Source organism: Streptosporangium carneum (genome assembly GCF_027922005.1).
Lineage (GTDB): Bacteria > Actinomycetota > Actinomycetes > Streptosporangiales > Streptosporangiaceae > Streptosporangium > Streptosporangium carneum.
Map to the genome: position 1 here is coordinate 227,418 of NZ_BSEV01000002.1, position 56,245 is coordinate 283,662.

Below are 56,245 nucleotides of genomic sequence, written 5' to 3' on the forward strand. Positions count from 1 at the left end.
GGCTCCGCCCAGACCTCACCCCACGCCTACGCCTCCGCCCAGACCTCACCCCACGTCAACGGCTTCGGCCAGGCCGCGTCACCCGTGCCCTCGGCGGCGGTCCTGCCGGTGACGGCGCCGGCGACACCGGGCGGAACGGAACCCGGCGGAGGCATGACACCGGGCGGAACGGAGCCCGGCGGAGGTGTGACGCCCGCCGCCGGGAGAGCCAGGGGGCGGGCGACCGCCTGCGCGACCCGGCTGCCCGTCCCCGAGCGTGTGTCGCTGCGGCGACGCGACGGCGAGCTCCGCGCCCTGACCTTCTTCTGGGAGGCCATGCCGGACGAGTGCGGCACCGTGACGGCCGTGGTGCGCCGCGCGAACCGCGGGGTCAGGGTCTGGCTGCACGAGGGCCCCGTACGGCACAGGCCCGCCGACGCCCGCGTGCTTCCGGTGAACGTGGCGGGCGGGGTCGCGTCCACCCGGGTGCGCCTGACACCGGCGCCCGCCGCGGGGGCGTTCGAGGTGGTCGACGGCCGCTCCGGCAGGCCGATCGCTCCCATGAGGCCGACCGGCCCGAACTCGTCGTCCCGCTGACCAGCCGCCCGCCGGACCGCCCGCCCGCCGATCCCTACCCGGTCACCACCGGACCGCCCGCCCGCCGATCCACACCCGGCCGCCACCGGTCCGCCCGTCCCCCCGATCCCTACCCGGTCGGCGGGACAGCGGGTCAGGACCGCTGGGTGGCCCAGTGGCGGATCTTGGCGATCCGCTCCTGGACCTGCTCCGCTGTGGCCTGCGCGATGGCGGGCCCCCCGCACGCCCTGCGGAGCTCAGCGTGGATGACGCCGTGCGGCTGGCCGGTGCGGTGGTTCCAGGCCCCGACCAGACCGTTGAGCTCCCGCCGGAGGTTGGCGATGAGCTCGTGCGGGGAGAGCTGGGGCTCCTTGGGTTCCGGGTTGTTCCGCTTGGCCTTGAGCTGGTCGGACTGGCGCTTGCTCAGCAGGGTCCGCACCTGGTCGGGCTCCAGCAGACCGGGCAGTCCGAGGAAGTCCTCCTCCTCGGGAGAGCCCGGCTCCGCGGCGGTGCCGAACTCGCCGCCGTCGAACAGGACGCGGTCGAAGGTGGCGACCGCCTCCAGGGTCTCGAACGGCAGCTCGTCACCGAGGACGTCAGGGTTGTCCTTCTTGCGCTGGGCGTCGTCGAGCAGGAAGTCGTCCAGCCCCTCCTCGGGCAGCTTGCGGTCGAGCACGTGGTCGCGCTCGGCCTCCATCTCCCCGGCCAGTCCCATCAGGGTCGGCACCGAGGGCAGGAAGACCGAGGCTATCTCCCCCCGCTTGCGTGCCCGGACGAACCGGCCGACCGCCTGGGCGAAGAACAGCGGCGTCGAGATGCTCGTGGCGTAGACCCCGACGGCCAGGCGCGGGATGTCGACGCCTTCGGAGACCATCCGGACCGCGACCAGCCAGCGGTCCTGGGCCGCGGAGAACTGCTTGATCTTCTTGGACGCCTCGGGGTCGTCGGAGAGCACGACCGTGGCGCCCTCACCGGTGATCGCGCGGATGTGCCTGGCGTAGGCGCGGGCCGTCTCGTGGTCGGTGGCGATGACCAGGCCGCCCGCGTCCGGCACGCCCCTGCGCACCTCGGTCAACCGCCTGTCGGCCGCCTGGAGCACCTGCCTGATCCAGTCGCCCTTGGGGTCGAGCGCCGCCTTCCACGCCTGGCCGAGCTGGTCCTTGGTGAGCGGCGTGCCCAGCGTCGCGGCGATCTCGTCGCCCGCGCGGGTCCGCCAACGCATCTCGCCCGCGTAGGCCAGGAAGATCACCGGCCGGACGACGCCGTCGGCCAGGGCGGGGCCGTACCCGTAGGAGTAGTCGGAGACGCTGCGCCGGACGCCCTCGCCGTCCTCGGCGTAGGTGACGAACGGGATCGGGTTGACGTCGGACCGGAACGGCGTGCCGGTCAGCGCCAGGCGTCGGGCGGCGGGCTCGAACGCCTCCCGAACTCCGTCGCCCCAGGACTTCGCGTCGCCCGCGTGGTGGATCTCGTCGAAGATGACCAGCGTCTTGCGCGCCTCGGTCCTGGCGCGGTGCAGCGCGGGGTGCATCGAGATCTGGGCGTAGGTGACGGCCACCCCGACGTAGTCGCGTGAGGTCGCGCCCTGGCTGTTCTTGAACTCGGGGTCGATGGCGATGCCGACCCTGGAGGCGGCGTCGGCCCACTGCTGCTTGAGGTGCTCGGTGGGTGTGACGATCGTCACAGCCCGGATGATCCCGCGCGACAGGAGGTCGCTGGCGATGCGCAACGCGAAGGTCGTCTTGCCCGCGCCCGGCGTCGCGACCGCGAGGAAGTCACGCGGCTCACGCCTGGAGTACAGGTCAAACGCCTCCTGCTGCCACGCGCGCAGCTTCGGCGCGGTGCCCCAGGCGGCACGGTCCGGAAACGAGGGGGACAGGTGGGAGGCGGCGAAAGTACTCACAGTGTCCTCAGCGTAATCGCCACCGCCGTCAAGACGTGCCGATCGGACGAGATCCTCGTCAAGGTCGTCTCCGCGTGCTAAGGATCTTCACATCCGGATACGGCTTCGCCCTCCGAGCCTCCTCCCCACCGTCGTCCATGTCCTCTCTCCGCCCGCGAACAGGCCAGGAAGGGCCCGTCGCCGCGCTTGGTCGGCGAGGGGGAGACCGGCGGGTCCACCCGTGCGGCGGGCCGGGAGCACGCCGGTGCGACCGTGTGACACGGTGTCCGCGTGTCGGCGCACGGACGCCGCCCGGCGCCGTGGCCGGGAACGTCCACCGGGTCACGCGCCGTTCGAAGACGCCGAACACGTCCGTGCCGGCACTCGCCGTACCGGCGCCTGAGAACGCCACGAACCCGGTGAGGACACGCGGGCGCCGTCTAGCGGATCCCGGCTATCACCGTGTCGATCGCCGCCCGCAGGCGGGGGTCGTCCGGCTGGGACACGCCGACCACGACGACCGGCCGCCTCCCCTGCCCCGTGAGGAGGACCAGTTTGAGGTAGGCGGGGCGGTTGACCACGTCGCGATACTCCGCGCGCAGGGAGCGGCTGTGCCCGGTCCGTCCTCCCACGGTGACCGCCCTGTCGTCCACGACCTTGACCTCGTCACCGTGGAGCAGCAGCCGCCCGTACAGGTCGGCGAGTTCGGCCGCCCTCTTGCGCGCGTCGGTGACCGGGTCGGCGGGCCCGGTCATCACCGTCACCTTTCCGTCGCCGCCCGCCATCGAGGTGAACCCGGTGACCGGAGCCACCGCGCCGACCCTCCAGCCCGCGGGCAGCGGATAGCCCACGCCCGCGACGGGGTCGTCGACCCTGGCGGGTCCTGAGGCGCTCGCCTGCCGGTGCGGAACCTGTTCCAGCAGGAGCGGGGGGACGAAGACGGCGACCCCGTAGCCGATCGTGAGGCCTGCCACCGCCGCGACCAGCCCCACCAGCAGGCGCCGCAGGCGTCCCGCGGCCTTGCGGGGAGGCGGGGCCGCGGGCGCGCCGTACCAGCGGGCCGAGGGCGGAAGCTCGTCCTGTGGGGCGTCGTCGTTGAGCGGCCACGGCCGGTGGACCTCCCACACGGACTCCTCAGGCCATATCTGGTCCTCGTCGCGTCTCGGCTTCGCCGAGGAGCGCCCGCGCCTTCCCACGCGCCCCCAGACCGCCCAGCGCCGGTGGTCCTCCCCGCGGAACTCCTCGGACGTCCATTCCCGCCGGTCGTCGTCCGCGGGCCCCTCGGACACCCAGCCCGAACGGTCTCCGCCCTCCGGCACCCGCCCCGGACGGTCGCCGCCCTCCACGGACCCCTCTGACACCGAGTCCGGACGGTCGCCGCCGTCCACGAGCCCCTCTGGCACCCGTCTCGGGCCGCCGCCATCCACGGACCCCTTGGACGCCCGGTCCGGGCGACCGTCGTCCACGGGGTCCGAGGAGGTCCCCGTGGAGCCGCCCGTGGAGTCGTCGGCGGGGTCCTTCGCAGGACCGTCCGTCCAGGCGTCGGCGAGCTCCCCCGGTCCTCGTCTCCCTCGGCCGGTCTCCCGCTCGGCCGTTCCCCAGGGGGAGGCGCGGTGCTGGCCCCCGCGTGGGCGTCTCTCCGGCGGCCAGACATGGCGGCCGTCGTCGTCCGGCGGTTGCCGCGGCGACCAGACCAGACGGTCGCCGTCGTCGTCCGAGCCCTCCGGCGCCCGCGATCCGGCGGCGTCACCGCCGGGCGTCCGGGGCTCTCCCACACGGCGGGCGTCCGTGAAGGGCGTTCGCGGCTCTCCCACACGGCGGGCGTCCGCGGCGGGCGTCCGCGGCTCTTCCGGGACGTCGCCTCGGGCGGGCCCCTCGGGTCGCCAGGGCCGCAGCACGCCGTCCGGCTCCGTCTCACCGCCGGCCTCGGCGTCTCCACGGGGACCGGGTGTGCCGCCCCCGTAGGACGCGCCCGCTCCTGACAGGGGGCCCGCCTCGGAGGTGGGATCCGTTTCGGACGGGGCGCCCGTGTACGGCGGAGCGTCGGCACGCGGCGCGGCCTTCCCCCCGGGACGCGACGGCGTCCCCGCCTGGGGCGAGCCGTCCTGAGGGGGACCGTCCTGAGGGGGAACCTCGTAGGAGGGCGCCGCGTAGGGCGGAGCCTTGACCCGGGACGGCGGCGCCCCGTACGGCGCGGCCCCGCGGCGTCCCCTCCTCGGGGATCTCTCCGCCCGCGCGCGGAGCGCGTCGAGCCCCTCGTCCTCGACGGACTCCTCAGGCGGCCAGGCCCGATGATCGCCGTCGTGGCCGGGCTCATGCGACGGCCACACCTGGCGAGGTCGTTCGTCCACGACGCCTGCCCTCCCGGTGGTCACGGTCCTACCGTCCTACCATGCCCGCCCGGGCACGGTCCGGCTATAGGTGATCGTCGTTACCGAAGGGACGAATGAGTCAGGAGGTCTCTCTCATGCGCCCGGCGACGACCACCCCCAGCACGCCGATCGCCGCCGTCAGGGCGACGATCGTGGTGTAGCCGGTGGCGATGTCGTCGTGGCCGATCACATTGATCAGGACTCCGCCGAAGCCGATCGTGAGCGCGCTGCCCAACGTGTCGACGACCTGGAGGGCGGCGGAGTTCGCGCCCTGCTCGGCGTCGGGTGACTGACGCATCGCGGTGATGTTGACACTGGTCACGCCGATGCCCATGCCGAACCCGGCGACCACCCACGCGGGCACGGTGACCCAGCCGGGGACTCCGGGCACGAGCGCGAGGAGCGTGAGCAGGATGCCGGTCGTGACCGAGGCCACACCGAGCCGTACCAGCAGGGAACGGTTGAAGTCGCGGCGGGTCTGCAGGTAGGCGCCGGTCGACCAGCCCAGCGCGCCGGTGGTGAGCGCCACCCCCGCCTCGACGACCAGGTAACCGCGCACCTCGGTGAGCATCAGCGGGATGTACGAGTTGACGCCGAAGAACGCCGCGGAGAGCACGCCGCGCATCATGATGGTGGTCGGCAGGCCCCTGCCGAACGCGAGCGCCCTGGGAGGCAGCAGCCTGGGCAGGCCCGCGGCCAGGGCGACCAGCCCGATCGCGGTGGCGATCCAGCCGGGCACCGGGGCGAGGTGGAGCCGGTCGACGCCGTACAGGAGGACCCCCGCGCCGATCGCGGTCGCCGCCGCCGCCAGCGTCATCGCCACGGGCCGGGAACGGGGCCCGCCCGCCGTCCCGTTCGCGGTGCCGCCCGGTGTTCCGTCAGCCTCTCCGTCGGCCGTCACAGCCGCCGCGCCGTCCGTGCCGCCGTGAGCCGGATCCTCCGGGGCAGGCGCCTCGCGCAGACGCAGCGCGGGCAGGAGCATCAGCATGGCCGGGACCACCAGCGGCACGATGCCGAAGAAGACCCACCGCCACCCGACCGTCTCGGCGATGAGCCCGCCGAGGGCGGGCCCGATCAGGGCGGGCAGCACCCAGGCCGCCGACAGGACGGCGAACACCTTGGGCCTGGCCGCGGGATCGTAGACGCGCGCGATCATCACGTAGATCGCCACGACGACGCCGCCGCCGCCGAATCCCTGTACGGCGCGCGCCACGACGAACAGTTCCTTGGTCCCGGCCACGCCCGCGAGGATCATGCCGACGACGAACAGGCCCACGCCGAACAGGAACGGCAGGGCGTGACCCCGCCGGTCGGCCCAGAGCCCGGCGACGACGTTGGCGAACAGGCCGGTGATGAGAAAGACGGAGAGGCTCATGCCGTACAGGTCGAGCGCGTCGAGGTCCTTGGAGACCGCGGGCATCACCGCGCCGATGGACATGCCCTCGAAGGCGATCAGTGTGACGACGAGCAGGATGCCGAGAGAGGCGGCGCGGTAGGTCGGACCGAAGATCCGAGGGGATTGGTATGGAGCGTCAAGCGTCTTCGGTACTGTCACCTGTCAAGGGTAGTGCCGGCCTGACTCCCCGGTACGCGGCCCACATCTCGTGCATCCTGACCGCCTGACCCGCGGTGAACTCCGACATGCAGCGGTCCTGGGCGTAGTCCATGAAGTTGTGGATCGGGTCGGAGCCACCGCCCCTGCAGGTGTCCTTGCGCGTCGGGCAGCCCTCGGTCGGCACTCCCTCGGGCGGGGTGTCCGCGACCGCGTCGCCCGGCGGCTCGCAGCCGTTCTCGAAGGTGTGCAGCAGGCCGAGCCAGTGGCCGATCTCGTGGACGGCGGTGAACCCCCGGTCGAAGTTCCGCAGCGAGCCGCCGGGCAGCGTGCGCCAGTCGACGACCACGCCGTCGAGCTGCGGCTCGCCGCCGTACCAGTAGGGATAGGTCGAGTAGCCGAGGACCAGCTCGCCGAGCTGGGCGACGTAGAGGTTGAGGGTCTCCGCTCCGCCTCTGCGCATCTGCTTCATCGACCGCTCGAAACCGAGCGGGTTGCGGAACATGGCGGGGTCGTCGGTCCTGGTGATCCCCTCAAGGCGGAACCTGACGCCGGTGTCCGCGCCGCCGTACTGACCGCCGTAGGCGGCGTTGAGCGCGGCGATCTGGGCGCGCACCGCGCTGTCCTGCGCCCCCAGCAGGCCGTCGGTGGTGACGTGCACCCAGGTGGGGACGGTGATGGGCGTCGGCGAGCCGCGCCGCGCCCTCGACAGGCGCCGCCTGAGGTCGGCGAGCATCTCGGCGGCCTGCGCCGGGCTCGGGGCGTACGGCTCCGCCCCTCGTTCCGGCGTGACGACCCGCGCCCCGGCGTGACACACGGCCACTCCGGACACCCCGGCCGCGACGGACCCCTCGGGCACGGCGTTCGCCTCGGCCTCCCCCGAAGCCACCGCCGGGGTTTCGATCAGCCCCGAAGCCTTCGCCGGTGTTCCGGCCGACTCCGAGGCCTCGGGCACGGCGGAGGCCTCGGCCGTCTCGGTCGCGGCGGCGGCCGGGACGGCGAGCGCGTGAACAGCGCCCGCTGTGAACAGGCACGCCGAAACGACGGCGATCGCACGCCGAGCCATGCACTCCCCCGAGATGTCATGTTCGCTGGCCGACCGTCGCCTCGCGGCGACATCCCGACCGTAACCTCATCGGCGGCGATCACTCATGAACAACACTCACTCGTTGTTGTTGTCTTCGCCCTTGGGCAGCCCTTCGTAGATCTCCTTGCACTCGGGGCAGACCGGGAACTTCTGGGGATCCCGGTTCGGCACCCAGACCTTGCCGCAGATCGCGCGCACCGGGGTGCCGGTGAACGCGCTCTCCATGATCTTGTCTTTCTCGACGTAGTGGGCGAACTTCTCATGGTCGCCGTCACCGTGCGAGAGGTCGGGGCGGATGTCGCTCTCTGGGAGAATCTTCGTGCTCACCCTGTCGATTTTATGCCCGCGCGGCCCCGGGTCCGGATCCGACGCCCGCGAGTGTCGCGAGTCCGGCGGTCCAGACCCTGCGCGAAGACGCCCGGAGCCGGGGGTTCGCCGGGAAACAGCAGACGAATCGGTCCCTCATCGGCTCGCATGATCCGTCACCGAGGGGGAAGGTGAGTCTCGGTGCGAGCACGCGCACCGCCGTATCGCCAGAGCCCCTCGCCCGGCTCTCCGGCACGGGACGCCCTCCGCCGACCGCTGAGGACCTCTCCCTTCGGAGACTCCGGATTCGGGCACTTCGGAGCCGGACGCCCGAAAGACGTGACACGGGCGGCAGGGGCCGGCGGTTCACTCCCCGCCGGACGACGCGCGGGCTCACCGCGGACCGGCGACGGTCCATGCCGGCGCCGGACGACCGCGATGCCGTACGGCATCCGTGACCGGCGTCCTCCGTGCCCGGCCCGCCCGGGACGGACCGTCTTCCGGCTCCCGGTCCGGAGCGCCACAACGCACAGGACCTGCGACGTAGGAGGGCACGATGCCCGATCCGCACAACGCGAGCGTGTTCTTCGTCGGCAACGCGACCACGCTGATCCGCTACAACGGTCTCACCCTGCTGACCGACCCCAACTTCCTGCACCGCGGCCAGCGGGCCTACCTCGGCCACGGCCTCAGCTCCAGACGGCTCACCGACCCGGCGATCGACGTCGACGAGCTCCCGCCGCTGGACGCCGTGGTGCTGTCGCACATGCACGGCGACCACTGGGACAGAGTGGCTCGCAGAGGCCTGGACAAGAGCACTCCGATCATCACGACCCGTCACGCGGCGCGTCGTCTCAGACGCCAGGGCTTCGGCCAGGTCGTCGGCCTGGACACCTGGCACGACCACGAGCTGCACAGCGGGGACCACACGGTGAGGATCACGGCGCTGCCGGCCCGGCACGCGCCCGGACCCGCCCAGATGCTGCTGCCGCCCGTCATGGGCAGCATGCTGGAGTTCTCGGGGGCCGACGAACGCGTGGAGCTCCGCCTGCACATCAGCGGCGACACGTTGATGGACCGGCGCCTGTCGGGGATTCCCCGCCGCTTCCCCGACATAGACGTGGCCATCGTGCACCTGGGAGGGACGAAGCTCCTCGGAGTGCTGAAGGTGACCATGGACGGTGAGCAGGGAGCACGCTGGACCCGCCTGATCGATCCGCGGACCGTCCTGCCGGTGCACTACGACGACTACACCGTCTTCACCTCGTCGCTGGACGACTTCCGGCGCCACATCGAGCGAGCGGGCCTGGAGGACAGGGTTCGGTACGTCGCCCGCGGTGAGACATGCTCGCTCCCGGTACGGCCGATGGCCGGCGGAACTCCGTGAGCGAGCGGCACGATCGCGCTCCGGCCGCCTGGCCGGGACGAAAGGGGGACTCGATGAACGAGGAAGACCGTGAGAGGAAGCAGCGGCAGGACAAGGAGCGGGAAAGGGAGAAGGAGAGGGAACGTCTGAAGGGGACCACCTTCGACCCCGAACTGCACGACATGGGCGGTGACATCGGTCCCGCCTCGATGGGGAGATCGAGCACGGAGGCGGGCGACCGGCCGGACTCCGGCGACGCGTCGCGCCCGTAGTCGGCTGTCCCATGTCGACCGCTTCGGGGGCTTTCAGGTCTCCGCCGTGTCGGCGTCGGCGCTCCCGGGACGCCGGAAGAACACCGGAAGAACACCGGCAGAACACCGGAACGCTGAAAGAACACGGCCCGGCCGAACGCGCACGGCTCCCGCCGGGCGATGGCGGGAGCCGTGCGACGGCCGCGGAGCCCCGCTCAGGCCGTGAGGACGGGCGGGGACACGCGGAAGGGCGGACAGGACCTCGTCAGCCCATGTGGATGGGGGCGTCCTCTGACTTGCGTCCCGCCTTGACGAACAGGGCGAGCACGGCGGCGAGGATCGCGACGCCGGTGCTGACCACGAAGCCCAGGTGCATGCCGTCCAGGAACGACAGGTGCGAGACCTTGGCGATGGCCGTCACGATCGGCTCGGGCACGCCGGGCATCTTGTCGGGGGTCGGGGCCCCGGCGAAGGCCGCCAGCTGCTTCAGCCCTTCGAACTGCGCGGCGGGGAGCTGCTGGAGCTTGGCGTCCGCCCAGTGGGCCGGGTAGACGTCCATCACTCTCGCCGACACGATGGCGCCCAGGATGGCGGTGCCGAGCGCGCCGCCGACCTGCATGGCCGACTGCTGGACGCCGCCCGCGACGCCGCTGAGATCCTCGGGCGCGTTGCCGACGATGATCTCGGTGGCGCCGACGAAGACCGGCGAGAGGCCGAACGCGAGCAGGGCGAACGGGATCGCGCTGTCGATGAACGCCGCCTCGAGGCTGAGCCTGGACATCAGGAACATCGCCAGCGCGGTGATCAGCATGCCGCCCGAGACAGTGATCTTGGTGCCGAGCTTGCCGATGAGCACGGCAGCCAGCGGCGAGGCGACGATCATGCCCGCGCTCATGGGCAGCATCCTGAGGCCGGACTCCAGGGGCGTGAGCCCGTGCACGCCCTGGAAGAAGAAGGTGAGGAAGAACATCGCGCCGAACATGGAGAACGCGACGAGCATCATCAGGCCGGTGCCGATGGAGACCGAGGCGTTGCTGAAGAGGCTGAGCGGCAGAAGCGGCTGGTGGGAGCGACTCTGCCACCACAGGAACACGGCCCCGAACACCACGGTCGCGGCCAGGAAGGCGAGGGTCAGCGGGTCGCCCCAGCCCCAGTCGGGAGCGTTGATGATCGCCCAGACCAGGGAGAACATCGCCACCGACAGCAGCACGACGCCCAGCCAGTCGATCCTCGACAGGGCTCGCGCCTTGCTCTCGGTGAGCACCCACAGGCCCATGCCCAGGGCGACGACGCCCACGGGGACGTTGATGAAGAAGACCGACTGCCAGCTGACGTTCTCGACCAGCAGGCCGCCGACGATCGGGCCCGCGGCGCTGGACAGGCCGATGATGCCGCCCCAGGCACCCATCGCCGTCTTCAGCCGCTCACCGGGGAAGGCCACCCGCAGCAGGGCGAGCGCGGCGGGCTGCAGCAGCGCGCCGAACAGGCCCTGGAGCACGCGCAGCCCGATCAGCCACCCCACAGAGGAGCTGAGGCCGATCGCCAGCGAGCTGATCGCGAAACCGGCGACTCCGATCAGGAAGATCAGCCTGTGCCCGAACAGGTCGCCGAGCTTGCCCGCCGTGATCAGGAAGACGGCGAGCGCGAGCAGGTAACCGCTGGTCACCCACTGCATGTCGGAAAGAGATGCTCCGAGCTCCTGAGCGATCACCGGGTTGGCGATGGAGACGACGGTGCCGTCGAGCATCACCATGATCACGCCAAGTGACACCGACAGGAGCGTGAGCCACGGGTGGCCCTGCCTCGACGTGCCTGGATCCGACGGTGGCGGTGCGACCACCGTCTTGGCTTGTGCCATTGGAAGGGTTCCCCTCGTTAGTTCGTTTCGCCCCCGCCTAAGCCGCCTGAGGCGTCAACCCCCGGTAATTTATGACAGACACTGACAAGTGACAAATCCTTTTATGAGGCAGCCCATGACTTATGGCAGACTGTGAACGACACGTTTCAGAGAGGTGACATGCATGGGGCAACCCGGTCTGCGCGAGCGCAAGAAGCAGAAGACACGGCTTGCGTTGGTCGACGCCGCCCTTGACCTGTTCGCCGAGCAGGGATACGAGGCCACGACCGTCGACCAGATCGCGGCGGCGGTGGACGTCTCCCCTCGCACGTTCTTCCGCTACTTCGCGACCAAGGAGGACGTCGCCCTCTCCCTGCCCCACCACGGCCAGGAGGTCATGATCGCCGAGCTGGCCGCCCGCCCGGCGGAGGAGCCCCCGTTCACCGCGCTCACCCAGGCGATGCGCGCGCTGGTGACCATGTTAAAGGAGGGGGACCTCACCGACTCGGCCAGGTTCCTCAAAGCGCGTGAGCTGATCGAGAACACCCCGGCGCTCCTCGGCGGGAGCGTGCGCCGGATGATGGAGAACGAGCAGCGCCTGGTGGCCGAGATCGCCAGGCGTGAGGGCGCGGACCGCGACGACCTCCTGGCGCACTTCGTCGTCGCGCTCTCCATGGCGGTGGCCAGGGTCGGCTTCGAGTTCTGCCACGCCGAGGGCGAACAGGCGATCGACTCCCTCACCAACCGCCTCGAGGCGACCCTGGCCCTGGCGGAGCGCTCGCTGCGTCCGGGCTGGGACCGGCCCGCCGACCCCGCCTGACCGACCCCTCAGTTCATCGAGGGGTCGTCCGGGCAGGTCGCCACGTAGGCGAGCTCGTCGGGCTGGCGGCGCAGCACCGCGCGCCACAGCGATCCCGGGTCGTGATAGAAGGTGTCGCCCGGCTCCGAGTCCACGACGTACCACGCGCCCTGGCCGATCTCGGCCTCCAGCTGTCCCGCCGACCATCCGGCGTATCCCGCGAAGATCCGCATCTGGGCGATCTCCCCGGCGAGGATCTCCGGCGGGGCGTCGAGGTCGACGGTGCCGATCCGGGAGACCGCCGAGGTGCCCGAGTGCAGCCGCCGCCAGCCGAGGGGCTCCTGCCCGCTCGGGACCGCGGCCAGGGCCAGCGCACTGTCCGTCTGCACCGGCCCTCCCTGGAAGAGCACGGACGGTCCGGTCACCATGGCGTCCCAGGTGGGCAGCACCTGTGTCACCGAGATGTCGCTGGGCCGGTTGAGCACCACGCCCAGAGTGCCGCCGTCGAGATCGTGCTCCAGGACGAGGACCACGCTCCGCCGGAAGTTGGGGTCGTCGAGCTGCGGCGTCGCCACCAGCAGGCCACCGACGTAGATCGCCTCCGCCATGTCTCCATCATGAAGGGTGAAAGCCCCGCCGTGCTGCGCTACCCCCGTCCTAGATCTTCCGAATCTCTCATCATGTTACGCAAAGCAGTCATACGGGAACTCTGTGGATATGGATCGTTAATCGGGGGATAAATGAGACAGCTCGGCCGGCTGGCCGCGATGACGCCCGTGGCGTTCTTCGCTCTGGCCTTCATGGTCGCGGCGAGCGTCCACTCACCCGCCCGGGTGGACGTCGCCGTCTCCCCCGTCTCGTGCCGGAACGGCAGGGCCACGGTCACGCTCTCCGCGGGACCGGCGCTCGACCGCGAGACGGCATTCGCCGTTCACCGTGACGGCCGGGCCGTGGGGAGGGGAAGGATCGGCCCCGAGGGCGGGCGGACCGTGGCCGTCCGTGTCAGGCCAGGCGGCTCCGCCAGGATCTCGGTGAAGGTCGAGGGACAGGACGACACCGACCAGACCGTCAGGTCATCGTGCGAACGGCGACGCTCCCGCTCGGAGAGCGCACGACCACACCCCGGAAAGGCACGGTCCAGCGCCCCACAGCCCCCCGGGAAGACACGGTCCGGGGACCCACGGCCCCTCGGGAAGGCGCAGCCGCCCGGGAACGCGCGATCCCTCCCTGTCAGCGGACGGCCTCACCGCACGGACGCGCGCCTCCACCGCACGGACGCGCAGCTCCACCCGGCGGGCGCGCGGCCGCGTCCGGCGGACGCGGGACCGCCCGGCTGGGCCGTCACCGCGGGAGGCGTGACGCTCACCGGCGGGCTGATCTGGTGGTACGCCACGATCTGGCCACGCCGGGTCCCCAGCGCGCCGATCAACCCGAACCGGTCACCGTACGGCCCCCGCCGCTATCCAGGCCTGAGGCTCTGACCGCCGGCGCCGAGCCGCCCAGCGGCCCGGCAGCGGTCTTCGAGGGACTAGGCCTCCGTCATGCCGGTGCGCGCGCGGCCGCCCGCCGACTCGCGCACGGCCGCCGCGACGGTGCTCGCCACGTCGGCGTGGAACACGCTGGGGATGATGTAGTTCGGGCCGAGCTCCTCGTCGGTGACCACGGCGGCCAGGGCCCTGGCCGCGGCCAGCAGCATCTCCTGGGTCACCACGCTGGCCTGGGCGTCGAGCAGGCCGCGAAAGACGCCGGGGAAGGCCAGGACGTTGTTGATCTGGTTCGGGTAGTCGGAGCGGCCGGTGGCGACCACGGCCGCGTGCTCGCGGGCGTCGTCGGGCGAGACCTCGGGCTCCGGGTTCGCCAGCGCGAAGACCACCGCGCCGTCGGCCATCGTGGCGATGTCGTCGCCGTTGAGGATGCCGGGGGCGGAGACGCCGATGAACACGTCGGCGCCCTTGACCGCGCCGCGCAGGTCACCGGAGTAGCTCTCGGCGTTGGTGTGGTCGGCGATCCACCGCAGCGAGTCGTCCAGGTCGTCGCGCCCGCCGTGCACCGCGCCCAGGTAGTCGCAGACGACCACGTTGTGGGCGCCGGCCGCCAGCAGCAGGCGCAGCACGGCCGTGCCGGCCGCCCCGGCTCCCGCCAGCGCGATGCGGACCTCGCTCAGCTCCTTGCCCACCACGCGCAGCGCGTTGGTCAGCGCGGCGAGCACGCAGATCGCGGTGCCGTGCTGGTCGTCGTGGAAGACCGGGATGTCCAGCAGCTCGCGCAGCCGCCGCTCCACCTCGAAGCACCGCGGCGCCGAGATGTCCTCCAGGTTGATGCCGCCGAAGCCGGGGGCCATGACCTGGACGGTGCGCACGATCTCGTCGACGTCCTGGGTGTCCAGGCAGATCGGCCAGGCGTCGATGTCGGCGAAGCGCTTGAAGAGCGCGGCCTTGCCCTCCATGACGGGGAGCGCGGCGGCGGGGCCGATGTTGCCCAGGCCCAGCACGGCGGAGCCGTCGGTGACCACGGCGACGCTGTTGCGCTTGATGGTCAGCCGCCGGGCGTCCTCCGGGTTGCGCGCGATGGCCATGGAGACGCGGGCGACACCGGGCGTGTAGGCCATGGAGAGCTCGTCACGGTTGCGCAGCGGCACCTTCGACTTCATCTCGATCTTGCCGCCGAGGTGCATGAGGAAGGTCCGGTCGGAGACCTTGTGGATGACGACGCCCTCCACGGCCTCCAGCTTGTCGACGATCGCCTGGGCGTGGTCGGTGTCACGCGCGGCACAGGTGACGTCGATGCGCAGGGTCTCGTGCCCCGCGGTGGTCACGTCGAGGGCGGTGACCACGCCTCCGGCTGACTCTACGGCGTGAGTGAGCTGGCTGACCGCCTTACCCCCGGCAGGCACCTCAAGACGCACGGTGATGGAGTAAGACACGCTCGGCACGGTGGCCACAGTCATCCGCTCCTTTGCGACCGACTTGGTTGGAGTCCCTCCATCGTGCCACCAACGGACGGGTGTCCGCGCCGACGCAGGTCAGCTCAGAGCTGTCGATGCGGTCACAATCAGCTCGACGCACGTGTCGACGGGAATGCTCGTGCTGTCCAGCACCAGGTGGTAGAGAGTCGGCGAGGCCGGGTCCACCCGGTAGAAGTGGCGGACGTAGGCGGCCCTCGCCCGGTCGTTGTCCTCGACCAGCTTGCGCGCCTCGCGCTCGGATCTCCCGGTCAGGGTCGCCGTCTGGATCACCCTGCGGTCGGCCGGGGCGTCGAGCCGCACGTGCAGCGCACCGGGGTGGTCGGCCAGCACGAGCGCGCCCGCCCGCCCGAGGATCACGCCGCCCTGACCGCGGGCGACCTGTCTGATCACCCGTTCTGTGTGGGCGACGAAGTCCTCCGCGGGCAGCGGCATGACTCCCGGGAGATACATGTCCATGCCGCCGAAACTGACCGTCGGCAGCCGCATGGCTCCCGCCAGCAGCCTGCCGAAGCCGTGTTCGGCCCGGTCGTCGTGGACGAGGGCGTCCTCCAGACTGCAGCCGAGCTCCACGGCGACCGCGCTGGGGATCGCGCGGTCGAGGAAGGGCACTCCGAGCCGTCCCGCGACCGCCGGGCCGATCACGCCGCCGGCGGTGCCGTACGTCGCGGAGATGGTGACAACCCGCATGTCTTGTTCATGCCCTGGAAACGAAGCCGTTCACGCTCCGGGGACGACGGCTTCCGTGCCCGGGAGGCGGGGATCGCCCCCCGGGGACACCCCGGGGGGCTCCCGGGGACACCCCCGGGGACAGAGCCTCAGAACAGCGCGCTGGCCAGGTTCCTGCGGGCCTTGCTGACGGAGGGGTCGTCGGCGGGAAGCGTGTCGAACAGGCCGATCAGGTGCACCCTGGCCCGGTCGCGCTCTTCGCCCGAGGTTCGCCGCACCACCGCGATGAGCCGGTCGAAGGCCGCGTCCACGTCGCCGGAGAGCATCTCGAAGTCGGCGGCCAGGAGCTGGGCGTCGACGTCCGCCGGGTCGGCGAGACGGCTCTGCACGTCGGCGGGGTCGACGTCCTGGGTGCGTCGGATGAGGCCGAGCCCGGCGAGGCCCAGCTTGGCGTCCTGGTCGTTCGGGGAGCGGGCCAGCAGCCGCTCGTAGGCCGCCGTCGCGGCGTCGAGGTCACCGGCGTCGATGGCCTGCTCGGCGGCGAGCACGTCGGGGTCGACCGGGGGCTCCCCGGGCCGCTCCTCGGCCTCCGCGCCCTCGGGAACGGGAGGGAGGTACTGGGCGAGGGCCTCCATGAGCTGCGACAGCCAGTCGCGCAGCTGCGCCTCGGTGGCGATGCCGGGGACGACGGCCACCGGCTGCCCCTGGAAGATGGCGTAGAGGGCGGGCACGTTCTGCACCCGGAGCGCCTGCGCGATCTGCGGGCTGACCTCGACGTCCACCCTGGCCAGGGTCCACCGGCCCGCGTTCTCCGCGGCCAGCTTCTCCAGCAGCAGGCTGTATCCCTTCGCCTGCTCGGCCCGGGTCACCGTGAGCTCCAGCAGCACGAGGCTGTTCATGGAGCGTTCGACGACCTCCGTCGCGAAGGTGGCGTCGTCCACGTCGACGACCGGCGCAGGTACGCCGCCGGTCTCCTGGGCGGTGGCCTCCCGGCGCGCCTGCGCCTCTAGCGCCTGCTTGCGCGCGCCGAGGTCGACGGCGCCGTAGAGCGATCCTGCTCGATTGAAGTCCGCTGGGCTCATACTCCAATCCTGCCGCATCCCGGCGGCTGCGCCGACTCAGCACCCTTCCGTCCGCCGGAGCGCCTTTCGCCCCGCTCGCACACCCCTTCCGCCCGCATGGGCGTCCCCCGCCCGTCGGGCGGGGGACGGAGCGCGGCCGGCGCGTCAGAAACGGGCGGGTTCGGTGTAGACGCCCCACACGTCGCGCAGGGCGTCGCAGATCTCGCCGAGGGTCGCCTCGGCGCGGACCGCGTCGAGCATGGACGGGATGAGGTTGCCCTCTCCCCTGGCGACCTGGACCATCGCGGCCAGCGCGCGCTCGACGGCCCCCGCGTCGCGGGCCGCCCTGCGCTCGGCGAGGACGCGGTTCTGCTCGCGCTCGACCTCGTGGCTGACCCTGAGGATCTCCAGCGGCTCGTCGATGGAGGAGGGGTGGCAGTTCACCCCGACGATCCGCTTCTCGCCCTTCTCCAGCTTGCGCTGGTAGTCGAAGGCGGCCTCCGCGATCTCGGACATGAACCAGCCGTCCTCGATGCCGCGCAGGATGCCGGAGGTCATCGACCCGTCGGTCCCCATGTCGCGGATCTTGGAGAAGATCGCCTCGGCCTCCGCCTCGATCCGGTCGGTCAGCGCCTCCACGTACCAGGAGCCGCCGAGCGGGTCGGCCACGTTGACGACCTCGGTCTCCTCCATGATCACCTGCTGGGTGCGCAGCGCGATCTCCGCCGCCTTCTCCGACGGCAGCGCGAGGACCTCGTCCAGCGCGTTGGTGTGCAGCGAGTTGGTGCCGCCGAGGACCGCCGCGAGCGCCTCGACCGCGGTGCGCACCACGTTGTTGTACGGCTGCTGCGCCGTCAGCGAGACGCCCGCCGTCTGGGTGTGGAAGCGCAGCCACTGGGCCTTGTCCGTCTTGGCCCCGTAGACGTCGCGCAGCCAGCGCGCCCAGATCCGCCGCGCGGCCCTGAACTTGGCGATCTCCTCGAAGAAATCGATGTGCGCGTCGAAGAAGAAGGACAGGCCGGGCGCGAAGACGTCGACGTCGAGCCCGCGCGAGAGGCCGAGCTCCACGTAGCCGAACCCGTCGGCCAGGGTGAACGCCAGCTCCTGCGCGGCCGTGGAGCCGGCCTCGCGGATGTGGTAGCCGGAGACGCTGAGCGGCTTGTACGCCGGGATGTCCGCGGCGCAGAACTCCATCAGGTCGCCGATCAGCCGCAGGTGCGGCTCGGGGGCGAACAGCCACTCCTTCTGCGCGATGTACTCCTTGAAGATGTCGGTCTGCAGCGTCCCGTTGAGCTTGCCGACCGGCACCCCCTGACGCTCGGCCGCGACGACGTACATGCAGAAGATCGGCACGGCCGGACCGCTGATCGTCATCGAGGTGGTGATGTCGCCCAGCGGGATGCCCTCGAAGAGCAGGTCCATGTCCAGGGCGGAGTCGATCGCGACCCCGCAGTGGCCGACCTCGCCGAGCGAGCGCGGGTCGTCGGAGTCGCGGCCCATCAGCGTCGGCATGTCGAAGGCCACGCTCAGGCCGCCGCCGCCCGCGCCGAGGATCATCTTGTAGCGCTCGTTGGTCTGCCTGGCGTTGCCGAACCCGGCGAACTGCCGGATGGTCCACGCCTTGCCCCGGTAGCCGGTGGGGTGCAGGCCCCGGGTGAAGGGGTACTCCCCCGGCCAGCCGATCCGGTCGAAGCGCGGATCGTCGCCGGGCGGCCCGTAAACAGGCTCCACGTCGAGCCCTGAGAGCGTCCGGAACTCGGAATCGCGCTTGGTTGCCTTGTCGAAGCGCGCCTGCCAGCGCGCCCTCCCCGCCTCGATCTCCTCGGCGTCCATCGCCAACTCCCTTGTGCCGTCCCTGTGCGGCTCGGCTCTCTCGTACGGCTTGTGGCCTCGGAAAGATACTAGGACGTCCTACTAATTTTTGGCCAGGCTCTCCCCGGAAGGAACGGCCGGGCGATCAGCCCTCGAAGTCCCCCGCGGCCACCCGGATGGTCCTGAGCAGGCCGAACATCTGCTCCAGCTCCGCCTCGCCGTACATCGTCATGGCGAAACCGGCCCCCATGAGGTTCTCCGTGGCCTCGGCCACGACGCTCCGCCCCCGCTCGGTGATCTCCGCCAGCACCCCGCGGCCGTCACGGGGGTTGCGCATGCGGCGGACCAGGCCCGCCCGCTCGAGGCGGTCGACGGTGTTCGTCACGCTCGTGGGATGCACCATCAGGCGCTCGCCGATCCTGGACAGCGGCAACGCGCCCGACTTGCTGAAGGTGAGCAGGACCAGCGCCTCGTAGCGGGCGAAGGTCAAGTCATACGGTTTAAGGAGCGTGTCCAGTTGCGAGAGCAGGATCTGGTGCGCTCTCATGATCGACGTGACGGCGGCCATGGCCGAGGACTGTCCGAAGTGAACGCGCCACGTCTCCGCGGCGCGCTCGATGGGGTCGAACGGCAGATTCAGCTGACCTGTAGCCACAGGGCTACGGTAGCGCGACCTCATCCCGGTTCGCCCGTATACGTAGCGTCACCGAACTGATGGCTTCACCAAGAACCCGGGCGTCAAACGTCACGCTCGGTTATGGTTCCCACATCGAATGGTGAGGGCGCGGCCAAGTGGTCGTGTGCGCTCAGTCCGGTCAGCGGGGGACGCGACCGGGCCGGTGGCCAAGGGGAACGGTCACCGCACATTCACGGCACGGGGGGTGCTTGATGAACGACAACTCGACGGCGTTCGGACGCCGTATGACCTTTGACACACGTCCGGGCTCGACCGACACGGCGTGGATCCGTTCCACGCACGGCGGTGCGTGAGCACAGGGGCGTTTCACGCGAGGAACTCCAGCAGAGCGCGTTGGTGGCGGTCGCCGTCCTGCTCGTGCTCGGCGTGGTCGCGGCGTGGAGCGTCCTCATTCCCGGCGTCAGCGCGTGGGAGAACACCGTCGTCGCGGTGATCGGCTCACTGCGGCTCACCGGGCCCGTGGCCGCCGCCTTCGCCGCCTGGGTGGCGGTGCGCAGGCGGCGCGGGACCGGCCGCCGGTCGCTGACCACCTGGCAGGCGGTGCGCGCGCCGCTGGCCATCCTGACGGTCGTGGTCGGCTCCTTCACCGCCACGGTCCTGGTGCTCGCGGTCAGGACCGTGCTCACCGAACAGGCGGGGCGGCTGCTGCCGAGCGGTCTGGTCATGGGGGTCGCGGGCCTGACCCTCTACGTCACCATCGGCTGGGTCACCGGCTGGCTGCTGCCGTGGACGATCACCCCGGTGTTCGCCGGGCTCGGCTGCTACGGCCTGTTCACCTGGCTGACGCGGGGGGAGACCTGGGCCGACCGGCTCGCTCCCGCGACGCGGGAGCCGTACGACGTGTTCCAGGGGCTGAGCGCCACGGCCTTCACCGACCAGACCCTATGGCTGCTCGGGGTCAGCGCCGCGCTGCTCCTCGGCTGGGCCGCGCTGGTGACGCGCCAGGCGCTGGTGCTGGCCGGGGCGCTGCTCGCGGTGCTGGCCGCGGGGACCGGCATGGCCAGACTGCTCAGCGACCCGCCGACGCTCTCGGCCCAGCGGGTGGTCTACAGCTGCCAGGAGTGGCCGATCACGGTCTGCGTGCATCCGGGGATGCGCACGGGGCTGCCCGAGCTGGGCTCCGCGTTCGTCAAGATCGCCTCCCGCCTGGCGGGGACGCCCGGCGAGTTCTCCCGCCTCGAGCAGCGTCCTCGCAGCGACGACGGCTCGCTTCCGCCCGGCGCGGTCCCGATCCACGTGGACGACCTGTCCACCGGGTTCGCCGACGAGGCCGCCGACGAGTTCGTCGAGGGCCTGGCGCAGGACTGCGACGGCACGCCCGCGGGCGGATACCGCGACATCGTGATCGCGTGGCTGCGCGGCAAGCCGCTGCCCAGCGGCCCGCTGCCCGAGCACCAGTACGCCGCGGCGTGGTTCTCCGGCCTCACCGAGACCCAGCGACGCGAGTGGCTGCGGCTGTACTACGCCGACTTCGTGGGCTGCAGGCTGCAGAACGGCCACTTCGGCGGCCAGGCCGAACAGACCGGGCAGACGGGGCAGGCGGAGACCGGGCAGACGGAAACCGGCCAGGTGTGGCAGCCGGGACAGAGCGTCCAGACGGGCCAGGGGTCTCAGCCGGGCCAGGGGATCCCCGGGCAGGAAACCCAGCTCAGGCAGGAGACTCAGCCAGGTCAGGAGACTCAGCCGGGCCAGGAGACCCGGGAGGTCAGGGGGCCTCAGGCGGGGCAGGCGGACCGGGCCGCCCGGTCGGGACGGGAACGGCGGGCGGAGCGAGGAGCCGGGATCGGCCGGGAGGTCCGGTCAGGCCGGGAGGATCCCGCGTGGCGGGACGGCCCCGTTCACCGGGAGGGTCTGAGCGGTCAGGCCGGGCAGACGGACGCAGACGTCGCGCACCGCCCGGACGGGCGACCGGGCGGGAGCGCCCAGGGCGGCCGGGGCCGGTCGCCGGACGGGAGCGCCCTGGCTGCTCCGGGCGAGCCGGATCGTCGGGGAGGCCGCGCCGACCGGCACGCCGACCGGCGCGCTCCGGCGGGGCGGGACGTCGGGGACGCTCAGGTCCCCCCGGGCCGGCAGGCTCCGCCGTCACACGGAGCTCGGGAAAGCCTCGGCGCGCCATGGGTCACGGGGCGGAGCGACGGCGGGCAGGAGAACGGGCGGCCGTCTCGGCGAAGCTGACAAGATCGGCATAGGCTCGACGTGAGAACGCGGCCCCCGAGGGAAGGAGACCGCTGTGAATGCCCCCCTGGAAGCTCCACCGGAGGCGGTGCCCACACCCCGCCGGAGAGGCTGGCGTCTGCTCGCCGGGCTGCTCGCCGTCGTGATCCTCCTCGTCGTGGGCGCCCGCCTGGCCTGGTCGTGGCTGGACCCGTTCGGCGAGACCACTGTCGACCGCAGCCAGCCCGTGCTGCTGGAGTCCATCCACAACCTCAGCCGCTTCGAGGCGGCGACCGGCAACTTCCAGGTCGTCGTCGACCTGGAGAAGGACGCCGCCTTCCTGCCCGACGCCGTCAAGGGAAGCCGGACCCTCTTCGTCGGCGCGGGCGGAGTCGACGCCTACGTCGACTTCGGCGGCCTCACGACGGGCGCGCTGACCGTCTCCCCCGACCGCAGGGAGGTGACGGTGAGGCTGCCCCGCGCCCAGCTCGAGAAGCCCAACCTCGACAACAAGCGTTCCTACGTCTACGCCCAGCAGCGCGGCCTCTTCGACCGGGTCCAGGACTTCCTGTCCTCCTCCCCCGGCGACCAGCAGGAGCTCTACGTGCTCGCCGAGAAGAAGATCGCCGAGGCGGCTCAGGCCAGTGACCTGCGCAACCGGGCCGACCAGAACACCAAGGCCATGCTGCAGGGCATGCTGACCGGCCTCGGCTTCGACAAGGTCACCGTCAAGTTCGCCGACCAGCCCTGACCTTCGGAGATCGCCGAACGGCCGCGGAAACCCCGTCGGCGGCCGTTCAGCGGTCGTCGACGGCCGCCATGAGCTCGTCGGCGGCGCGGTAGGGGTCGAGGCCGTCGTCGAGCACGCGGGTGGCGAGGGCGTCCAGGCGCCGGTCGCCGTGGAGGTGGGCGAAGCGGGAGCGGAGGGCGGCCAGGGCGATCGCCTCGATCTCGTCGCGAGCCCTGACATGGCGTCTGCGGCCCAGCTCGCCCGACTTCTCCAGATAGGCCAGATGGGCGTCCAGGGCGTCGACCAGGTCCTCCGCCCCCTCACCCCGGTAGGCGACGGTCGGCACGATCGGCGGTTTCCAGTCACGCTCGACCAGGGCGAGCATGTTGCGCAGCTCGCGCACCGCCGCCTGCGCGCCGTCGCGGTCGGCCTTGTTGACCACGAACACGTCCGCGATCTCCAGGATGCCCGCCTTGGCGGCCTGGACGCCGTCACCCATTCCCGGGGCGAGCAGCACGATGGTGGTGTCGGCCAGTGAGGCGATGTCCACCTCGGCCTGCCCGACCCCGACGGTCTCGATGAGGATGACCTCGCATCCCGCGGCCTCGAGGACGCGGAGCGCCTGGGGGGTGGCCCAGGACAGGCCCCCCAGGTGACCGCGGCTGGCCATCGACCGGATGAACACCTCGGGATCGGTGGCGTGGTCCTGCATCCGCACCCGGTCGCCCAGCAGCGCCCCGCCGGTGAACGGCGAGGAGGGGTCGACGGCGAGCACGCCGACCCTTCTGCCCTGCTTGCGGAAGGCCTGGACGAGCATTCCGGTCGAGGTGGACTTGCCCACGCCCGGCGAGCCGGTGAGCCCGATGATGCGGGCCCGGTTCGGACGGTCGGCGCACAACCGCGTCATGATCTCTCTGAGCAGCGGCGAGCCGTTCTCCACCAGGGAGATCAGCCTGGCCACGGCGCGCGGCTGCCCGGAACGTGCCCGCGCGACCAGGTCGGAGACCTCGACGGCGGAGGCCCGCCCCTCGCGGGGGGCGGGACCCGAACCGTTCACGGTCACTCCGCGGGAACGCGGATGATCAGGGCGTCGCCCTGGCCGCCGCCGCCGCACAGGCCCGCGGCCCCCAGCCCGCCGCCCCTGCGCCTGAGCTCGTGAGCCAGGGCCAGGACGATGCGGGCGCCCGAGGCGCCGATCGGGTGACCGACGGCGATGCCTCCGCCGTTGACGTTGACCTTGTCGAGCGGGACGCCGAGCTCCTTGGCCGACTGGAGGACGACCTGGGCGAAGGCCTCGTTGATCTCCAGCAGGTCGAGGTCGTCGACCGAGAGTCCCTGCTTGCCGAGGGCGTGCCTGATGGCGTTCGCGGGCTGGGACTGCAGCGAGTTGTCCGGGCCGGCCACGTTGCCGTGCGCGCCGATCTCCGCCAGCCACTCCAGGCCCAGCTCCTCGGCCTTGGCCTTGGACATCACGACGACCGCGCAGGCGCCGTCGGAGATCTGCGAGGCGGAGCCTGCGGTGATCGTGCCGTCCTTGCTGAACGCGGGACGCAGCCGTGCCAGGACCTCGACCGTGGTGTCGGCCCGCACGCCCTCGTCGGCGGCGAAGATCACCGGCTCTCCCTTGCGCTGCGGGATCGGCACCGGGACGATCTCGTCGTCGAGCACGCCGTTCTTGATGGCGGCGGCGGCCAGCTCGTGGGAGCGCGCGGAGAAGGCGTCCTGCTCCTCGCGGGTCAGGCCGAGACGCGCGTTGTGCCGCTCGGTCGACTCACCCATGGAGACCTGGTCGTAGGCGTCGGAGAGGCCGTCGAAGGCCATCGAGTCCACGATGCCCGCGTCGCCGTACTTCACCCCCCTGCGCAGGCCGGGCAGCAGGTGCGGGGCGTTCGACATGGACTCCATGCCGCCCGCGACCACGACGTCGAACTCGCCCGCCCTGATGAGCTGGTCGGCGAGCGCGATGGCGTCGAGTCCGGACAGGCAGACCTTGTTGATCGTCAGCGACGGCACGGTCATCGGGATCCCGGCCCTGACGGCGGCCTGGCGGGCGGGGATCTGGCCCGCTCCGGCCTGGAGGACCTGACCCATGATCACGTACTGCACGGCCTCTGGAGCGACGCCGGAGCGCTCCAGCGCGGCCTTGATGGCGATGCCGCCGAGCTCGACGGCCGACAGGCCGGACAGTGAGCCGAGCAACCGCCCGATGGGGGTGCGAGCTCCGGCGACGATGACGGAACCAGACATAGCAGGGGCCTCCCTGGCGGGGCTTGGGACGACTTTGCCACCATACCCATGGGTACCCAAGCAAGCGCCATGGAGGTTGGGCATATGTTCATGCGGATCGATCATGTGGGAATCGCCTGCCATGACCTGGAGGAGAAGATCGCTCTCTTCGAGCAGACCTTCGAGCTCACGGTGGTGGCACGCGAGGTGAACGAGGAGCAGGGAGTCAAGGAGGCGATGCTGCACATAGCGGACGGAAACGGCGGCGGCTCCTACATCCAGCTCCTCGAACCGCTCGGCCCCGACACACCGGTCGGCAAATTCCTGGCCAAGCGCGGCGAAGGGGTGCACCACGTGGCGTTCGGCGTCCCGGACGTGGCGGAGGCGATGCGGGAGATCGGCGGCAAGGGGGTCAGGCTTCTCGACGAGAAGCCCCGGCACGGCACGATGGGCTCCTCGATCGCTTTCCTGCATCCCAAGGACGTCGGAGGAATGCTCACCGAACTCGTGCAGGCTCCAAAGCACTAAAGGCACGCCATGTCAAATGTAAGAAACGTTCATACGTAACAAGTCACGCAGAAAGCCAGAGGAGACCGACAACTCGGCAACTCCAGAGTACGCTGGCCTACCACCGGACGTGTGGATCCCGCCCCGGCTCCCGCCTTGGATGTCCGTAATCCCCCGTCCGGCCCGTGTAGCCGTCTCGACAACCCAGGATCGAGCCTCCATGCAGTCCGACATCGACGCCCAGCTCAACAATTTCTTCGAAGACGCTCCCGCCCGGGAATTCGACGTGGTGCTCCGCGGCTATGACCGGCACCAGGTCCACGACCACCTCAAGCAAGTCGACAACGAACTGCGTCAGACCAGAGAGCAGCTTCAGAGCCTGCAGAGAGACCTCTCCGACTCCCAGCGTCAGTTGCAGGAGCAGGAGCGTCCCACCTACTCCGGTCTCGGCGCGCGCATCGAGCAGCTGCTCCGTCTCGCCGAGGAGCAGGCGACCGAGCTGGTCCAGGCCGCCCGTTCGGAGGCGAACGAGATCAAGGCCGCGTCCAAGGTCGACGCCGCGGACCTGCGCGCCGCCGCCGAGAACGAGGCGGCGGAGAAGCGCGCCCTCGCCACCCGCGAGGCCGACGACATGCGCACCACCGCGGAACGGGAGGCCGAGGAGATCCGCTCGACCGCCCGCCGCGAGGCCGACGAGCTGACCGCGACCACCGAGCGCGAGGTCGCCAAGCTGCGGGCGACCGCCGACCACGAGGTCGCCGAGAAGCGGGCCGACGCCGAGCGCGAGATCGCCAAGCTGCGCACGACCACCGAGCGCGAGGTCGCCCAGCTGCGCGCCTCCACCAAGCGCGAGCGCGACGAGATCCTCACCACCGCCAAGCGCCAGGCCGACGAGATGCGCGCCCAGGCCCAGCGGGTCCTCGAGGAGTCCGAGGCCAAGCGCGCCCAGGACGAGGCCGAGTTCGAGATCCAGCTCGCATCCCGCCGCGAGGAGGCGGAGCGCCAGGAGGCAGAGCGCCACGCCACCGCGCAGGCCAACACCCAGAAGCTGGTCTCCGAGGCCGAGCAGCGCGCGGCCACCGCCGAGCAGCGCGCCACCAAGGCGACCCAGCAGGCCGAGCAGACCCGCCGCGAGGCCGACACCCACGCCAAGCAGCTGCTCGCCAACGCCCGCAAGAACGCCGACCAGCTGGTGGCCGACGCCAAGGCGAGCGCCGAGTCGATCGTCTCCGAGGCCAAGTCCGAGGCCGAGCGCAGCCGTTCCGTGGCCCAGCGCCAGGTCGACGAGCTGACCCGCCAGCGCGACAGCATCACCAGCCACCTCGCGCAGCTGCGCCAGCTGCTCGGCGGCGCGCCGCTCCCGGCCGCGGACCCGGAGCCGGCGATCACCGCCGCCCCGCCGAAGCCGGCGATCCCGGCCTCGAACGGCAGCGAGAAGCCGGTCACGGCCGCCGCGAAGGCTCCGGCCAAGGACGACGACGCGGAGTGGTGGCAGGAGTAGGCACCGCGCAACGGGGCGTTGTCGACGGCTAAGAGAGAGCCTGGTGACCTTGATGGTCGCTAGGCTCTCTTGTCGTGTTACCGCCGTCTCGTACGGCCTCGCCTCCCCCACCGCCAGGAGCAGCCGTGCCCGAAGCGTCCCAGACAGCCGACGCCGCCGAGACGCCCTCGACTGCCCCCGGCCTTCCCCCCTCCCCTCGGGAGCCCGACTCCCACGAGGCGTCGCACTCCCCGGGAGCGCCGGACTCGCCGGACTCAGGAGGGGCGCGCGACCTTCGGGGGACGGCCGACTCCCCGAAGAGGCCTGACGAGGACGCCGCGCCGTACGGCAAGCCGGGCAAGCCCCTGAGCAGGAGCCCGTTCCTGGTCGGCCTGACCGCGGGAATGGGCCTGCTGACCGCGTGGGCACTGGCCCAGGCCCTGGTCACGGCGCGCGGCGTGATCGTGTTGATCGTGGTGGCGATGTTCCTCGCCGTCGGGCTCAACCCGGCCGTCGAGTCCCTGCAACGGCGGCGGATGCCCCGGCGCGGAGCGATCTCGATCGTCTTCGGCGCGGTCATCCTGTTCTTCGTGCTCTTCGGCCTGGCGATCGTCCCGCCGGTGAGCCAGCAGGCCGCCTCCTTCGTCAGCGCGGTGCCGGGATACGTCAAGGAGCTCCTGGCCAATCCCACCCTCAGGGGACTCGACAGCGAGTACCAGATCCTGACCAGGATCGGCGACTACATCACCAGCGGCGGCCTCGCCCAGACCGTGGCCGGGGGCCTGGTCGGCGCGAGCGCGGTGGTGTTCGACGCCTTCTTCTCCGGGGTCACGCTGCTGGTGCTGACGCTGTACTTCCTCGGCTCGCTGCCCTCGATCAAGGACTACCTCTTCAGGCTCGTGCCGAGCAGCCGCAGGGAGCGGACCAGGGCGCTCGGCGACGAGGTGCTCGACGGCATCGGCGGCTACGTGGCGGGCAACCTGCTGATCTCGGTGATCGCGGGTGTCGTCACCTGGGTGTTCCTCGCGGTCCTGGACGTGCGGTACGCCCTGGCCCTGGCCCTGGTCATGGCGGTCACCGACCTGATCCCGCTGGTCGGCGCGACGATCGGCGCGGCGCTGGTGAGCCTGATCGCGCTACTGCAGTCGGGGACTCTCGGCATCGCCTGCGCGATCTTCTTCCTGGTCTACCAGCAGATCGAGAACTACCTGATCTACCCGCGCGTCATGAAGCGCTCCGTGGACGTGGCGCCCGCGGTCACCGTGATCGCCGCGCTGTTCGGCGGCGCGCTGATGGGCATCGTGGGGGCGCTGCTGGCCATCCCGGTGGCCGCGGCGATCGCGCTGGTCATCCGTGAGGTGGTGCTCCCCCGGCAAGCTCGGCTGTGAAGGCGGCCACGGCCCGGTTGAACGCCTCAGGCTGTTCGAGCGCGCTCAGGTGCCCCGCCTTCTCGATCACGGTCAGGTGCCCGTCGGGCAGGGCCTCGACCATCGCCTCCGCGTCGGCGGGCGGGCAGACCTCGTCCTCCTCCCCCACGATCACCAGGGCGGGGACCCCGAGCCCGCGCAGGGTGTCGAAGGAGTCGGGACGGCCCGCCATGGCCCGCTGGGCCCAGGCGACCGCCCGCGGCGGGGCCGACTGGACCAGGCCGCGCACCCTGCCGAACACCATCGCCCTGCGCTGCACGGTGGTCCGCCCCACCAGCGCCGGCAGCACCTCCTCGACCAGGACGGAGGAGCCGCTGTCGAGCACCGCGGCGGCGACGCGCTCGCGGTTCGCCCTGGCCGCCTCCGTGTCGGCGCCGGCCCTGGTGTTGGCGAGGATCACCCCCAGCAGCCGGTCGGGGTGACGTCTGCACATGGCCATCGTCACGTAGCCGCCCATGGACTGGCCGCCGATCACGGCCCGGTCGAAGCCCTCGCGGTCGAGCAGGCGCGCGACGTCGTCGGCCATCACGTCGAGGGACGGCTCGTCGTCGCCGAGCACGGAGCCGCCGAAGCCGCGCATGTCGGGGGTGACGACCTTGCAGACGGCGGCGAGCCCCTCCCGCTGCGCCAGCCACATCGCCGACGACAGCGGGAACGCGTGAAGGAGGACGACGGGGAGTCCCTCCCCGGCGGATCGTGTGTACAGCTGCACGCTGTCCACCGTAGTCCCGGGCCCACGTCCTGACACCCCTCCGTGCGCGACGAGTCGCGTCACGGCGACACACCCGCGCAGGGACGGGGACGGGGAGCGGCTATGAGCCGGGGACCTCGGTGGGCAGCGGGAAGGCCGCCGGGTTGACCCGCCGGACGATCTCGTTGAGGACGATCCGCACGTACGGCTCGCCGACCCACAGGTGCTTGGCCCCGTCGACCCCGACGACCTCCGCCTGGGGCGCCCGGGCGAACCTGGCCCTGGCCTCCTGCGGTCTGAGGTAGTCGTCGAACTCGGGGACCAGCGCCGTCAGCGGACGGCCGAACGCCGCCCAGGCGTCGAGGTCGGCGTCGCCCGCCCGGTGCAGCGGCGGGGAGAGCAGGACGGCTCCCGTCACGAGCGGATCGCGCCCCCACTTGAGCGTCAGCTCGGTGCCGAAGGACCAGCCGACCAGCCACGCCTGCGGCAGATCGTGGAAGTCGGCGTACTCAAGCGCCGCGGCGACGTCGAAGCGCTCGTCCTCCCCACCGCCGAAGACGCCGTCCGAGGTGCCGCGCTCGGAGGAGGTGCCGCGCGTGTTGAACCGCAGCACCGCCAGATCCGCCAGCGCGGGCAGCCGGTTGGCGGCCTTGCGGTAGACGTGGCTGTCCATCATGCCGCCGTGCGTCGGCAGCGGGTGCAGGCAGATCAGCGTGGCCACCGGCGGCCGGTCCAGGGGAAGGGCCAGCTCTCCGACGAGCTTCAGCCCGTCCCCGGTGTGCAGCTCGATCGGCTCCCTGCGTGCCGGCAGCACCGTCGAGGCCCTGATCTCCATGTCTCTCCTCACTGACTCGCCGGACCGGCCGGTCCGTCCGGCTTCGCCCCGCCGTTCGGCGAGGCTCCGCGCCCGGCCCGGCCACTTTCCCACCCCCCGGCCCCTCGTCCGGCACCGGGGCCGCTCTCAGTACCTGCTCCGCCCCGGGCCGCGCCTGACCCGGTTGCGCCAGCACGCGGTGTGCCAGTGCCTGCGTTCGTTCTCGCCCCCCGACCAGGCGGGCCAGCTCACCAGGTGCGGCAGGCCCGGTCTGATCTCCTGGTCGCAGCCCGGGCACCGGTAGACCTTGTCGGCCGTGGCCCCGGTGACCCGGCGCACCTGCCAGTCGCCGTCCGGCCACTCCTCCACCTGGTCGACCCCGGGCACGGAGCCGCCGACGGGACGCGCGGGAGACCCCTTGCCGTCACCCCGGTCGAAGGGGTCCATACGGCGAGCCCTGCGGGGGCTCATGGAAGGTCGCGGATGCTGCGCACCCCGGCCGTGACGAGCTGGTCGAGCAGCGGCGCCGGGGCGAAGGCCGGGTCGCGATACTCGGCGTAGAGGGCGCGCAGGCCGTCGCGGACGGTCTCGAGGCCGAGCGCGTCGAGCATCTCGAACGGGCCCGCCGGATAGCCGCAGCCGAGTCTCATGGCCGCGTCGATGTCCTCGATTCCCGCGTAGCCCGAGTCGTACATCCGCACGGCGTCGTTCAGGTAGGGGTAGAGGAGCGCGTCGACCACGAACTCGGCCCGGTCCTTGCAGAGCACGGGGGTGCGGCCGACGATCCGGACCAGCCCCTCGACGGCGCGCGTGGCGTCGGGCGAGGTGAGCACGGTCGAGGCGACCTCTGCGACCTTGTCTCCGACCAGGTGCAGGCCGACGAGGCGCGAGGGGTGCGGCAGCTGCGCGGCCAGCTCGATCACCGGGGTGTGCGACAGCGCGACGACCACGTCGGCGTCGTCGGCGTACCCCGGCTTGAAACCGGCGTCGGCGAGCCTGGCCGCGAACTCGTCCGCGCCCTCGCCGAGCACCGCGACGGAGCTGACCGAGGGCTTGCCGTCCGCGCGCGAGGACGCGGGCTCGTCCCCGTCGTAGAAGCCGCCGCCCGACTTGCGGCCGAGCAGCCCCGCGGTGACCAGTTCCCGCAGGATCGGCGCGGGGGCGTGACGGCGGTCGCGGCTCTCCTGGAACAGCACGCACATCACCTCGTAGGAGGTGTCCAGGCCGATCAGGTCCAGCAGCGCGAAGGGGCCCATCGGCAGCCCGACGCCGAGCCTCATCGCGGCGTCGATGCCGTCGCGGGTGGCCAGGCCGTTCTCCAGCAGGACGGCGGCGTGGTTGAGGTAGGTCAGCAGCAGCCGGTTGACCACGAAGCCGGCGCGGTCGCCGACGCTCACCGGCGTCTTGCCGAGCCGTCGCGCGAGGGCGGCGATCTCGTCGGCCAGGCCGTCCTCCGTGACCACCGTGTGGATCACCTCGACCAGCTTCATGATCGGCGCGGGGTTGAAGAAGTGCATGCCGACGACCTGGCCCGGCCTGGTGGTCGTGGCCGCGATCCCGGTGACCGAGAGCGAGGAGGTGTTGGTCGCGAGCACCGCGGACGGCTTGCAGATCCGGTCCAGGTCCGTGAAGAGGGACCGCTTGAAGTCCATGACCTCGGGGATGGCCTCGACGACCAGGTCGGCGTCGGCCAGGTCCTCCAGCGAGGTGGTCAGAGTCACCCTGCCGAGGATCTCCGCCTGTTCGGCCTCGCTCAGCCTGCCCTTCGCCACGGCCCTGCCGGTGGACGCCTCCAGATGGCCCCGGCCGCGCTCCAGGGCGTCGGGGTCGGCCTCCACGCCGACCACGGCGAGGCCCGCGCGGGCGAACACCTCGGCGATCCCCGCGCCCATCGTGCCGAGCCCGACAACTCCGACCTTCTCAAAGCTCCGCGTCATGCCGCCCAGTCTCCCAGAGGTGTCCATCCCATCCCAAAACCAACCTGGATAATCGGCAGCCGCGGGTCAAGACGCCCCCGCCTCCGAACAACCACCGTCCCGCCGCTCTCATGCTTCCGCCGTCCTCACAGCCCACGCCCTCGGCGGACGATTCGGGACCGGGGGCGGGGAAGCTGGGACTAGTCTTGTGTCCCATGCGGCTGGTCATCGCGCGATGCAGCGTGGATTACGTGGGAAAGCTCACCGCTCATCTTCCGATGGCGCCCAGACTTATCCTAATAAAAGCGGATAGTTCGGTGTCCATTCACGCGGACGACCGGGCCTTCAAGCCGCTCAACTGGATGAACCCGCCCTGCAAGCTCCGCGAGGAGGAGGGCACCTGGACGGTCACCCACGGCAAGACGGGTGAGAAGCTCGTCCTCACGATGGAGGAGATCCTCCACGACTCCAGCCACGAGCTGGGGGTGGACCCCGGGTTGATCAAGGACGGCGTCGAGGCTCACCTGCAGGAGCTGCTGGCCGAGCACATCACCACGCTGGGCACGGGCTGGACGCTGGTCCGTCGCGAGTACATGACCGCGATCGGCCCCGTGGACATCCTCTGCCGCGACCACACGGGCGCGACCGTGGCCGTCGAGCTCAAGCGCCGCGCGGGCATCGACGCGGTCGAGCAGCTGACCCGCTATCTGGAGCTGATGAACCGCGATCCCCTGCTCGCCCCGGTCAGCGGCATCCTCGCCGCCCAGGCCATCGTGCCGCAGGCCAGGACGCTGGCCGAGGACCGCGGCATCCGCTGCGTGACGCTCGACTACGACGAGCTGCGGGGCATCGAGCGCAACGACACCCTGTTCTGACCCGGCCTTCCGGCACAGCCCCCCCCGAACGCGGAGTCCCCGGCACGGCGTTCCCGGCACGGGCGGTCCGCCGTCTCCGTCTCGAGGCGCCGATCGGAACGCCGCCGTCTCCTCGCCGTGTCCTGCGAACGGTTCGACCGTGTCCTGCGAACGGAGGACATCCCGGTCCACCGGTCGCAGGTGCCGTGGAAGCCTGGCGGAGACGACGCTTGAGGCATGAAGACAGCGGTGAGGGTGCGTGGCCTGACCAAGAGAACTGTTCAGCCGGCTCCGCTGCGGCGGAAAGTTGATCTCGGTCGGGTGCGGGGCACGGGTGACGGCATGTGCTTTGGTGTGGCGGGTGTGTGTGACGGTCCGGGTGTGATTTCAGCCCGGACCGCCACACTGGTGTCACCTAAAGGAGCAGTCACTATCTGTAACTTCAATATTACACAGAGTCATGTGACGATGAGGTGTCGGCAACTCCTACGTAAAGGAGAATCATGAACACCACGAGCACCATGCCGCACCAGTCCACCCCGGTCGAGCGCGCCATCACCGGAACCGGCGCGATCGACAGCACAGGCGTCACCCCGTCGCTCAGTGGCATCCCTGAGCTGATTCAATTGCTCCCCTTCGCCGGTGACGACGACGACTAGTCACACACCGCGAACCGGCCCCGTCGCTTTGCGGAGCGGCGGAGCCGTCGCATGCGTGAGGGCGGCGGCGCGTAACCCGGTGCGGCGGGCGGCTGGTGCGACAGGCGGCGTGGTCTGCCCGTCCATGCCGGACGCCGGTGGCCGAGTCGCTCTCGCCGCGTGAGGCCGAGGCGCTCTCCCTTGTGGCCAGGGGGCTGACCAACGCCGAGATCGGCCGATCCCTGTTCATCGGCGAGACCACGGTCAAGACACATCTGCTGCGCGTTTTCGGCAAGCTCGGCGTCTCCGACCGCACCGCCGCCGTCACCACGGCCATGGACCGAGGACTTCTCAACCGGTAGGAACGGTTTCGCTTCTCCGGCGTATTCGGTGAGGAATGCCCTCCTTCTAGGAGCGACGATCCGGCGTGAGCGGATCGTCCTTCTCCCCGCGTGTCGCGCCCGTCACGGCAGCGTGTAACTTGACTGGCCAGTCAGGCTTTTGACCTTCTTGCATGGGCGACGCAAGCGATTGCACACTTACTCTTCCACAAAAAGGATCTTGCACCCATAATGGTGGATTCTGGGGGCCAGGACCATGAGGTGGAAGTGATAAAACAAGCGTTTGTCAACCCCGTCCAGAAGCGGGGTGCTTGACATGAATGGCCGGTCATACCGGGGAATGTCAGCGGAAGAGCGACTGGCGGAACGTCGGGAGCGTCTTATATCCGCGGCGTACACGCTCTACTCCGACCCCGGTTTCCCAGAAACCACGATCGAGAAGCTGTGCGCCGCGGCGCGCATCTCCAACCGCGCGTTCTACGAGTGCTTCTCCGGGCGCAGCGAGCTCATGCAGGCCCTGCACGACAGGTGCGTGCAGGAGACGCTGACCTCGGTGGCGAAGGCCGTCGAACAGGCCCCCGACACGCTGCCCAGCCGGGTCGAGGCAGGTATAGCGGGATATATCAACTTTGTCACCGAGGACAGAAGACGCGCCCGCATCATGCACCTGGAGGTGCGCAGGGCGGGTGACTGCCTCACCGCGTCACGACAGCAGGCGGTGAAGGCCTTTACCAAGATCATAGAAGCCAACGTCATCGACCTGCCGGACACGGTCGAGGCCAGTCGGCACCTGCTCGCACTGGGCGTGATCGGCGCCATCCAGGAGCTTCTCATCGAGTGGGTGCTGACCGAGGAGCCGCCTCCGGTCGAAAGCCTGATCAGCACGGCCGTGCACATCTTCTATCGGTCGTTCGTGATGTGAGCCCCGTGTGAGCCTCGCCCGGCCGCCCCGGGGGCACGTCATGAGCACCGCGCCCCCGGGGCCCGGCGGCGAGCGAGAACCGGACCGTGCGGAGCGAGGCGCAGGCGGTGGCCGGGGGTCAGGCCACCGCGGCCATCGACACCTCGACGGCGAGCACCCGGTTGAGCCGGGTCACCGCCAGCACCCGCATGACCCGGGGAGGCACCCCTCTCAGGATGAGACGGCGCTCGGCCGCCAGCGCCCGGCGGTGCGTGCCCACCAGCACGCCGAGGCCGGTGGCGTCGATCATCTCGAGCCGGGACAGGTCGACGATCAGATCACCGTCACCGGAGTCGACGGCGTCGTGCAGCCGCGGGCGCACTCCGGCGACGGTGCCGACATCGAGGCGGTTGCCCACATCGACCACCTGCGCTTCGAGGTTCTCCGTGGCGCGCATGCCTCCTCCTCAGGTCGGACCGCGACATGGTCGCGGGCGGACGCGGCCGTGATGCGCCACCAGGGCCGCCGACCACGAAATGCGGTCGTATGACGTCAAAGTGTTACGAAAACCGCCGACTCGCAATCGCGCGGCGTCGGGCTTTCCGCCACCATGAGGTCCCCTTGCCCCCTCCCAAGGAAAAGATGCTGTTCACAACCAACCTTTTTCCTGCGCGACACGAATCGCGGTGATCCGGTTGGTCGCGCCGAGCTTGGTGATGGCGCTGGACAGGTAGTTGCGCACCGTTCCCTCGGTGAGGTGCAGCGACGCCGCGATCTCGCCGACGGTCGCCCCCCGGGAGGCCAGCGACAGGGCGCCGCGCTCCCGCTCGGTGAGCGGGCTCTCCCCCGCCATCATCGCCGAGGCCGCCATCTCCGCGTCGAGGTAACGCCCGCCCGAGTGCACCTTGCGGATCGCCGCCGCCAGTTCGTCGGCCGAGGCGTCCTTGGGGATGAAACCGCGCACCCCCGCCGCGAGGGCCCGCCTCAGGTGGCCGGGCCGCCCGAAGCTGGTCAGCATCAGGACCGCGTGACCGGGCAGCGTCTCGGCCACGCTCAGCCCGTCCATGCCCGGCATCTCGATGTCCAGCACGACCACGTCGGGGCGGTGCTCCGCCACGGCGGCCGCGACCAGATCCCCCCTCGCCACCTCGGCCACCACCTCGATGTCCCGCTCCAGGCCCAGCAGTGTGGCGATCGCCCTGCGGATCAGATGCTCGTCGTCGGCCAGCAGCACCCGGATCATCGCTCTCCCTCCAGCGGGACCGTGGCCCGCAACCTGAACTCGCCCGCGCCTGCCCGGCCCGCCCCCGCGGTGAGGACGCCTCCGGCCGCCGCCACCCGTTCGGAAAGCCCGGCCAGCCCGGTGCCGCCGCGCCCGTCGGCCGCCGAGACCCCGTCGTTGGTCATCTCCAGCACGGCCGCGCCGTCGCGCAGGACGATCGTGATTCGGCAGCGGGTCGCCGAACTGTGCCTGAGCACGTTGGTCGTGCCCTCGCGGACCACCCAGGCCAGCAGCGTGGCCAGCTCCTCGGGGATCCGCTCCCCCGGGGTCTCCAGCGTGCAGCGGACGCCGTCCGCCTCCAGCACCGCCGTCATGCTGCGCAGCTCGGCGTCGAGGTCGACCGTGCGGTAGCCGCGCACCGCCGTACGGATCTCCTTGAGCGCCTCGCGCGCCAGCCCGCGCACCTCTTCCATCTCGGTGGTGGCCCGCTCCGCGTCGATGCCCGACAGCTTGACCGCCACCTCGCTCTTGATCGCGATCGCGGAGAGGCTGTGCCCGACCAGATCATGCAGGTCGCGGGAGAAGCGGAGCCGCTCCTCGGTGACGGCCAGCCTCGTCATGGCCTCCTTGCCCGCCTCGGCCGACCTGACCACCTTCCAGAACCAGAGCTGGAAACGGTTCGCCCACGGGAGGAAGGCCGCCATCACGAGGTAGGCGACGATCGGCGGCCCCGGCTCGGGGATCGGCCCGAAGCTGCCGGGTGGGACGAGCAGCAGGCCGACGGCGGCGGCGCCCACGGAGGCGGCGACCGTGCCCGCCCTGTTCAGCAGCAGGGCGGCGCCGGAGGACCAGGCGGCGGTCAGCAGCCCCAGGGACCACAGCTCACCGTCCAGGACCAGCAACATGACCAGCACGAGCAGGCCGGACACGACGATCTCACGCATCGCCTCGGTCCCGGCCACGGCGGCCCTGATCATTCGCATGTACAGGACGCTGAAGGCCGCCATGCCCGACAGGTCGACGATCACCAGGAAGACAGGGGTCATCCCCGGGGTCGCACCGAACCTCAGGGTGAAACCGGCCCAGGCGACGAACAGGCCGACGAGCAGGCTGAAGACGGTCGACCTGCGGAGCCGGTCGACCGTCGACCGCTTCCTCCGCCGTTTCAGGAGGCCCCTTCGCGCCCCGGAGCCCGCCACAGTGCCCGCCACAGTGCCCGCCGCAGTGCCCGCCGCAGTGCGCGTCACGGGGCTCACGGACTCGGAGAGGTCCGGGCGCGGTGGCCGGAGACCTGAGCGGGCCGGACGGCGGAACGTCCCGGAAAGCACCCGGGAGACGTGGGAGAGCGCGGAGGGAACCAGGCGCGCCAGGCGCCTGGTTCCCTCCGCGTCGCTGTTCGTCTGCATATCGCGGTAGACGTTATCCGCGCCGGGGTTCCCAGCGGAACAGCCATCTGGCCAGCAGGGCCCCGGCCACGATCCAGGCCAGCAGGAGCCCGAGTGAGGGCAGCGCCCCCGTCCACTGCTCCAGCGTGCTCAGCGCCCCGCCTCCGCTGGAGAAGTGGTCGGCGCCCAGGTAGGCGCTGCGCATGATCTTCACGATCGGCGTCACAGGGAGCAGGTTGGAGATCGTGCCCAGCGGGCCGGGCATCTCACCCGCGGGGAAGGCGATCGGCGAGCCGACCATCATGATCAGGATCACCGGGAGCACGGTGATCTGGGCCATCTCCGCGTTGGGTGTGATCGCGGAGAAGGCCGCGGCGAACAGGGCGAACAGCACGACCCCCAGGAAGGCCGCGAGCACCAGCAGCGGAACGTTCGAGGGAAGCACCCCCTCGGAGCGCCGGATCCACACTCCCAGCAGCGCCACCTGGCCGAGGAAGAGCGCGAGCGCGCCGAGGGCGCTGCCGCCGAGAACCGCCGCGGCCGACGGCTGGCCCCCGCGCAGCCGCTTGAGCACCAGTTCCTCGCGTCGGGACGTGTAGGAGTTGACCAGGTTGATGAAGACCGCGAACCCGAGCATCAGGCCGGGCACCCCGGTCAGCACGTAGACCGGACCCGGCACGCCCGCGACGCTCACGCCCCCCTGGGCCTGTGTGAACAGCCAGGCCATCAGCAGGGGCATCAGCAGCACGTTGAACAGCACCGTGGTGTTCCTGGCCACCAGGGTCAGATCGAGCCTCGCCAGCCGTACGGCGTGCAGGACGTCGGTTCTCATGATCTTCCATCGCTTTCCGGCCGCCACGCGACCGCTCGTTCCCCGTGGACCCCCCTGCGGGCCGCCCCGCCGCCCGTCCCCGGCCGGTCCGGTCTCCGCACGCCCGCCTGACCCGCTCCCGGCCGGAGCCGGTCCCCTCTCACGGCGTCTCCCCGAGAACCCGCATGAAGGCGTCCTCCAGGGTCCCCCTGCGGACGGTCAGCTGCCCGAGGGTCTCGCCGTTGCCGTCCGCCCAGGCCAGCAGCGGGCTGAGCGCCGCGTGCGCGCGGGTATCCGCCCCCTCGCCGGTCAGGGTGTAGGAGACCTCGGTGCCGCCGCCCGCGTAGGTGAGCGCCGGGGCGGCGCCGTTCAGGATCGGGAGCTCGTCGTAGGAGCGGGTCGTCCCGGACAGCCGGAAGGAGACGAGGTCACCCGAGCCCGCCACGACCTCCCCGACCGTGCCGTAGGTGTGGATGCGTCCCTCGTGCATGATGGCGAGGCGGTCGGCGAGGCGCTCGGCCTCCTCCAGGTAGTGCGTGGTGAGCAGCACGGTGGTGCCACGGGCCCGCAGGTCCTCGATCACCTTCCAGGTGGCACGACGGGCCTCGGGGTCCATGCCGGTGGTCGGCTCGTCCAGGAAGAGCACCTCGGGCGCGGACAGCACGGCGAGGGCGAGGTCGAGCCTGCGCTTCTGGCCGCCGGACAGCTGCTTGACCCTGGTCCTCGCCTTGCTCTCGAGACCGACCAGCTCGAGCACGCCCATGGTCCGCCGGTCCGCCCCCTTCGTCCAGCCCATGAGGGTGAGACGCCCGGGAAGCTCGGCGCCGGACAGGGTGACGGGACGCCCCGCGTCCTCGCTCAGCCCCTTCCACAGGTCCACGGTCTCGGCCACGGTGAGGTCCCCGAGGAAGCCGCCCTCCTGGAGCATGATCCCGACGCGGGGCCGCAGCGCGCGGCGCTGCCCGACCGGGTCGAGGCCCAGCACCCTGACGGTTCCGTCGGTGGCGGGCGCGAAGCCCTCCAGCACCTCCATGGTGGTCGTCTTGCCCGCGCCGTTCGTGCCGAGCAGGGCGAAGATCTCCCCCCTCGCGACGGTGAAGGAGACGCCGCGCACGGCCTCGAAGTCGCCGTACCTCTGCCGGAGCCCGCCGACCTCGATGACGTGCTCGAGGTCGGCGGCTCCGGTGTCCGCCGTGTCCGCAGGCTGTGGTGTTCTCATGAGGCAATCGTGGTCTTCACGACTTTTGCCAAGTAGTCGCTGATATCACCAGACGGACACGGATATGTCAGCGGGTGGGGATGACAAAAGTCATCAGGGACGGGGCGGCAGCGCCGGACGTCGGCGGGAGGGACGGTCCGCGGGATCGGGCGGGCTCGCGGCGGGCCGCTCGTCCAGGGCGGCGAGCGCGAGCCGTACCGCCTCCTCGAGCTGCGGATCCCGCCCCGCGGCCCAGTCCTCGGGGGTGATGTCCACCTCGATGTCGGGCTCGACGCCTCGGTTCTCCACCTCCCACCCGAGCCCCTCGAACCAGAAGGAGTATCTCGGCACGGTGATGTGCGTCCCGTCGACCAGGCGGTGGTCGCCCTCGGTGCCGATGACACCGCCCCACGTCCTGGTGCCGACCACGGGACCGAGTTTGTGGATCTTGAAGGCGCCGGTGACGATGTCGCCGTCCGACCCGGCGTTGTGGTCGGTGACCGCGACCAGCGGGCCGCGCGGGGCGTCCTCCGGATAGGTGATCGGCTTCAGCCCCCTGGGCAGGTCCCAGGCGATGACCTTGCGGATCAGCTTCTCGATGACGAGCTCGGAGGTGTGGCCGCCCCGGTTGCCCCTGACGTCCACGACGAGGGCCTCCATGGTCATCTCCCTGCGCAGGTCGCGGTGGAACTGCGCCCAGCCCTCGGCGACCATGTCCGGGATGTGCAGGTAGCCGACCCTGCCGCCGCCCAGGTCGCGGACGTGCGCCCTGCGCCCGGTCACCCAGTCCTGGTAGCGCAGACGCCGGTCGTCGCGCAGCGGCGTGACCACCACCCGCCGTCCGCCGCCCAGGGTCAGCTCGACCGGCTTGTCCGCCGCGCCGACCAGCAGCGGGGCGGGGCCCCGCGGCGGCACGGGACGGCCGTCGACGGCGAGCAGCACCTCGCCCTCGGCGACCCCGCCTCCCGGCGCGGCCAGCGGCGAGCGGGCGTGCACGTCGGAGGACTCGCCGGGCAGCACCCGGTCGATCCGCCAGCGGCCCTCGCCGTCGCGGGACAGGTCCGCGCCGAGCAGGCCGACCGGATCGGAGGCCCGGTGCCCCCAGGGGGCGGGGAAGACGTAGGCGTGCGAGCTGCCGAGCTCTCCCATGACCTCCCAGAGCAGGTCGGCGAAGTCGTCGGAGGTGGCCAGGCGCTCGACCAGCGGCCGGTACTCCTCCAGCACGGCCTCCCACTCGACGTCCGCCATGTCCTCGATCCAGAAGTCGGCCCGCATCCTGCGCCCCATCTCGGTGTAGGCGTGCCGCCACAGGTCGCGGGGGTCGGCGGTGATCCTGATCCGCGACAGGTCGACGGTCGTGTCGTCGCCGTTCTTGCCGGTGACGGGCCTGACCGTGAGCGTGCCCTTGTCCGAGACGACGAGGTGGGCGCCGTCGCCGCTGACGGCGTACCAGTCGAGCTTGTCGACCACCTCCTCGCACTTGCGCTTGGCCAGGTCGTAGCGGTCGAGCGCGGGCCGGGGGGCCTCGCCTCCCACCTGGTCCTGGTCCTCGCCCAGTTCCCCCGCGAGCGGCTCGCGCAGCCAGACGATCCCGCCCTTGACCGCGCTGAGCGCCGAGTAACGCCCCTCGGGCACCGGCACCTGCACGACCCTGCCGGCGATCCCGTCCAGCTCGACGACGACCGCCTCGTCCTTCTTCTCGTCGTCGGGGTCGGCGAAGGAGCGCCCCTCCGAGCTGGGCGCGAACGGCGACGGCGTCGACGCGGCCAGCGGCACCAGGTACGGGCGGTAGCCGAAGGGGAAGGACAGGTCGAAGGAGTGGGCGTCGTAGACCGGGTCGAAGCCCCTGCGCGACAGGAACGCCAGATACTCCCCGGCGAAGGCGGGCGAGACGTCGACGAACCGCCCGTCCGTGACGTCGGTGACGACCCGGTCGGCCAGCCTGGCCAGCCGGATCCGGCGCAGCGGCGTGGCGTCCGGGTGCGACCAGGCCAGCCAGGCCGAGTCGGGCGACCAGGCCAGCCCGTCGATCTCGCCGTTCGCCGTGGTCAGCTCGACGACCTCTCCCGAGGCCACGTCCACCAGGAGCAGCCTGCCGTCCCTGGCGGCCACCGCGATCGTGCTCTCGTCGGGGGCGACGGCGAGGTCGCCGACCTCGCCCAGCTTGCCCGCGGCGATCCTGCGGCTCTCCCCGCCGCCGGCGGGGCAGATCTCCAGTCCCTGCCTCTCCCCGTCGTCGAAGACCCACACCACCCGGTCGGCGCCGAGAAGGCGCGGCCTGCCCGCCGCCAGGCCCGTGCTGAGCTGCCGCGCCGGGCCGTCCCGATGGGTGATCCAGTGCACCGTCCCCTGGACCTCGACCGCGCTGGCCCGCCCGGTCTCGTCCACCGCCAGGTCGTGCAGCCGCCACGACGGATTGACCTGGTACGGCTGCCGCCCCCTCGGCGGCGAGCCGAGGCGGACGTCGAGCCTGCGCGCCTCCGTCTCGAGGTCCTCCAGCAGGTAGAGGTCACCGGCGCTGTGGTAGACGATCCTGGTCCCGTCGGTGGTGGCGTGCCGGGCGTAGAAGACGTCGTGGTCGGTGTGGCGACGCAGACCGGTGCCGTCGAGCGCGCACGAGTAGAGGTTGCCGACGCCCTCGTGGTCGGAGAGGAAGGCCAGGCGTCCGCCGACGAGCATCGGGCTGCCGAAGTGGCCGTCCACCTCCGCCAGGAGCCGGGCGAAGTCGCCCGAGGCCTCGCGCCGCACCCACAGACGCCCCGCCGTACCGCCCCGGTAGCGTTTCCAGGTCGCGGGGTCGCGGGAGAGCGCGGCGGTGAGCAGCGCGACCGTCTCCCCCGCGTCGCCGTCGGCCTCGGCGACCGACAGGTCGCTGACGGGACCGTACGGCAGCCGCTCCACCTGGCCGTCGCCGAGCGCGTAGGCCCAGCTCCGCCAGGTGAACGGCTGACCGGTCGCGCTGATCGCGAGGATCCTGCCGTCCGGCGTCCAGCCGCGTGTGCGGGTCCTGGGATCGCCCCAGTAGGTCACTCTCTCGGCCGAGCCGGATTCCAGGTCGGCGAGATACACCTCGGGATGACCGTCGCGAACGCTCGTCCACGCGACCCTGGTGGCGTCGGGAGAGAGCCGGGGATGCGCGGCGGGCGCCCGGTCGGAGGACAGGCGCCAAGCCCTGCCTCCGTCCACGGGGACCGCCCAGACGTCGTCGTCGGCGACGAAGGTCAATGTCTCCTGGGCGATGTGAGGGAATCGCAGGTAAAAACCAGAAACCATCGGTAAATCATATTGTCAGCTATCTGGCTAATCAGGAGTAATTCCTTGCCGGATACGCTGAGCTTCATGACACAAGCTGACAAAGACAACCCGGTGGTGCTCTCCAAGATCTACACGCGCACCGGGGACGACGGGACGACCGCGCTCGGTGACATGAGCCGCACCCGCAAGACCGACCCCCGTCTGGCGGCGTACGCCGACGTCGAGGAGGCGAACGCCGCGATCGGCGTGGCCCTGGCCGCCGGAACCCTCGACGAGGACGTCGTCGCGGTCCTCGTCAGGATCCAGAACGAGCTGTTCGACCTCGGCGCCGACCTGTCCACGCCGGTCACGGAGAACCCCGAGTTCCCCCCGTTGCGTGTCGAGCCCTCCTACGTCGAGTGGCTCGAGGCCCGGTGCGACGAGTTCAACGCGCGGCTCAAGCCGCTGCGCAGTTTCATCCTGCCCGGCGGCTCCCCCGCCGTCGCCCAGCTCCACGTGGCGCGGACCGTGACCCGGCGGGCGGAGCGGACCGTCTGGTCGGCGCTTGAGGCGCACGAGGACGTCAACCCGCTGACCGCGAAGTACCTCAACCGCCTGAGCGACCTGATGTTCATCCTGTGCCGGATCGCCGCGCACGGCGACGAGATCCTCTGGAAGCCCGGCGGCACCCGCTAGCGGCGGCGCCCCCGCCCGCTCGTCGGAGGCGGCGGCGGCAGGCGAACCCGTCCCAGGACGAGCCTCAGGACGAGAGGGACTCCTCCGTGCAGGAGCGGGAACCTGCCGCCCGCCGCGCCCGCCAGAACGCGCGGGCGCGATCCGCCGGACGCCCGGGACGGTCAGCCGCAACTGCGAGGACCGTCGTACTCCTCCTGACCATGCTCCGGCCCGCCTCCTCCGCCGCGCCCCGGCTCCGGCTCGGCGGCCCGCAGCCCCTCGAGCACGGCGTGGGAGATGCCGGTGAGCGAGTCGAGCTCGTCGGCGCTCAGCCGGTCGATCAGCCAGCGCCGGATGTGCGCGGTACGGCGCGGCATCGCCCTGTCGATGGCGGCACGGCCCGCCTCGGTGAGCACGACCACCGCGCCGCGCGGGGCCTCGGCGCACTGTTCACGGACCAGCAGGCCGCGCTCGGCCATGCGGGTGAGGTGGTGGTGCAGCCTGCTCTTCTCGTAGTCGATGAAACCACCGAGCTCGAAGGGGCGCAGCCGCCCCCCGGGGGCCTGCGCCAGGGCCGTCAGCACCGCGAAGTCGGGTTCGGAGAGCCCCGTGTCGCGCTGCAGCTGCTGGCCGAGATGCCGCCAGAAGCGCACCTGCATCTCGAAGAACGCGACCCAGGCACGCTCCTCCCGCTCGTCGAGTCCCTCCCCGGTGTCGCTCATACCCGGAATCCTATCGGCAGTTGACGTGTCACCCTCGAAGCTCCTACGGTCAAGGTGACACATCAACTCAGCCAAGGCGGACCGAATGATCAAGATCGGCATCATCGTCGGCAGCACCCGGCCGGGCCGTACGGCCGAACCCGTCGCCCACTGGGTGCGGAACGTCGCGGACAAGCGCGGCGACGCCGAGTTCGAACTGGTCGACATCGCCGACTACGACCTGCCGCACCTGGACGAGGAGTTCCTGCCCGTGCAGGGGCTGTACGCGCGGCCGCACACCCTGGCATGGGCCCGGAAGATCGACGAGTTCGACGGCTACGTCATCGTCACCCCCGAGTACAACCACTCGACCTCGGGCGCCCTCAAGAACGCCCTCGACTTCCTCTACAGGGAGTGGAACAACAAGGCGGTCGGCTTCGTCTCCTACGGCGGCGCCGGAGGCGTGCGCGCGGTCGAACACCTGCGCCTGGTCGCCGGAGAGCTCCAGCTCGCCGACGTCCGCGCGCAGGTCGAGCTGAGCCTGTTCACCGACTTCGAGAACTTCACGGTGTTCGCGCCCGCCACCCGCCAGGAGGGCACGCTCACCACGATGCTCGACCAGCTCGTCGCCTGGAGCGGCGCGCTCAGGACCCTCCGGGCGGCCTGAGCGTCCCCCGATCGGCCGAACCGTCACCCGAGCCGCCGTTTCGCCGCCGAACGCCACAGGCGATGTCCAGCACCGGCGCGATGGACTTGTGTGACCGGTGGGACAGGAAAGCATCCGTCGCCACGGAGAGGATTTGATCGGACACTCTCAGTGAGAATCCTTCCTCGATGAAAGGACGTCCCCTCTTGCCCACCGCACGCATCGCCTCCGGCAGCACCGCCCCCGGGCAGGGTTGGCAGGCCTACACCGCCAGCGGCATCCTCATCGACGTCGACACCACCTCCGCCCGTTTCACGGGCAACCCCGTCTACGTCACCTCCGTAGGCGGCGCGGGAGGCCAGTGGAACCTGGTCGGCCCCAGCGCCGTCTACAACATCACCCCCACCAGGTTCCGCGTCTACGTGCAGTGGCGCGACGGCTCGCCGTTGACGCCCGCGACGGCCCAGCAGTACGGCTGGTTCATCCAGTGGATCGGTTACGACAACCCCTGATCCCGTCCTGCCGAAGACCGAAGGCGCCCGCGTCGCGGGCGCCTTCGCGTTGTCGCCCCCACCGCCTTTCAGACGATCCGAAAGCGGAAGTTTCAGGGCCTCTTCAATCAGGGATTAAGGACATGCGTAACGCGCATTGCGCACGGATCCCTCTTATCGCCCCTTGTGATGAGGGAAAACCAGGCGAGCAAAAGATGCATAACTCACGAAGCGTGCGGGACCGCTACGCTACTCGATGACCTTCTCTTGAGGAACCTGTGGAAAAGCCGATGTGGCCGGACCCCGGGGCGGCGAAACCCATAAGGAGCCGACAGAGAGGGTAAGGCGGATGACAACTTCGCATTCCGGCGATGAGCCGGTGAAGGGGGGCGAGCAGGAGGAGACGGCTTCCGAGAAGCCGGCCTTCCGTCGTTCCCGCGCTGACCGCCTTCGTCGTCGTCTTCGCCTGGTGGTGCAGCTGGGCACGGTGGCCACCGTGCTCACCAAGCTGTATCTCACCATCCGCGAAGGCTGGCTCGGACTGTAGCGAGTCCAAGCCAGCCGGCGGCGCACCGGGCGGGGGTTCCGTGAACAGTTCCAGCTGGGCCGGGACCTCCGCCTTTTTGGTTCCGTCGTCGGTTATTACACCGCGACGGCTGAACACCTGGCTCTATCTCTATACAGCTAGATGGTATCCGCCGATGAATAATGTTCTCCGCCTTACAGGCGCGACCCTCGACGTCCTCGAAGTCCTCGCCGCCGCCGACGGGCAGACCGTGTACGGCCTGCAGATCGCGGCCGCCACCAGAAGGCCGACCGGCACGGTGTATCCCCTGCTCGCCCGTCTGGAGGATCGCGGCTGGCTGGAAGGCGGGTGGGAGAGCGACGACGGCGCGCGCGGCAGGGGCCCGAGACGCCGTTACTACCGCGTCACCGGCGAAGGCCGCGAGCACGTCGCCGCCGCCCTGCGCAGGCGTGAGCGCAAGGTCCCCCCGCCCCCGCCGGCGACCGCCGCACGCCCTGACCGCTTCCTGCCCCCGCCGGGCGGCGCGGTAGACGCGGAACAGGTCATCGGCGAGTTCGTGCACGAGCTTCGCGTGTTGCGCGAGCGGGCGGGAGCGCTCTCGCTCAGGCAGCTGGCGGCGCGCACCTACTACAGCCCGGCGGCCCTGTCCGAGGCGTTCGCGGGCCGTACCCTCCCCTCGGAGAGGCTGCTCGAGGCGATCGTGTCGGCCTGCGCCGGAGACTCCCGCGAGTGGACGCTGCGCCGTTCCACGGCCGAGCAGAGCATCAGGCACGGAATCCGCATCCCGCACCGCTTCGAGGACTTCCACCCGCTGGGAGTCCAGTGGGTGGAGACGGCCCTGTCCCGGTGCGGCCTCCAGCGGGCCGACATCGAGGACGTCGCCCAGGAGACGCTGCTGGCTGCCTACCGGCACTGGCCGTCGGCGATTCCCAACCTGCGGCAGTGGATATCGCAGCACGCCCAGCGGACGGCCGCGGCCCTCAGCCGGGGGCCCCTGCGGCCCTGGCACCTGGACGGGACCTACCTTCCCGCCCTCGACCTCGACCTGGGCGTGGCGCCTCCCGAGCGCGGGGAGCTGCGCCACGGGGACGTCGCCGACGACGTGGTGGCACGGCTGGCGGCCGACGACCTGCTCCGGAGCATGGACCGGCGCACGGCGCAGGTCGTCCACCTCGTGAGCCATGGCTTCACGACCGCCGAGATCGCCGAACGGCTCGCGATGACGGCCGTCGCCGTCGAAGGGCGCAGACGTCGGCTGCGGACCCGCTTCCGTCTCGACGGCGCCTCCTCGGTCACCGCGGAGCACGCCCGCTACCTGCGCCACCTCGCCCGCCTGCGCGACGAGGCGGGCAACCCGTCGCTGCGGAGGATGGCGGGCCAGGTCGGCTACAGCCACACGCACATCGCCGCCGTGCTCGCGGGAGCGGCTCCCCTGCCGGACTGGGAGTTCACCGCGCGGCTCGTGGGATTCCTCGGCGGCGAGGTGAGAACGGCACGCGCGCTGTGGGAGGAGGCCCACGCGTTCGGGGAGCCCGTGGAACCGGACAACGACGCGGAGGCGGCGGCCAGGGTCGGCGACACGCTCACCCTCTGGAAGCTCACCGACCATCTGGAGCAGGCGGGCAAGACGATCGAGGCCGTACAGGTCTGGTGGGACGCGGCCGAAGCCGGGGACACCTACGCGATGGCGATGACGGCCGAGCTCCTGGTGCGCCTGGGCGACCGCGAGGAGGCGGAGACCTGGCTGCGCCGGGCCGCGGACGCCGGTGACGCCGAAGCCTGGCGCAGGCTCATCCACCTCCTGGAGCAGACGGGCCGCACCGAGGAGGCCATCGACGCCTGGCGGCACGCCGCGAACACCGGCGCGGTCGAGGCCCGGCAGGAGCTCACCCGCCTCCTGGAACAGACGGGCCGCACCGAGGAGGCCATCGACGCCTGGCGGCACGCCGCGAACACCGGCGACCTGTCCGCCACCCGCAAACTCACCCGCCTCCTGGAGCAGACAGGCCGCACCGAGGAGGCCGTCGACGCCTGGCGGCACGCCGCGAACACCGGCGCGGTCGAGGCCCGGCAGGAGCTCACCCGCCTCCTGGAACAGACGGGCCGCACCGAGGAGGCCATCGACGCCTGGCAGCGGGTCGCGGAGAGCGGCGACCTGTCCGCCACCCGCAGGCTCACACGACTTCTGCGGGGAGCGGGCCGGACCGAGGAGGCCGTCGAGGCATGGCGACGCGCCGTCGACACGGGTGAGGCGGGCGGGGCCGGTGACGTCCAGGCCCGGCAGGAGCTCACCCGCCTCCTGGAGCAGACAGGCCGCACCGAGGAGGCCGTCGAGGTCTGGCGGCACGTCGCCATCACCGGTGACGTCCAGGCCCGGCAGGAGCTCACCCGCCTCCTGGAGCAGACAGGCCGCACCGAGGAGGCCGTCGAGGTCTGGCGGCACGTCGCCATCACCGCCGACGACCCGGCCCAGCGGACGCTCGCCCACCAGGCCCTCACCCGCCTCACCGACAGGCCCCTGTCGAGTCTGCGCGTCGAATACGAGCTGCGGGCCGCCGCGCACACCGGAGACGACCTCGCCCTGCTCGCCCTCGTCCATCTTCTCGACCAGGAGGGACGGCACCGAGAGGCGGAGGCCGTCCTCCACTCGGCGGCGATAGCCGGAAACGCCCTCGCGGCCCAGACGATCTCGCACCGCCTCACCACCGCGAACGGAACGCCCTCCCACTCCGCCGCACCGCCGTCCCAGGCCGTCTCTCAGGCCCCGGTACGGCGAGCGGCGTCACAGGGCCGACCGGCGCGGAGCCGCGCCGAGCACCCGACGGCCGATCCGGCGAACACCTCGAAAGGGACCGCTCACTGAGCTCAGGAAGGACCGCTCGTCGGGCGGTCCCTCAAGAGGGGCCGCCCAGCGGGAGTCGCCCGGGAGTCGTTCAGGAGGAGGCCGTTCGGCGCGATCCGAGGTCCGCGCACGCGCCGCTCCTCGCGAGCCGTACGGCCTGCTCCCGTCCCACCTTGGCGGTCCGGCACAGGTAGTCGCCGATGACGGTGAGCTCGTCGTCGGTGTACCTCTCGAGGACCTCGCCGAACGCCTGGCCAGGCACGTCCCACTCCCGTCCGACCTCGGCCGTCGGATCGGACGCCAGGGTGACCAGAGTTCGCCTGCGGTCGCCGGGATCGGCGCACCGTACGACGAGGCCCGCCTTCTCAAGGCGGTCGACCAGCCGGGTGGCCGATCCCGGGGTCAGCCCGGTCAGTCTGGCGATCTCGCCCGTGCTCAGCGGCTCCTCCTCCAGATCGAGCAGGCTCAGGCACTGCACGTCGGTGGGATGCAGCCCCAGCCGGTCGGCCAGGGCCTGGTTGAACAGCGTGTAAGCCGCGTAGTGCCGTCTGCTCTCAGCGATGACCCGCTCGAGCAGCTCCGCCCGGTTTGACACCGAGCCTCCCTTGCCTCAAATTATGTGCGCGACGCAAAGTTTGCGTGACGCACAATATGTGTCACACTCATACTCTACGCGATGCCCTTCCGCGTCTCTCCTGCCTCCCGCGATGCGGACCTCACTTCCCGCGAGGCTCGGAGCAACCAGAACACCACCGAGAGGAACATGACATGACCATCCTTGTCACCGGAGGCCGTGGCCTCGTCGCCGGCACGCTCCTGCCCCTGCTGCACGGCAAGGGTCACGACGTGCGCGTGGCGTCCAGCGATCCGGCGAAGCTCAACCCACCCGAGGGCGTGCCGACGGTGAAGTGCGACCTCACCGACCCGACCACCTTCCCCGCCGCCCTCGACGGCGTCACCTCGGTCTTCCTCTACGCGGAGCCCGCACACATCGACGCGTTCGTCGAGCGGGCCGTCGACGCCGGAGTGCGGCACATCGTGCTGCTGTCGTCCAGTTCGGTGATCGCGCCGGACGCGGACACCAACCCCATCGCCAGATCCCACCGCGCGGTCGAGCAGGCCCTGACGGCCTCCCCCATCGAGACGACGCTGCTGTGGCCCGGCGCCTTCGCGAGCAACGCGCTGCAGTGGTCGTGGTCCATCAAGTCCACCGGAACAATCGACCTGCCCTACCCGAACGCCCATGTCGACCCCATCCACGAGGCCGACATCGCGGACGTCGCGCTGGCCGTGCTCACCGATCCCGCGTTGAGCGGCAAGGAGTACCACCTGACAGGCCCCGAATCCCTCAGCTTCCAGGAGCAGCTCGACCGCATCGCCCACGTGGCCGGTCGGCCCCTCTCGATCAACGTCATCAGCGAGGAGGCGTGGAAGGAGGAGATGACGAAGTACGTCCCCGGCGAGTTCGCCGACGCCCTCCTCACCTGGTGGCGAGAGCACGACGGCTCGCCCACCGAGACCACCGGGACCGTCGAGCAGGTGACGGGCCGCCCCGCCCGCTCCTTCGCCACCTGGGCCGAGGACCACGCGGACGTCTTCAGGAACTGAGTCCCGTCCCACAGGCCGCCTCCACGAGATCGCGCCGAGGCCGCGAGCGTCCACATTCACCCCGCCCGCCAGGACGAATCCCCGCCAGGACGCCGGACACGACAAGCTCGTGAACGCCCACAGACGATGACCTCCGTCCAGGCCCCGCCCAACGAGTGGAGGAGACCCTCCATCCGTGACCGCGGGGTCGTCACGGAGGGTGAGAGAGGGGCCGAAGAGAACGGCCCGCTTCCCGGGAAACACCCTCCGCGCACGGATCGCGCACGGCGTGCCGAGCCGCGGAGGAGTCAAGGGGCCATTTGGGGCCGATCAAATCAACCGAGCCGCCTGGTGAGCGGATTGTGGAACGGTACCCGTCTGACCTGACATACATAAATGCTATGGGTTGACGGGGGTTGTCAACCTTTCTCCTACATGTCACCTTTGGTTCAGCCCTGGCCGGCCACGGCTCCTAGCTAGTCCCTTCCCCCCCTTGTGGGACTTGTGAGAGGAGTCATCCGTAGTGAGGTCCAAGACAAGGCTGGGAGGCGTCGCCGTACTGGCGGTCGCAGCCCTGGCCACATCCGCGCTCACGAGCGCGACCGGCGCGTACGCCCAGCAGAACGCCGTGACGGATCCCAACCCCGTCGCGAGTGCCGAAGGCGCCTACGCACCGCCGGACGCCCAGAGCCGTGAGCGTGCGATCGCCACCGCGGACAAGGCGCTGGTTTCGCAGGCACGGGCACTGCACAAGGGCGCCGAGGAGAAGTTCGCCCACGACAGGACCGTCGTGGGAACGCTCGGCCTTCAGTACGTGCAGTACAAGCGCACCTATCGGGGTCTTCCGGTCTACGGCGGTGACGTGATCGTCGCCACCGACAGGTCGGGCACGCAGGCACAGGACGTCGTCTCGGGCCAGACCGTCAAGCTGGACCTGGACACCAACGCCACCGTCAGCGCGGAGGCGGCCACCGCCACCGCCCGCGGCCAGCTCACGACCGTCGAGACCGCCGCCCCGCCGGTCCTGCTCGTGCACGCGGTCACCGACACGCCCAAGCTGGCGTGGGAGGTGACGGTCACGGGCCGCGCCGAGAACACGGAAAGCGTGCTGCACGTCTACGTCGACGCGCGCACCGGCGCCGTCATCGACAAGGTGGACGAGGTCAAGGCGGGAACCGGCAACAGCTACTACAACGGCAACCCGGTCACCATCACCACCTCCGGCTCCTACTCGATGACCGACACCACCAGGCCGGGTCTGAAGTGTGGCGGCCAGAACGGCGCCGCCTACACCAAGAGCACCGACTCCTGGGGCAACGGCTCGGGCACCAACCTGGAGACCGCCTGCGTCGACGCGCTCTACGCGGCCCAGAAGGAATGGGACCTGCTGAGGAACTGGATCGGCCGCAACGGCTTCAACGGCTCGGGCGGCGCCTACCCGGCGCGGGTCGGGCTGAACCAGGTCAACGCCTTCTGGAACGGTTCCTACACCAACTTCGGCCACAACCAGGCCAACAACCGCCAGGCCACCCCGATCGACGTGGTCGCCCACGAGTACGGCCACGCCATCTTCCAGTTCTCCGGCTCGGGCGGCGCGGGCAGCGGCAACGAGGCCGGTGGTCTGAACGAGTCGACCGGCGACATCTACGGAGCCCTCACCGAGGCCTACGCCAACAACGCCTTCGACCCGCCGGACTACACCGTCGGCGAGGAGGTCGACCTGGTCGGCAACGGCCCGATCCGCTACATGTACAAGCCGTCGACCAACGGCGACCCCAACTGCTACAGCTCCTCGATCCCCAGCACCGAGGTGCACAAGGCGGCAGGCCCGCAGAACCACTGGTTCTACCTGCTCGCCGAGGGCACCACCCCCGGCGGCGGCAAGCCGTCCAGCCCGGTCTGCGCGGGCCCCGCGTCGCTGACCGGCATCGGCATCCAGAAGGCCGGAAAGATCTTCCAGGGCGGCCTCAACCTCAAGACCGCTCCCTGGACGCACGGCAAGGCGCGGGTGGCGACCCTGAAGGCCGCCAAGTCGCTCTACCCGGGCAGCTGCGCCGAGTACAACGCGGTCAAGGCCGCGTGGACCGCGGTCAGCGTCCCGGCGCAGAGCGGCGAGCCCACCTGTCCGTGACGGCCGAGCTCGACGGCGGCGGCGTCTGACGTCCAGACGCCGACTGCTCCCTGAGTGGCACACCCGCACCGTCACTCACGGGGCGCCGCCCGGTGGGCTCACGCCTCCAGGGACCGCACCACCTTCCTGATCGGAGCACCCTCCCGGACGGAAGTCCCGGATGGCCCGGACCGGCACCTGGTCCGGGCCATCCGTCGGTCTTCGCCCAGCGACTCGGCGGCCCCCGGCCTCCAGCGGGCGCGAACGCCGGCGACCGCGTGACGCCGGTACGCACGGACCTCGACGACCGGGCGGCCCGCGGCCGTCACGACAGGGCGAACCGCTCACCGGCGGCCACGCGCTCGACCAGCCCGAGCAGGGCGGACCGCCCGCCGTGCGCGTCGGCCCACGTGCTCACGCGACACGCGGCCCTGGCGTAGACCTGCTGGTCCGCGCTCGCCGCGCGCAACCACTCCTCCAGGGTCACGGGAAGGGCCTCCTGCGAGCCGGCCCGGCACCGGTCCCCTGCCGTCTCCGGCGCGAGATAGCGCGGATCCTCCGAGACCAGTACGGCCAGGCCCTCGTCGAACCACTGCGGAACCCCCCGCTCCCCTCCAAGCCGGTCGTGGAACTCGACGTGTGACAGCTCATGTGAGGCGATCACCGGATCGACGCCGCGCGACGACAGCATCACGGCACGGTTGAGAACCGCGACGCCGCGCTCGCCGCCTCCGCCGATCCGGCGGTAGCACTCCTCGGTCAGGCAGGCCAGCACGAGCGGAGAGCTTCGGCGTCCGCCGTAGAAGTCGCTCACACGGCGCTCCGCCGCCCGGACGACCTCCGCCACCTGTCGGCGTCGCTCGGCCGGCAGGCCCTGCTCCACGTAGAGACGCGGCCCGAGGCTCTCCAGCCCATAACACGCGGGACAGGCCGTGGCGGCCACGGCGGGAAAGGCGACCGCGACCACTCCCGTCCCCGTGCCGAGCACCAGGGCCAGCCCGACGAGGGTCCAGGCCCATGGCCTGGCCTTCCACCACCGCTGTCGGCTCATCGGCCCCCAAGCCCCTGTTTCACGGCAACGCGCCCATCCTGCGGCACTCCACCGGGGACAGAGCACGATTCCCGGAAAATCCCGCCGTATCAGGGGAATCCGGGAAGGTGTCAGCCGTCCTTCGTCGTCTCCTCGCTTCCCGCGCCGAGGTCGAGGCCGATGCCGACGCAGCGGGGCCTCGGGATGACCACCACGTCGTCGATCGCCGGGCCGTACACCCCGTCGGTGGTGGAGGTCAGGCTCAGGACGGCGCTGGACTCCTGGGCGCAGAAGGTGAACCTCTCCCAGACGTAGCCCATGTTCTGCGGGGACCTGCCGGTGGTGTCGAAGCGGAAGTTCTTCTGGGTCAGCAGGAGTCCCTGCGCCACCCTGGCGTACCCGGTCTTCACCGCGGGAGCGCCGAAGGTGTTTCCGGCCAGGGCGAAAGTGACGGTGTAGCAACGTCCCGGCGTCGTCGCGATGGTCTGCTCGATCGTTCCGCGCCGGTTGCCCGAGAGGTCGAGCGACTGCCGTCCCCTGGCCGCCTGCCACAGACCCGGCCCGATCAGGTCGACGGAGCCGGCTGTGACCTTCCACTCCCCGATGGTGGTGCCGGTGTCGTAGAAGGCCTGCGTCTGGGTCACCGGCGTCTCGAACCCGCCGTTGCCGACCAGCGGGACGGCCCCGGCGGAGGCCTGGGCTCCCGCCAGGGCGAAGGAGCCGGAGAAAGCGGCGATGGAGACCGACAGGGCAAAAGAGCGGGTCACGGACCGCGTCAGCCGCCGGCTGCGAACCGATGAAACGATCATGGTCTTCCTCCTGTTACGTGTGATCCTCACCCGCGACGGAGCGGCCCGCCGCCTGTCGGCAGGCGGCGCGCCTCATGCCCCGACGCGAGCGCGCCACTACGGCGAGTAGTCGAACGAAGATCCACAGTAACGACGAAAGGGCGGCCGGCCGTCGTGGCGCGCCAGGCCGACGGACCTCGGACGGAAGGTTCGGCCACGGCGCCGGACGCGACGGCGAGGAACACCGCCGCCGTTCAGACTCCGAGACAAAAAAGGCGGGCGGCGTTCAGGGCGAACGTGGACCGGAGGACGAAGCCCGGGCGGCTCTGCCCATTCAAAGAATCTTGGACGGAGATTTCCGTCGATCTTGGTTTTGGGCCACCTATCTTGCGACGGTCCGCCACGGCCGCCACATCCTCGACAGAACCGACAAGGGAGGCCTGATGGACTACGCCGTCCTCATGGCGTCGGCCACCGCGACAACGGGCGCCTTGTGCGGCCTGGGCGGCATCTGGCTGCGCGGCCGCATCCAACGCCACCGGCTGCGAGAGGAGGCCCGCCGCGATCACGTGCGCAGGCTCCCCCCGGGAAGCCGTCTGCTGGACCTGGGCCGCCACGGCGTGATCATCGAAGTCGGCGGCGCCGAGCGTGGCCTTCGCTCCTCGGCCGATGAGCGATGAACCCGTCGCCGGCCCCGAACACGATGACCTCGCCGCCGGGCGGCCGGTTGGGAGCACGGCCCGATACGAGCCCCACCCGGGAGCCGGTCCTGCCAGGATGGCCGCGATGCGTGACGCCTTCCTCGCCCTCGCCGACGACGAACCCCCGCATGTGGTGCTGTTCCTGCTCCGCAACGGGATCGGCTGGCAGGACGCGCACGACGCCGCTCAGGAGGCCTTCGCCGAAGCCTGGCGCCTGCTGGACCGCACCCCCGAACGCTGGCAGGAAGTCGCCGACAAACGCGCCTGGATCCGCGCGGTGGCGCTGCGCGCCGCCCGGCGTCCCCCCGGCCAAGCCCGCCGCCAGCCCTTGGCCGACGCCACGGACGAGTTACCCGAGCGGCCCGTGCCCTGCGGTGACCCCGCGGAACTGACGGTGCTCACCATGGACGTGCTGGCCGCGCTGCGGGCCCTGCCGCCCCGCCAGCGGCAGGCCATGGCCTTTCACCGGGACGGCGTGCCGCACGAGGAGATCGCCTGTCACCTCGGGTGCACCATCCGGCAGGTGAGCAATCTGATCAGGCAGGCCCGCGCAGCGCTGAGGGTCAGCCTGGCGGACTACATCTCCCGGGAGGAGGACCGCCGATGACCAGCCCCCCTGGAACGCCCGGCCCCGAACGCCGTCGTGAACTCGGCGACGACCAACTGGACGCCCTCTTGACCGTCGCCGACGCCGAACTCCTCGCCCACCTCCAGGACCGACACGATCCGTCCGCCCTGTGGCAGGTTCTGCTCACCCAGGAGTCGGCTCAGACCACCACGGCCGTCGCGGGCCGTTCACATGAACCGACGCTCCAGGTTCCTGGGCCGGATGTTCTGCACCTCTTGGAAGAACGCATTCACACGTGCCGGTTCGCCCTCGCCCTCGACCGCGCCCGCAGCTTGACTCGTGACATCATTCGCATCCTCAACCGCCGCTTCGACTACGCCGGTGGCCCCAGCCACGCTCGCGAACTCGTCCTCGAGCGGCCCCACGACAGCGCCCTCGACCGCGCCCTCGCCCTCATCCTCTCCCTCGTCTTCATCCGCGCCCGCGGCCTCGCTCGCGCAGTCGACCTCGTCTCCGCCTTCGACCTCGACCACGACCTCGACTTCGAACTCGATCTCACCTTCGACTTCGACCTCGGCCTCGACCACGACCTCGACCTCGCCCTTTACCTCGGCCACGCCCTTCACCTCGCCCGCGCCATCGACCTCCTTCACTCCCACATAGGCGACTTCCCCGGCGGCCTCGCCCACGTCCACGCCCGCACACACGCCATCGCCCTCGACCTCGCCCTCGACCTCGCCCTCGACCTCGCCCACACCCACGCCCGCGCGCTCAGCGAAGACGAGCTGTCGGTGGAGGGGATGGACGTCTCCGACATCGACATCGACATCGAGAACGGCTCGGCCCTCGCGGGTGTGCGGTGGAACGACGCCACGCTCTGGCCACCCGCGGTGACCGACGTGATCCGCGACATGTCGGTGGAGATCGCCCAGGGGGTGTACCAGGTGCGCGCCGGAATGGAACGAGATCCCGCGGACGACCTGGCTCCGCGCCTGTGACCACAGTCGTCAGGGGTGACGGACGACGCCGGAGAAGAGAAAGCGGCCGGGTCCGAACGAGAGGGGCCGACCCGGCCGCACACGACCGGCGTCTCCGTCCAGTCCCGGCGTCATGCCTTTCCCCCAAGACCGGGCGGGGCCGGGAAACCAGGCGGGGCCTGAAAGGCTCAGGCCACGTCGAGGTACGCGCTGGGCGGGGCCGACTCCAGCCAGGCGACGAAGCCCGTCAGGGCGCGATAGCCCATGGCGAGCTCGAACGCGTTCTGCCCGTTGCGGCACTCCAGTGCCGTCACGCCCTCGATGAACCCGTAGAACTCGTCGGAGCCGACCCTTCGGCGTCCGGAAACGACAAGGCCGCGCCTCACGATCACGTGGCGCGGCCTTGGAAGCAGACCTATGAGTGGAATCCAGTTGAGCTGGCCGTCGGCGTAGCGGGCCACACCGACCCGCCAGCCTCGCTCTCCCGACATCGGGCGCAGGCAACAGAGCACCGAGCCCCGAGACCGGGTCAGGATCAGCACACGGGAGGCGAGGAGGGCGACGAGCAGCGTCACCACGATGAGTACGTCCAGCACCACCATGTCTCCGCCCCCAACAACCGGTACTGCTCAGAAGCAGAATTTATCCGACTTCTTCGCCTGCCGCGCGCAGCCTGGCCCTGGCGCGCTTGGCTTCGACGGCGGCGTCGGCGTCCTCCTGGTTGGCCTCGATCGAGGCCTGCGCACGCTGGAGGGCGTCCTTGGCCGCGGCGACGTCCACCTCGGAGCCGAGCTCGGCCATTTCGGCCAGGATCGACACCTCGTTGTCCGCCACCGAGAGGAACCCTCCGTGGACCGCGGCGACGA

The 56,245-nt window shown here is 71.0% G+C and carries 54 protein-coding genes (2 of these 54 only partly in view); 24 read left to right on the forward strand and 30 right to left on the reverse strand.

Features of this window, described 5'->3' with window-relative positions; genetic code table 11:
- Positions 1-576, forward strand: partial view of a hypothetical protein gene (locus tag PKF00_RS07085; protein ID WP_271216560.1) — the 3' portion only. Its footprint begins 192 nt before the window's first position; 576 of the gene's 768 nt are visible here — the last part of the coding sequence; the start codon falls outside the window, past its left edge; it ends in the stop codon at positions 574-576.
- A gap of 133 nt (positions 577-709) precedes the next feature.
- Here the strand turns inward: PKF00_RS07085 and PKF00_RS07090 are convergent, their stop codons facing one another.
- From PKF00_RS07090 to PKF00_RS07110, 5 genes are all read right to left on the reverse strand, one after another.
- Positions 710-2,458: a DEAD/DEAH box helicase gene (locus PKF00_RS07090; RefSeq protein ID WP_271216561.1), complete on the reverse strand. Its 1,749-nt coding sequence runs from the start codon at positions 2,456-2,458 to the stop codon at positions 710-712.
- A gap of 419 nt (positions 2,459-2,877) precedes the next feature.
- A complete protein-coding gene (locus tag PKF00_RS07095) occupies positions 2,878-4,812 on the reverse strand; it encodes a hypothetical protein (protein WP_271216562.1) in 1,935 nt (644 codons plus the stop codon).
- Between the two features lie 76 nt (positions 4,813-4,888).
- On the reverse strand, positions 4,889-6,364 hold the full coding sequence (locus PKF00_RS07100) for an MFS transporter (protein WP_271216563.1): 1,476 nt from the start codon (positions 6,362-6,364) through the stop codon (positions 4,889-4,891).
- The gene (locus tag PKF00_RS07105; RefSeq protein ID WP_271216564.1) at positions 6,342-7,427 is read right to left on the reverse strand and encodes a zinc metalloprotease; all 1,086 of its coding nucleotides are present in this window, start codon (positions 7,425-7,427) and stop codon (positions 6,342-6,344) included. Before PKF00_RS07105 ends, PKF00_RS07100 begins: the two co-directional genes overlap by 23 nt.
- Before the next feature lie 96 nt (positions 7,428-7,523).
- Positions 7,524-7,775 carry a DUF3039 domain-containing protein gene (locus PKF00_RS07110; RefSeq protein ID WP_271216565.1) on the reverse strand — a complete coding sequence of 84 codons (252 nt, stop codon included), beginning with the start codon at positions 7,773-7,775 and terminating at the stop codon, positions 7,524-7,526.
- A 535-nt stretch (positions 7,776-8,310) separates the two neighbouring features.
- Between PKF00_RS07110 and PKF00_RS07115 the strand changes: the two genes are divergently transcribed.
- A complete protein-coding gene (locus tag PKF00_RS07115; protein WP_271216566.1) occupies positions 8,311-9,141 on the forward strand; it encodes an MBL fold metallo-hydrolase in 831 nt (276 codons plus the stop codon).
- Between the two features lie 53 nt (positions 9,142-9,194).
- The gene (locus tag PKF00_RS07120; protein WP_271216567.1) at positions 9,195-9,392 is read left to right on the forward strand and encodes a hypothetical protein; all 198 of its coding nucleotides are present in this window, start codon (positions 9,195-9,197) and stop codon (positions 9,390-9,392) included.
- Positions 9,393-9,636: 244 nt separating this feature from the next.
- On the opposite strand, the gene PKF00_RS07125 is transcribed toward PKF00_RS07120, so the two are convergent.
- Positions 9,637-11,229 (reverse strand): DHA2 family efflux MFS transporter permease subunit, encoded by a 1,593-nt coding sequence (locus PKF00_RS07125; protein WP_425582241.1) that lies wholly within the window; start codon positions 11,227-11,229, stop codon positions 9,637-9,639.
- Positions 11,230-11,392: 163 nt separating this feature from the next.
- Between PKF00_RS07125 and PKF00_RS07130 the strand changes: the two genes are divergently transcribed.
- On the forward strand, positions 11,393-12,028 hold the full coding sequence (locus PKF00_RS07130; protein WP_271216569.1) for a TetR family transcriptional regulator: 636 nt from the start codon (positions 11,393-11,395) through the stop codon (positions 12,026-12,028).
- 8 nt (positions 12,029-12,036) lie between these two features.
- On the opposite strand, the gene PKF00_RS07135 is transcribed toward PKF00_RS07130, so the two are convergent.
- Entirely contained in the window at positions 12,037-12,615 is a 579-nt protein-coding gene (locus PKF00_RS07135) for a YqgE/AlgH family protein (RefSeq protein ID WP_271216570.1), read from the reverse strand.
- Between the two features lie 132 nt (positions 12,616-12,747).
- Between PKF00_RS07135 and PKF00_RS07140 the strand changes: the two genes are divergently transcribed.
- Positions 12,748-13,488 (forward strand): hypothetical protein, encoded by a 741-nt coding sequence (locus tag PKF00_RS07140; RefSeq protein WP_271216571.1) that lies wholly within the window; start codon positions 12,748-12,750, stop codon positions 13,486-13,488.
- Positions 13,489-13,535: 47 nt separating this feature from the next.
- Here the strand turns inward: PKF00_RS07140 and PKF00_RS07145 are convergent, their stop codons facing one another.
- The 5 genes from PKF00_RS07145 to PKF00_RS07165 all read right to left on the reverse strand — a co-directional run bounded on the left by PKF00_RS07145 (position 13,536) and on the right by PKF00_RS07165 (position 19,190).
- A complete protein-coding gene (locus PKF00_RS07145; protein WP_271217029.1) occupies positions 13,536-14,948 on the reverse strand; it encodes an NAD-dependent malic enzyme in 1,413 nt (470 codons plus the stop codon).
- A gap of 81 nt (positions 14,949-15,029) precedes the next feature.
- On the reverse strand, positions 15,030-15,659 hold the full coding sequence (locus PKF00_RS07150; RefSeq protein WP_271216572.1) for a cytidylate kinase-like family protein: 630 nt from the start codon (positions 15,657-15,659) through the stop codon (positions 15,030-15,032).
- 128 nt (positions 15,660-15,787) lie between these two features.
- On the reverse strand, positions 15,788-16,720 hold the full coding sequence (locus PKF00_RS07155; protein ID WP_271216573.1) for a tetratricopeptide repeat protein: 933 nt from the start codon (positions 16,718-16,720) through the stop codon (positions 15,788-15,790).
- 144 nt (positions 16,721-16,864) lie between these two features.
- Complete coding sequence (gene icmA, locus PKF00_RS07160; RefSeq protein ID WP_271216574.1) at positions 16,865-18,532, reverse strand: coenzyme B12-dependent isobutyryl-CoA mutase large subunit; 1,668 nt, start codon at positions 18,530-18,532, stop codon at positions 16,865-16,867.
- 124 nt (positions 18,533-18,656) lie between these two features.
- Complete coding sequence (locus PKF00_RS07165; RefSeq protein WP_271216575.1) at positions 18,657-19,190, reverse strand: MarR family winged helix-turn-helix transcriptional regulator; 534 nt, start codon at positions 19,188-19,190, stop codon at positions 18,657-18,659.
- Positions 19,191-19,493: 303 nt separating this feature from the next.
- Between PKF00_RS07165 and PKF00_RS07170 the strand changes: the two genes are divergently transcribed.
- Positions 19,494-21,383 carry a hypothetical protein gene (locus tag PKF00_RS07170; RefSeq protein WP_271216576.1) on the forward strand — a complete coding sequence of 630 codons (1,890 nt, stop codon included), beginning with the start codon at positions 19,494-19,496 and terminating at the stop codon, positions 21,381-21,383.
- A 55-nt stretch (positions 21,384-21,438) separates the two neighbouring features.
- The gene (locus tag PKF00_RS07175; RefSeq protein ID WP_271216577.1) at positions 21,439-22,113 is read left to right on the forward strand and encodes a DUF4230 domain-containing protein; all 675 of its coding nucleotides are present in this window, start codon (positions 21,439-21,441) and stop codon (positions 22,111-22,113) included.
- A gap of 46 nt (positions 22,114-22,159) precedes the next feature.
- Here the strand turns inward: PKF00_RS07175 and meaB are convergent, their stop codons facing one another.
- Together meaB and PKF00_RS07185 are read right to left on the reverse strand one after the other, a co-directional pair.
- Entirely contained in the window at positions 22,160-23,149 is a 990-nt protein-coding gene (gene meaB, locus PKF00_RS07180; protein ID WP_271216578.1) for a methylmalonyl Co-A mutase-associated GTPase MeaB, read from the reverse strand.
- Positions 23,150-23,151: 2 nt separating this feature from the next.
- A complete protein-coding gene (locus PKF00_RS07185; RefSeq protein ID WP_271216579.1) occupies positions 23,152-24,339 on the reverse strand; it encodes an acetyl-CoA C-acetyltransferase in 1,188 nt (395 codons plus the stop codon).
- 84 nt (positions 24,340-24,423) lie between these two features.
- On the opposite strand from PKF00_RS07185, the gene mce reads away from it, so the two are divergent.
- The 3 genes from mce (at position 24,424) to PKF00_RS07200 (ending at position 27,693) form a co-directional block, all read left to right on the forward strand.
- The gene (gene mce / locus PKF00_RS07190) at positions 24,424-24,846 is read left to right on the forward strand and encodes a methylmalonyl-CoA epimerase (RefSeq protein ID WP_271217030.1); all 423 of its coding nucleotides are present in this window, start codon (positions 24,424-24,426) and stop codon (positions 24,844-24,846) included.
- Between the two features lie 199 nt (positions 24,847-25,045).
- Complete coding sequence (locus PKF00_RS07195) at positions 25,046-26,326, forward strand: DivIVA domain-containing protein (RefSeq protein WP_271216580.1); 1,281 nt, start codon at positions 25,046-25,048, stop codon at positions 26,324-26,326.
- A gap of 125 nt (positions 26,327-26,451) precedes the next feature.
- Positions 26,452-27,693: an AI-2E family transporter gene (locus tag PKF00_RS07200; protein ID WP_271216581.1), complete on the forward strand. Its 1,242-nt coding sequence runs from the start codon at positions 26,452-26,454 to the stop codon at positions 27,691-27,693.
- Here the strand turns inward: PKF00_RS07200 and PKF00_RS07205 are convergent.
- The 4 genes from PKF00_RS07205 to PKF00_RS07220 all read right to left on the reverse strand — a co-directional run bounded on the left by PKF00_RS07205 (position 27,653) and on the right by PKF00_RS07220 (position 31,174).
- Positions 27,653-28,444: an alpha/beta fold hydrolase gene (locus PKF00_RS07205; RefSeq protein WP_271216582.1), complete on the reverse strand. Its 792-nt coding sequence runs from the start codon at positions 28,442-28,444 to the stop codon at positions 27,653-27,655. The genes PKF00_RS07200 and PKF00_RS07205 overlap by 41 nt on opposite strands.
- Positions 28,445-28,544: 100 nt before the next feature.
- A complete protein-coding gene (locus PKF00_RS07210; RefSeq protein ID WP_271216583.1) occupies positions 28,545-29,258 on the reverse strand; it encodes an alpha/beta hydrolase in 714 nt (237 codons plus the stop codon).
- A gap of 126 nt (positions 29,259-29,384) precedes the next feature.
- Positions 29,385-29,708: an Rv1322 family protein gene (locus PKF00_RS07215; protein WP_498073060.1), complete on the reverse strand. Its 324-nt coding sequence runs from the start codon at positions 29,706-29,708 to the stop codon at positions 29,385-29,387.
- Positions 29,705-31,174 carry a 3-hydroxyacyl-CoA dehydrogenase family protein gene (locus PKF00_RS07220; protein WP_271216585.1) on the reverse strand — a complete coding sequence of 490 codons (1,470 nt, stop codon included), beginning with the start codon at positions 31,172-31,174 and terminating at the stop codon, positions 29,705-29,707. The genes PKF00_RS07215 and PKF00_RS07220 overlap by 4 nt, the downstream gene beginning before the upstream one ends.
- A 194-nt stretch (positions 31,175-31,368) precedes the next feature.
- Between PKF00_RS07220 and nucS the strand changes: the two genes are divergently transcribed.
- From nucS to PKF00_RS07240, 4 genes are all read left to right on the forward strand, one after another.
- On the forward strand, positions 31,369-32,028 hold the full coding sequence (nucS, locus tag PKF00_RS07225; RefSeq protein WP_271216586.1) for an endonuclease NucS: 660 nt from the start codon (positions 31,369-31,371) through the stop codon (positions 32,026-32,028).
- A gap of 482 nt (positions 32,029-32,510) precedes the next feature.
- Positions 32,511-32,666: an anacyclamide/piricyclamide family prenylated cyclic peptide gene (locus tag PKF00_RS07230; RefSeq protein ID WP_271216587.1), complete on the forward strand. Its 156-nt coding sequence runs from the start codon at positions 32,511-32,513 to the stop codon at positions 32,664-32,666.
- A gap of 137 nt (positions 32,667-32,803) precedes the next feature.
- Positions 32,804-33,007 (forward strand): response regulator transcription factor, encoded by a 204-nt coding sequence (locus PKF00_RS07235; protein ID WP_425582243.1) that lies wholly within the window; start codon positions 32,804-32,806, stop codon positions 33,005-33,007.
- A gap of 319 nt (positions 33,008-33,326) precedes the next feature.
- Positions 33,327-33,908 carry a TetR/AcrR family transcriptional regulator gene (locus PKF00_RS07240; protein WP_271216588.1) on the forward strand — a complete coding sequence of 194 codons (582 nt, stop codon included), beginning with the start codon at positions 33,327-33,329 and terminating at the stop codon, positions 33,906-33,908.
- Between the two features lie 118 nt (positions 33,909-34,026).
- Here PKF00_RS07240 and PKF00_RS07245 read toward each other — a convergent pair whose 3' ends face one another.
- The 6 genes from PKF00_RS07245 to PKF00_RS07270 all read right to left on the reverse strand — a co-directional run bounded on the left by PKF00_RS07245 (position 34,027) and on the right by PKF00_RS07270 (position 41,776).
- Positions 34,027-34,344 (reverse strand): STAS domain-containing protein, encoded by a 318-nt coding sequence (locus tag PKF00_RS07245; RefSeq protein ID WP_271216589.1) that lies wholly within the window; start codon positions 34,342-34,344, stop codon positions 34,027-34,029.
- Positions 34,345-34,536: 192 nt separating this feature from the next.
- Positions 34,537-35,130 (reverse strand): response regulator transcription factor, encoded by a 594-nt coding sequence (locus PKF00_RS07250; protein WP_271216590.1) that lies wholly within the window; start codon positions 35,128-35,130, stop codon positions 34,537-34,539.
- Complete coding sequence (locus tag PKF00_RS07255; RefSeq protein ID WP_271216591.1) at positions 35,127-36,356, reverse strand: sensor histidine kinase; 1,230 nt, start codon at positions 36,354-36,356, stop codon at positions 35,127-35,129. Before PKF00_RS07255 ends, PKF00_RS07250 begins: the two co-directional genes overlap by 4 nt.
- Before the next feature lie 172 nt (positions 36,357-36,528).
- On the reverse strand, positions 36,529-37,326 hold the full coding sequence (locus PKF00_RS07260; RefSeq protein WP_271216592.1) for an ABC transporter permease: 798 nt from the start codon (positions 37,324-37,326) through the stop codon (positions 36,529-36,531).
- A 139-nt stretch (positions 37,327-37,465) separates the two neighbouring features.
- A complete protein-coding gene (locus tag PKF00_RS07265; protein ID WP_271216593.1) occupies positions 37,466-38,524 on the reverse strand; it encodes an ABC transporter ATP-binding protein in 1,059 nt (352 codons plus the stop codon).
- 93 nt (positions 38,525-38,617) lie between these two features.
- Complete coding sequence (locus tag PKF00_RS07270; protein WP_271216594.1) at positions 38,618-41,776, reverse strand: S41 family peptidase; 3,159 nt, start codon at positions 41,774-41,776, stop codon at positions 38,618-38,620.
- A gap of 66 nt (positions 41,777-41,842) precedes the next feature.
- Here PKF00_RS07270 and PKF00_RS07275 point away from each other — a divergent pair, with 66 nt between their 5' ends.
- A complete protein-coding gene (locus PKF00_RS07275; RefSeq protein WP_271216595.1) occupies positions 41,843-42,433 on the forward strand; it encodes a cob(I)yrinic acid a,c-diamide adenosyltransferase in 591 nt (196 codons plus the stop codon).
- A 161-nt stretch (positions 42,434-42,594) separates the two neighbouring features.
- Here PKF00_RS07275 and PKF00_RS07280 read toward each other — a convergent pair whose 3' ends face one another.
- A complete protein-coding gene (locus PKF00_RS07280; RefSeq protein WP_271216596.1) occupies positions 42,595-43,134 on the reverse strand; it encodes a MarR family winged helix-turn-helix transcriptional regulator in 540 nt (179 codons plus the stop codon).
- Positions 43,135-43,219: 85 nt separating this feature from the next.
- Between PKF00_RS07280 and PKF00_RS07285 the strand changes: the two genes are divergently transcribed.
- From PKF00_RS07285 to PKF00_RS07300, 4 genes are all read left to right on the forward strand, one after another.
- Positions 43,220-43,780: an NADPH-dependent FMN reductase gene (locus PKF00_RS07285; RefSeq protein WP_271216597.1), complete on the forward strand. Its 561-nt coding sequence runs from the start codon at positions 43,220-43,222 to the stop codon at positions 43,778-43,780.
- 185 nt (positions 43,781-43,965) lie between these two features.
- Positions 43,966-44,271, forward strand: a complete 306-nt coding sequence (locus PKF00_RS07290; protein WP_271216598.1) for a hypothetical protein — start codon at positions 43,966-43,968, stop codon at positions 44,269-44,271.
- 328 nt (positions 44,272-44,599) lie between these two features.
- The gene (locus PKF00_RS07295; protein ID WP_271216599.1) at positions 44,600-44,797 is read left to right on the forward strand and encodes a hypothetical protein; all 198 of its coding nucleotides are present in this window, start codon (positions 44,600-44,602) and stop codon (positions 44,795-44,797) included.
- Between the two features lie 154 nt (positions 44,798-44,951).
- Positions 44,952-47,639 (forward strand): helix-turn-helix domain-containing protein, encoded by a 2,688-nt coding sequence (locus tag PKF00_RS07300; protein WP_271216600.1) that lies wholly within the window; start codon positions 44,952-44,954, stop codon positions 47,637-47,639.
- Between the two features lie 70 nt (positions 47,640-47,709).
- On the opposite strand, the gene PKF00_RS07305 is transcribed toward PKF00_RS07300, so the two are convergent.
- Complete coding sequence (locus tag PKF00_RS07305) at positions 47,710-48,213, reverse strand: MarR family winged helix-turn-helix transcriptional regulator (RefSeq protein ID WP_271216601.1); 504 nt, start codon at positions 48,211-48,213, stop codon at positions 47,710-47,712.
- 173 nt (positions 48,214-48,386) lie between these two features.
- Between PKF00_RS07305 and PKF00_RS07310 the strand changes: the two genes are divergently transcribed.
- Together PKF00_RS07310 and PKF00_RS07315 are read left to right on the forward strand one after the other, a co-directional pair.
- Positions 48,387-49,226, forward strand: a complete 840-nt coding sequence (locus tag PKF00_RS07310) for an NmrA family NAD(P)-binding protein (RefSeq protein WP_271216602.1) — start codon at positions 48,387-48,389, stop codon at positions 49,224-49,226.
- A gap of 502 nt (positions 49,227-49,728) precedes the next feature.
- Positions 49,729-51,336, forward strand: coding sequence for a M4 family metallopeptidase (locus tag PKF00_RS07315; protein ID WP_271216603.1), 1,608 nt, complete (start codon positions 49,729-49,731; stop codon positions 51,334-51,336).
- A 304-nt stretch (positions 51,337-51,640) separates the two neighbouring features.
- Here the strand turns inward: PKF00_RS07315 and PKF00_RS07320 are convergent, their stop codons facing one another.
- Both PKF00_RS07320 and PKF00_RS07325 read right to left on the reverse strand, forming a co-directional pair.
- A complete protein-coding gene (locus PKF00_RS07320) occupies positions 51,641-52,366 on the reverse strand; it encodes a hypothetical protein (protein ID WP_271216604.1) in 726 nt (241 codons plus the stop codon).
- Between the two features lie 110 nt (positions 52,367-52,476).
- Positions 52,477-53,112, reverse strand: coding sequence for a choice-of-anchor C family protein (locus PKF00_RS07325; protein ID WP_271216605.1), 636 nt, complete (start codon positions 53,110-53,112; stop codon positions 52,477-52,479).
- A gap of 464 nt (positions 53,113-53,576) precedes the next feature.
- Here PKF00_RS07325 and PKF00_RS07330 point away from each other — a divergent pair, with 464 nt between their 5' ends.
- The 3 genes from PKF00_RS07330 to PKF00_RS07340 are packed head-to-tail and all read left to right on the forward strand — an operon-like array spanning position 53,577 to position 55,400.
- Positions 53,577-53,813: a hypothetical protein gene (locus PKF00_RS07330; protein ID WP_271216606.1), complete on the forward strand. Its 237-nt coding sequence runs from the start codon at positions 53,577-53,579 to the stop codon at positions 53,811-53,813.
- Positions 53,803-54,441, forward strand: coding sequence for an RNA polymerase sigma factor (locus PKF00_RS07335; RefSeq protein WP_271216607.1), 639 nt, complete (start codon positions 53,803-53,805; stop codon positions 54,439-54,441). Before PKF00_RS07330 ends, PKF00_RS07335 begins: the two co-directional genes overlap by 11 nt.
- Positions 54,438-55,400, forward strand: a complete 963-nt coding sequence (locus tag PKF00_RS07340; RefSeq protein ID WP_271216608.1) for a hypothetical protein — start codon at positions 54,438-54,440, stop codon at positions 55,398-55,400. The genes PKF00_RS07335 and PKF00_RS07340 overlap by 4 nt, the downstream gene beginning before the upstream one ends.
- 167 nt (positions 55,401-55,567) lie before the next feature.
- Here the strand turns inward: PKF00_RS07340 and PKF00_RS07345 are convergent, their stop codons facing one another.
- Entirely contained in the window at positions 55,568-55,981 is a 414-nt protein-coding gene (locus tag PKF00_RS07345; RefSeq protein ID WP_271216609.1) for a DUF2550 domain-containing protein, read from the reverse strand.
- Positions 55,982-56,021: 40 nt separating this feature from the next.
- Positions 56,022-56,245, reverse strand: the 3' portion of a protein-coding gene (locus PKF00_RS07350) for a F0F1 ATP synthase subunit epsilon (protein WP_271216610.1). The gene runs 184 nt beyond the window's last position; the window shows 224 of its 408 coding nt (coding positions 185-408); its start codon lies off the right edge, out of view; it ends in the stop codon at positions 56,022-56,024.

Excerpts from the sequence above, each read along its gene's own strand:
- PKF00_RS07275 (WP_271216595.1), top strand. The coding sequence starts at position 41,843 with ATGACACAAGCTGACAAAGACAACCCGGTGGTGCTCTCCAAGATCTAC.
- PKF00_RS07220 (WP_271216585.1), bottom strand. The coding sequence starts at position 31,174 with ATGACGCGGAGCTTTGAGAAGGTCGGAGTTGTCGGGCTCGGCACGATG.
- PKF00_RS07245 (WP_271216589.1), bottom strand. The coding sequence starts at position 34,344 with ATGCGCGCCACGGAGAACCTCGAAGCGCAGGTGGTCGATGTGGGCAAC.
- PKF00_RS07265 (WP_271216593.1), bottom strand. The coding sequence starts at position 38,524 with ATGAGAACACCACAGCCTGCGGACACGGCGGACACCGGAGCCGCCGAC.
- PKF00_RS07340 (WP_271216608.1), top strand. The coding sequence starts at position 54,438 with ATGACCAGCCCCCCTGGAACGCCCGGCCCCGAACGCCGTCGTGAACTC.
- PKF00_RS07115 (WP_271216566.1), top strand. The coding sequence starts at position 8,311 with ATGCCCGATCCGCACAACGCGAGCGTGTTCTTCGTCGGCAACGCGACC.
- PKF00_RS07300 (WP_271216600.1), top strand. The coding sequence starts at position 44,952 with ATGAATAATGTTCTCCGCCTTACAGGCGCGACCCTCGACGTCCTCGAA.
- PKF00_RS07215 (WP_498073060.1), bottom strand. The coding sequence starts at position 29,708 with ATGAGCCCCCGCAGGGCTCGCCGTATGGACCCCTTCGACCGGGGTGAC.
- PKF00_RS07320 (WP_271216604.1), bottom strand. The coding sequence starts at position 52,366 with ATGAGCCGACAGCGGTGGTGGAAGGCCAGGCCATGGGCCTGGACCCTC.
- mce (WP_271217030.1), top strand. The coding sequence starts at position 24,424 with ATGTTCATGCGGATCGATCATGTGGGAATCGCCTGCCATGACCTGGAG.
- PKF00_RS07165 (WP_271216575.1), bottom strand. The coding sequence starts at position 19,190 with ATGAGGTCGCGCTACCGTAGCCCTGTGGCTACAGGTCAGCTGAATCTG.
- PKF00_RS07260 (WP_271216592.1), bottom strand. The coding sequence starts at position 37,326 with ATGAGAACCGACGTCCTGCACGCCGTACGGCTGGCGAGGCTCGATCTG.
- PKF00_RS07150 (WP_271216572.1), bottom strand. The coding sequence starts at position 15,659 with ATGCGGGTTGTCACCATCTCCGCGACGTACGGCACCGCCGGCGGCGTG.
- PKF00_RS07240 (WP_271216588.1), top strand. The coding sequence starts at position 33,327 with ATGTCAGCGGAAGAGCGACTGGCGGAACGTCGGGAGCGTCTTATATCC.
- PKF00_RS07130 (WP_271216569.1), top strand. The coding sequence starts at position 11,393 with ATGGGGCAACCCGGTCTGCGCGAGCGCAAGAAGCAGAAGACACGGCTT.
- PKF00_RS07330 (WP_271216606.1), top strand. The coding sequence starts at position 53,577 with ATGGACTACGCCGTCCTCATGGCGTCGGCCACCGCGACAACGGGCGCC.
- PKF00_RS07270 (WP_271216594.1), bottom strand. The coding sequence starts at position 41,776 with ATGGTTTCTGGTTTTTACCTGCGATTCCCTCACATCGCCCAGGAGACA.
- PKF00_RS07295 (WP_271216599.1), top strand. The coding sequence starts at position 44,600 with ATGACAACTTCGCATTCCGGCGATGAGCCGGTGAAGGGGGGCGAGCAG.
- PKF00_RS07135 (WP_271216570.1), bottom strand. The coding sequence starts at position 12,615 with ATGGCGGAGGCGATCTACGTCGGTGGCCTGCTGGTGGCGACGCCGCAG.
- PKF00_RS07185 (WP_271216579.1), bottom strand. The coding sequence starts at position 24,339 with ATGTCTGGTTCCGTCATCGTCGCCGGAGCTCGCACCCCCATCGGGCGG.
- PKF00_RS07335 (WP_271216607.1), top strand. The coding sequence starts at position 53,803 with ATGAGCGATGAACCCGTCGCCGGCCCCGAACACGATGACCTCGCCGCC.
- PKF00_RS07210 (WP_271216583.1), bottom strand. The coding sequence starts at position 29,258 with ATGGAGATCAGGGCCTCGACGGTGCTGCCGGCACGCAGGGAGCCGATC.
- PKF00_RS07120 (WP_271216567.1), top strand. The coding sequence starts at position 9,195 with ATGAACGAGGAAGACCGTGAGAGGAAGCAGCGGCAGGACAAGGAGCGG.
- PKF00_RS07105 (WP_271216564.1), bottom strand. The coding sequence starts at position 7,427 with ATGGCTCGGCGTGCGATCGCCGTCGTTTCGGCGTGCCTGTTCACAGCG.
- PKF00_RS07250 (WP_271216590.1), bottom strand. The coding sequence starts at position 35,130 with ATGATCCGGGTGCTGCTGGCCGACGACGAGCATCTGATCCGCAGGGCG.
- PKF00_RS07280 (WP_271216596.1), bottom strand. The coding sequence starts at position 43,134 with ATGAGCGACACCGGGGAGGGACTCGACGAGCGGGAGGAGCGTGCCTGG.
- nucS (WP_271216586.1), top strand. The coding sequence starts at position 31,369 with ATGCGGCTGGTCATCGCGCGATGCAGCGTGGATTACGTGGGAAAGCTC.
- PKF00_RS07230 (WP_271216587.1), top strand. The coding sequence starts at position 32,511 with ATGAACACCACGAGCACCATGCCGCACCAGTCCACCCCGGTCGAGCGC.
- PKF00_RS07310 (WP_271216602.1), top strand. The coding sequence starts at position 48,387 with ATGACCATCCTTGTCACCGGAGGCCGTGGCCTCGTCGCCGGCACGCTC.
- PKF00_RS07285 (WP_271216597.1), top strand. The coding sequence starts at position 43,220 with ATGATCAAGATCGGCATCATCGTCGGCAGCACCCGGCCGGGCCGTACG.
- PKF00_RS07125 (WP_425582241.1), bottom strand. The coding sequence starts at position 11,229 with ATGGCACAAGCCAAGACGGTGGTCGCACCGCCACCGTCGGATCCAGGC.
- icmA (WP_271216574.1), bottom strand. The coding sequence starts at position 18,532 with ATGGACGCCGAGGAGATCGAGGCGGGGAGGGCGCGCTGGCAGGCGCGC.
- PKF00_RS07195 (WP_271216580.1), top strand. The coding sequence starts at position 25,046 with ATGCAGTCCGACATCGACGCCCAGCTCAACAATTTCTTCGAAGACGCT.
- PKF00_RS07345 (WP_271216609.1), bottom strand. The coding sequence starts at position 55,981 with ATGGTGGTGCTGGACGTACTCATCGTGGTGACGCTGCTCGTCGCCCTC.
- PKF00_RS07140 (WP_271216571.1), top strand. The coding sequence starts at position 12,748 with ATGAGACAGCTCGGCCGGCTGGCCGCGATGACGCCCGTGGCGTTCTTC.
- PKF00_RS07155 (WP_271216573.1), bottom strand. The coding sequence starts at position 16,720 with ATGAGCCCAGCGGACTTCAATCGAGCAGGATCGCTCTACGGCGCCGTC.